Consider the following 56115-nt stretch of genomic DNA (forward strand, 5'->3'; position numbering starts at 1 on the left):
ACCACGCAGGCGCCGCTTGTCGATGCGGGTGATCTCCTGCATAACGCCAACCCGCCGCATCGTCATGAAATCATTGGTCAAACTGAACCGATCGGTGCGTGTGACCGGCAGATTGTCGACGCCGGCCTTGAGCACCGGATCGGGCAGTTGACCGGCCGCCACCGCCATGTCGCGGGCAGCGGCCACCGCATGGTCTTGCCCGGCAAGTTGGCGCGATCGTTCAATCGCAAGATGGCGTGCCTGGGCCAGGGTCAACGGCAGATCGGTCGCAAAGGCGTTATGGGAAAGCGCAAATGCCCCGAGCAGCGTGACGGGAACGATTCTTGCAACGAAGCGAAGAACCACACGGCGCCCTGAAACGAGCGCTGAAAAAGGGGATGACATGAAACCTCCAGACGGCATTGAGCAACATCGCCTGCGCAGACAGCGCAACGATGACGGATTAAGCGGTCTGGAAGGTTAAATGCGGAAACAGCAGTTGCGAATGGCCAGCGGCGGCGCAGTGCTTCGTTTGAGGAGCACGCCTTCGGGTTGCAATGTGTCGCATTGCGAGACAGACTCTGCGACGCTCAGCACCACTGTCAATTCGGCGGCGACAAACGGCTGCACAAGTGGCACTTGGGGCGTGTCAGCGGTCTGATCCCCCGCTTCGCAATGCGAATGGCACAAGCCAGGCGAGTCCATTTTCATGTCCATGTTTGCGCAGCCGGGTACTTTTGCGCCATCCGTCGCCATCGCAACGGACTTGGCAACGTCCAGGTCCGGGCATGCGTACGCAGCCAGGGCGAGCTGGGTAAACAGCAAGCTGAAGATTGCGATGATCGCCGCGATAACGCGAGATGGCCGGGAAAAGTACATGATGCCTCTATGGTTTGACCACACCATGATATGCAAAAATGACACTGCGCGCAAGGACAGGCGCCTTTTTCGGCTGCCACCGCGCCCTTCGCCCCGTTGCGCGTTCCATTAGCCCTGTTGGCCTTGGAATAGTTGCCGCCCTCAGTGGTCGCGTCGAAAGCGCGTTGCGGCCGGAACGGTGGCGCAACTCACGTCATCTAATGCGATATAGGAAAACACCAGGCAACCATGATCCCTTTACACAATGCAAAACCAGGCGCTAGCCTGAGCGACGAGGCACTGGTCGCGCTTGTCTCCAGCGGCGACGGCGCCGCCTTCGAACCGTTGATGCGGCGGTACAACCGCCTGCTGTTCCGGACCGCGCGCTCGATCATGCACGACGATGCCGACGCCGAGGACGTGCTGCAAAGCGCCTACCTGAAGGCATTTTCGACGCTGCCATCGTTTCGCGGCGAGTCGCGGCTCGCGACTTGGCTGGTGCGCATCGTGATGAACGAAGCGCTGGCGCGGGTGCGCAAGAACCAGCGCCGCGCCGAGATCATTCATCTGGAGGCCCACATGAACGACGACCAGATCGACGCACAGGCCGACGCCAGCGCCACCCGCTCCGAAGAGCCGCCGGCAGCGGCGATGCGGGCCCAGACCCGCCGACTGCTCGAGCGCAAGATCGACGAGCTGCCCGAATCGTTTCGCACGGTGTTCATACTGCGCGAAGTCGAGGAAATGACGGTCGAGGAAACGAGCGACGCACTCGACATTCCGGAAGCAACCGTCCGCAGCCGCCACTTCCGCGGCCGCAGCATGCTGCGCGAATCGCTCTCGCGCGAGGTCGACTTCGCGCTCGAAGAAGCGTTCGGCTTTGACGGCGTGCGCTGCAACCGGATTGTCGCCGGCGTGATCGCACTTCTCGCCAACCCCATCGAATAACTGTTGTTAACCCAGGAGCCCCACCATGAAGATCGCACTTACCACCGCCACCCTGCTCCTCGCCGCTTCCGGCGCTTTTGCCCAGGTCCCAAGCGATGCCCAGATTGCCGGGATCGTCGTCACCGCCAACCAGGTCGACATCGACGCCGGCAAGCTGGCACAAAAAATGAGCAAGAACAAGGAAGTCAAAGACTTCGCCAAGCAGATGATCACCGACCACACGGGCGTGAACAAGCAGGCCACGGCGCTGGTGACGAAACTGCACGTCACCCCGGCCGAGAGCGACATGGCCAGGAGCCTGAAGGCCGGCGGTGACGCCAACATCGCCAGGCTGAAAGCACTCAAAGGGGCAGCCTTCGACCATGCCTACGTCGACAATGAAGTGACCTACCACCAGACCGTCATCGATGCGCTCGACAAGACGCTGATCCCGAACGCTCGGAATGCCGAACTGAAGGACACGCTGGTCAAGGTCCGTCCTGCATTCATTGCGCACCTCGAGCATGCAAAGCACATCCAGACAAGCCTGAAGTAATGGGCCGCGCTCTGCGTGCTCTGTCCTGGCTGCTGCTCGCCGGCGTCGTGGTCGCCCGGTCGCCGGCGGCCGTGGCGGCGCCACGTGGCGCCGTGCACACCGTCGTCATCGAGGGCATGCTGTTCATCCCTGCCACGCTCAAGGTCAAGGCGGGCGACACGGTCATCTGGAAGAACAAGGACGCCTTCCCGCACACCGCCACCTCGGTGGCCAGGCTCTTCGACTCGAAACCGATTGCCTCGGGCGCGAGCTGGAAGTTCGTCGCAACCAGGCGAGGCACATTCGCCTATCTGTGTACGCTTCATCAGACCATGAAGGGGATGCTGACAGTGGAGTAAGGCGCAGCGTTCCCCGCATTGCAAACAAGCCTACATTCGCGTGGTATCCACGTGGTATCAGCGGCACGACAGGTTCGCGGACGGCATCACGCCTGTTGCCAGAACCTTCGAGTATTCCCCGCTCGGAACTCGCGCCAGGATGTCCGGGCGATCGCGCTTTATTCGATGCCGGCCACTTTCACTCGGTGAGCGCGACGGCCTCGCACTGGTGCGGGAACGCGGCATGGATGCGTTGCTCGTGCTTCCCGATGACGAGCAGCGGCAGGAAATTCTCGTTATCGGTGGCAAGCTGTGTCAGGCAAGCTGATTGGCGCGTGCGCAACATTGGCGAACCTGTCATTTCCTGACAGCGCAGGTGTGGATGCCGAACGGCAGGTACACCGGGCAAAAGCGCAACACGCCAGTGGCAAGCAGGATCAGCCCGAGCCAGCCCCATGGGCCGATGGCGCCCATCAGCGTCGCCGCGATCAGGCCCACACCGAGCATGATACGAATTGCACGATCGATACTTCCTACGTTGGCTTGCATGATCTTCTCCTGGTTGGTATGAAGGATGTTCAGGCGCCGGCACGGGCCGGCGGCAGCATCGCCAGCGCCCGCTCCAGCACCTTGATGCGGCGCAGCAGCGTCATGGCGAGGGCGACGCCATTGCTGTCGAGTTCGAAATCGTCGCGCAGCCTGCGCGCCTGGCGCAGCGTCACCACGTGCAGCAAGTGGAAGCAGCGCGGCTCGGTGACCGCATCGGCCGGCCAGATCACGCCGCTCACGACCAGGTCTTCGACTTCATCGACCGACAGCCCGGAGACGTCGGCCAAATGCTCGATGGTGCAGTCCTCGTCCTCGCCCAGCCAGACTGCGTGGGACGCGTGATTCACGGGCAAGCTCATGCTGTCTCCTCCTGCGCGAACAGCGGCCGCGGATCGAAATCGGATGCGACGGCCAGCTGGCGGTACAAGACCCGCTCGGCCTCGCTGGCGGAGGCCGGCACCGTGATGCCGATGACCGCATGCAGCGCGCCCCTGCCGCCGTCGGCGGTACGCAAGCCGCGCTTGGCCAGGCGCAGCTGTTGCCCGGCGGTGGCGCCTGGCTTGACGTTCAGTTCGACCGCGCCGTCCAGCGTCGGCACGCGGATCACCGCGCCCAGCACCGCTTCCCACGGCGCCAGCGGCAGGTTCATATACAGGTCTGCCCCTTCGACCCGGTACAAGCGGTGCGGCGTCAACGCCAGCGCGACATACAGGTCGCCGGCCGGGCCGCCATGGGTGCCGGGCCCGCCCTTCGCGCCCAGGCGCAGGCGCTGTCCGTCCACCGCGCCGGCCGGAACGGTGATGCGGAAGGTGCGGCTGGTGCGATGCGGCAAGCCATGCGCGTCGAGCTCGGGGATCTGTGCGCGCACCTCGATTTCGCCGCCGTGATGAAGCAGTTCGAGCGACACGGCGGCGCTGATCTCGACATCCTGGCCGCGCGCCGCGGTCGGCGCGCGCGCCCTCCCGCCCCGCCCCGCGCGCCCGAAGGCGGCGAACAGGTCGGCCAGGTCGACGTCGTCGTAGCTGCCGGCACCGGCATCGGAATTGCCGTGCCAGCCCGGCGGCGGCGAAAAATCCTGACCAGCCTGTCGCTTGCCAAGCTGATCGTAGGCCGCGCGCTTTTCCGGGTCTTTCAACACCGCATACGCCTCGCCGATCTCCTGGAAGCGCTCTTTGCCGCGCGGATCGGTCGAAATATCGGGATGAAACTGGTGCGCCAGCTTGCGGTAGGCTTGCTTGATCTCGCCCGCGCTCGCGCTGCGCTCGACGCCCATGACCTGGTAGTAGTCCTTGAATTTCACGCTGGTACCGCCGCGCTGCGCAGCGCAAAGCTGGCGCCTTCGACCATGCGCCGGCCAGCCAGCAGCGCCTGCTGCTCGGCTGCGCGGGCGCCGACGCATAGCGGCGAGACGCCCATCGCTTCAGCAATGCAACCGTCGCGCTCGACCAGCAACTGGGACTGCCATTTACCGGGCGCAAGTTCGAATGCGTTGCCGGTAATGACGTAGCCGTTAATCTCACAGGGATTATCAAATAACATCGTGAGCCTTTTATTGGAATTGGCATTCAGTCTACGAACCGCGTCCAATAAATGCGTTGATGTGCATCAAAACTGCCCAGTTGTAGCGAATTGCGAATTTTGCAGGTCCGTCATACCGATCACGATGCCAACTGCGTTGAGCGCACGGGTCGGTCATGCTGCGACACCGAACAGCCTGCCCACGCCAGCAGTGATCGCCATTGCCAGGGCACCCCAAAACGTCACGCGCCAGATGCCCTTGAGGATTCCTGCGCCGCCGGTATAGGCGGCCAGACCACCCAGCGCCACGAGAAACAATAGCGACGCGGCACCAACCACCAGCGCCAGGTATTTGCCAGGCGACAGCCAGGTGCACAACAGGGGCATGCCAGCCCCAATGGTAAATGCCAGTGCCGAGGAGCCAGCCGCCTGCAGCGGCCTGGCACTGGGTACCTCGGAAATGCCGAGCTCGTCGCGCGTGTGGGCAGGGCATCCTTCGCCATCAACTGCCTGGCTAATTGCTGCGCCGGGTCGGCATCGAGACCGCGCCGGACGTAGATGCCGGCCAGTTCATTGGTTTCGCGGCCAGCGTCGCCGGCCAGCTCGGTGCGTTCGCGCGCGATGTCGGCCTGCTCGGTGTCCGATTGCGAGCTGACCGACACATACTCGCCGGCGGCCATCGACATCGCGCCTGCCACCAGCCCGGCCACGCCGGCCACCAGTACGGCGCCATGCGTTGCGTTGGAGGAGGCGACGCCGATGATCAGGCTGGCAGTGGACACGATGCCGTCGTTCGCGCCCAGTACCGCGGCTCGCAGCCAGCCAATGGTCTGCGTGCGGTGGTGTTCGGTGTGGCTTCCTGGCATGCAGACGTCCAACTCAAGATGCCTGCTCGGCTTCGAACTGCGCAGTGTTCGGGCTGAAGCCCGGAACCTTCCCGTCTGTCACGTGCAGCACTTGGCCGGCCAGCGAAAGCGGGGAAAGCAAGGGTGCGGGCATGTGCTTCTCCATCGAGGGATAAATGGCGGGAAACCGGCAGGGATCCGGACGGCAGACAGCGGCGGTACCTTGGCCGCTTCCGGCGCCCTTGGCAAGCAAATCGACAATTTATTAATTGCAAGCTGCTGGGTCGCAGTCTATTGAGTCGACTTATCAAAGTATTTGAGCTGCATCAAATACTCGATGGAGCAGCACTTGCAATAATGAAATATGTTAATGAGGAGCTATTGTGAAATTGAATGACATGAGTCCGCTGGAAAGTATCGCCCAAGGCAAGCCCGGGAGTGCCGTGCCACCGACCGGTCATTCAAATTGCGATGGACCCGAACCGAATCTGCTGGACCTGCAGGTGCAAGGCAGCTTCGCGAAGATGACGGGCGGCGTCTCGCCGATCGCTTTGTCGCTCGCTTTCCAGGACTGGTTCCTGCACCTGGCCGCGTCGCCGGGAAAGCAGATCGAACTGATGACCGGCTTGATCGGCCCCGCCGGCGTGGCGGGCGATGCGCGCTTTGCCGATAGCGGCTGGAACGGATGGCCGTTCAATGCCCTTGCCACGTCGTTTGCCAGCACCGAAAAATTCTGGCAGCAAGCCACCAGCGGCGTGCGCGGGGTGGCGCCGCACCATGCGCAAGTGGTCAACTTCACGGCCAGCCAAGTGGTCGATGCGTTCTCGCCATCCAATTTTTCCTGGACCAATCCCGAAGTGCTGCGGGCTGCGCGCGACAGCAAGGGCCAGAACTACCTGTCCGGCTGGGCCAACCTGAAACAAGACCTCGGCGGGCGCCAGGCGCCCTCCACGGCCCAGGCAGTCGGACGCGATGTTGCGCTGACACCCGGCAAGGTGGTGTATCGCAACGAACGACAGCGAACTGAACCTGCTCGACGCCATGATGTGGGAACAAGGTTATCTGGACGGCGCGCAGATGGGCGGCTCGTTTCAGTTGCTTAACGCGCGCACCATGATCTGGTCGCGCCTCGTGCGCGAATACATGCTCGGCATCCGGCCCGGCCCGAGCGACCTGGCGGCGTGGAACGCGGATACCACGCGCATGCCCTACCGCATGCACAGCGAGTACCTGAAGCGCCTGTTTCTCGACAACGACCTGGCTGCCGGGGCTATTGCGTGAACGGCAAGCCGGTGGCCCCGAAGGATATCAGGGCGCCGCTGTCCGTCCTCGGCACCGAGCGCGACCAGGTCGCGCCGTGGCGCTCGGTCTACAGGATTAACCTGCTGTCCAATACCACGGTCGACTTCGTGCTTGCATCGGGCGGGCACAATGCCGGCATCGTGTCCGAGCCGGGACATGCGCGGCGCAGCTATCGGTTCATGCCGCTGCAGGCGGCAGGCGGCGCCTATGTCGGCCCGGACGAATGGCTGGAGTCGGCGCTGCAGGCCGATGGCTCATGGTGGCCTCATTGGCAAGGGTGACTGGCGGCGCATTCTTCTGCCGCACAGATTGCGCCCCCCTGCCATGGGGCGGGCGTGACCCTGGCCGATGCACCGGGGCTGTACGTGCTGGGCAATTGAGCGCGGCGGACCGGGCTGGGCTTGCACGCGAATACGAGAATGGCTTTCAGAATCTGTCATCGCGCGGCGTTCGCGGATTGATCGGCCGTTGGTCAGACCACGTTGAGCGGGATCTTCAGGTAGCGCGTGCCGTTCGCCTCGGGCTCGGGAAAATGTCCGGCCCGCATATTGACCTGGACCGACGGCAGGATCAGGGTCGGCATCTCCATCGACGCATCGCGCCTGGTGCGCATCGCCACAAACTCCTCCTCGCTGATGCCGCTGCGCACGTGGATATTGTTGGCCCGTTCGTCGGCGACGGTGGTGACGAACTGCACCTCGCGGCCCTCCGGACGGTAGTCGTGGCACATGTACAGCAAGGTATCTTCCGGTAAGCTCAGCAGCTTGTCGATCGAGCGAAACAGCGTACGCGCATCGCCACCCGGAAAGTCGCAGCGCGCCGTGCCATAGTCGGGCATGAACAAGGTGTCGCCGACAAAGGCGGCTTGCTGCGTGTGCTTGCCGACGACATACGTCATGCAGGCCGGCGTGTGGCCTGGCGTGTGCAGGGCGCGGCATTCCAGCTCCCCGATGGCGAACCGTTCATCGTCGGCAAACAACTGATCGAACTGGCTGCCGTCGCGCGCCATGTCGGCGCCGATGTTGAACAGCTTGCCAAACACTTTCTGTACCGTCGTGATATGCCGGCCAATTCCAATCTTGCCGCCGAGCTTATCCTGCAGATACGGCGCGGCCGTCAGGTGATCCGCATGGACATGGGTCTCGAGAATCCACTCGACCTTCGCGTCGAGCTCGGCCACGCGAGCGATCAGCTTGTCGGCCGACGTCGTGGCAGTGCGGCCGGACTTCGGGTCGTAGTCCAGCACGCTGTCGACCAGCGCGCAGTGGCCGGTGGCGGGGTCCAGCACGATATAACTGACTGTGCTGGTGGCGGGATCGAAGAATCCTTCGACGTGGCATTGTGGGCGACTCATGATTTGTCTCTCCTTTGACGGTACCGTTGCATTCGACGATGTTGCTTGCCCGGCCTCGCGACTGCCGGCAAGGTCGGTGCATTGATCATCGCACCAGTTACAATATACAGTATCATAGTTTGTATCTATATATAATATTGTCCACATCATCACTGGCAAAGGATATTGTATGCATTAACCTGTTCAGCTTGACCCCGCTGCGATGCGCTCGGCGGCATCGCGGGCGAGCTTGAAACCATCCTGGCCATTTCTACCCATCCACTCGAAAAGGTAAAAGTTCGCATAACTGATTGATTTTGTAGGCAACGCTGCTATCGGTCTGGCTCGGACTGTGTTCGCGTTCCGTCAATTTTTGAATCAGCCGCAGCCGTTCCTGATCTGCCGTTCCGCCGTTGACTCAGCGCTGGCCGCAGGCGCGCCATGCGTTGCTCGAACGCCTGCCTCTGTTCCGTCCTCTGCCGTGCAGTCGTTTGCTGGTAATGCACGAATTGGACCCGCGTCTGTGTTGGCTGCTGCGTGAGCGAATGCACTTCCGCTGCCCGGTCGACCAGACGCTGCTGCAGGCCGGCATTTTTGGTCTTGGCCCGGCATCCGCATGTGCAACGTTCTGCTGACTTTGCAAATGTCGGCAATATCCAACAGTGAGGCCGCCACCGGTTGTCGGCTTTGCAATTCTAAATTATAATCATTCGCATTTGCGTTTATCGCCAACGTCTGTCTCGCTGTCTCCAACCGATAATGATCAAAAAATGTCGTTTGACTACGCTTGTGCTCGCAGCCTCGCTGGCCGCGTGCGGCGGCTCCGGCACCACCACCGCGCAATCAGGCATAAGTCCAGGATTGAGCCCGGCCGCCCTGCTGGGTGAGAAAGTCTTCAGTGACCAATCGCTGTCGGCGTCGGGCAAGCGATCCTGCGCCAGCTGCCACAATCCGGCGCAGGCGCATGCCCAAACCAACGAGCTTGCGGTCCAGCTGGGCGGGGCGGACGGCACTGTCGCCGGTTTCCGCGCCACACCTTCGCTGCGCTACCTGAACACGAACCCGGCTTTCGCTTTCGATAGACAGGGCACGCCGATTGGCGGCTTCGACCGCGACGGGCGCGCCCAGTCGCTGGCCGAGCAGGCGCAGCGTCCCTTCCTCGCGCCGCATGAAATGGCGAATGCCAGCAAGGAGGCCGTCATCGCGCGCCTGAAGAAGGCGAGCTACGCCGAGCAGTTCAAGCAGCTGTTCGGCGCCGCCATCCTCGACGATGCCGACCAGGCTTTCGACCGCCTGACCTTCGCACTGCAGCAGTTCCAGAGAGAGGATCCGTCCTTCCATCCCTTCGATTCTCGCTACGACCAGTTCTTGGCCGGTAAGGCGACGCTGGATGCGGCCGAACTACGCGGCCTTGCCCTGTTCAACAATCCCGCCAAAGGCAATTGCGCGGCCTGCCACGCCAGCGCGCGCGGCGCCGATGGCGCGCCGCCGCTGTTCACCGACTTCAGTTTCGATAACCTAGGTGTGCCGCGCAATCCGCGCATTCCAGCCACCGTCGATCCGGCTTACTTCGACCTTGGCGTGTGCGGCCCGGACCGCACCGACCTGGCCGCCCGCGCGGACTTGTGCGGCGCATTCAAGGTGCCGACCTTGCGCAACGTGGCGACCCGCAAGGTTTTCTTCCACAACGGCGCCTTCACCAATTTGAAGGACGTCGTCAGCTTCTACGTGCGGCGCGACACCAATCCGGAAGAATGGTATCCGCTGGCGGCCGACGGCAGCGTCCTCAAGTTCAATGATCTGCCGCCCGCATACCGCGCCAACGTGAACACCACCGAAGGCCCCTACAACCGCCAGCCCGGCATGGCGCCGGCGCTGACGAATAGCGAAATCGACGATCTCGGCAAATTCCTTGGCACGCTGAGTGATGCCGACCAACTCCATCCTTAACCCCCTTCAAGAGACCGTTATGAAAAAGAACTTCATCGCCACCGCCGTCGCCGCCGCTTTCCTCGCCGCGCCGCTGAGCGCCTTCGCGGGTGAGACCGAACTGCTGGCGCGCATCGAAAAGATGGCCGCCGAGCTGGAACAGCTGAAGGCCGAACTGAAGGCCAACCAGCGCAAGACCGACAGTATCGAACAACGCCAGCAAGCGATCGTGCAGGCGCCGTCACCCGTTGCGGCACCGGCTGCCGGCCCGTCGACCGTCATCACCGGCTATGGCGAGTTGAATTACAACCGGCCGACCAAGAACGCCAGCGCGGCCCAGACCGACGTGCGGCGCGCCGTCATCGGCATCCAGCACCGTTTCGACGAGAAGACCAAGCTGGTCTCCGAATTCGAGTGGGAGCACGCGATCGCGTCCGCCACCGATGCCGGCGAAAGCGCGATCGAGCAGCTCTACGTCGAGCGCCAGTTCGACAACGGCATGCGCGGCAAGGCCGGCCTGTTCCTGATTCCCGCCGGCCTGCTCAACACGGCCCATGAGCCGACCGCCTACTACGGCGTCGAGCGCAACTTCATCGAGACCGCAATCATCCCGTCGACCTGGCGCGAAGTCGGCCTTGGCTTGTCCGGCGACTTCGCCAACGGCCTGGCATGGGACGCAGGCCTGACCACCGGCTTCGACATCACCAAGTGGGATGCAGCCTCCGGCGATGGACGCGAGTCGCCGCTGGGCAGCATCCACCAGGAAGGCCAGCTCGCCAAGTCGCGCAACCTGTCGGCGCACCTGGCGCTGAACTGGCGCGGCGTGCCCGGCCTGCTGGTCGGCGGCTCCGTCTTCACTGGCAACGCGGGCCACAAGACCGCAGACTTCGCGGCGCCCGATGCGCGCATCACGGTGTACGACCTGCACACCCGCTACACGCCCGGCCACTGGGACCTGTCGGCCGTGTACGCACGCGGCGAGATCCGCAACGTCGATGCGCTGAACCTGACCTTTGTCGGCCAACCGAACCCGGTGCCGGCAAGCTTCGCAGGCTGGTACGCGCAAGCCGCCTACCAGTTGTACAAGTCGGGTGACTACGTTTTCAGCCCGTTCGCACGCTACGAGAACTTCAATACCGCCAAGCGCTATTCGAGCGTGCCGGCCGGCCTTGGCGTGCCGGTCGCCGCGGATGAAAAGGTCTACACTATCGGCGCGAACCTGAAGGTGGGCGAAGGCGTGGTGCTGAAGGTCGACTACCAGAAGTTCGTTGAAGACAAGACGCGCGATCGCCTGAACCTGGGCGTGGGCTTTTCGTATTAAGGCCGCACGATGACCAAACCGCTCCATTGCATATTGCTGGCCGCAGGCGCCGTCGGCGCGCCGGCGTTCGCAACGCAATACCTGACGGCAGAGAAGGCGCAGGCGCTGATGTTCCCCGAAGCGACCGCGTTCCGCCGCCAGGACATCGGGCTCACGACCGCGCAAATGCAGCAGGTCGAAAAACTGGCCGGCGTGCCGTCCCGGTCGGTGAACTGGCGTGTGGTGGCCGCGCTGAAGGGCGATGTACCGATCGGTTATATGGTGCTGGACGAGGTGATTGGGAAGTTTGAACTGATCTCGTTTGCCGTGGGTCTCAATCCCGACGCCAGCGTACGCCAAATTGAAATCCTGACCTACCGCGAGAGCCACGGCGGCGAGATCCGCAATCCGGCCTGGCGCAAGCAATTCGTAGGAAAGCGGGCACCGGGTGGACTGGCGATCGGCGACGGCATTGCAAACATTAGTGGTGCGACCCTGTCGTGCACCCATGTCACCGATGGCGTACGCCGCATCGCGGCCATCGCGCAAATCGTGCTGACAAAATGATGCGGCGTGCCCAGCCCTGGTTGGGCACGCTGGTCGATATCACCCTCGGGCCGGACGCGGACCCGCAGGCCGCGACGGCGGCCTTCGCCGGCGTCGCGCTGGTGCATCGCCTGATGAGTTTTCACGACGCCGCCAGCGACGTCTCGCGCTTCAATCGGGCCGCGGTCGGAGCGCTGATCGAGGTCGATCCGCGCACCTGGGAAGTGCTGCGCCTGGCCGGCCAGGTTGCGGCATCCTCCGGCGGCTGCTTCAACGTCGCCTGCGCGCCGCGTCTGGTGGAATGGTGCTATCTGCCGGCGCCTGCGGAACCGGCTCCCGCGTATGTCCCCGGCAAGCGAACATATGAACTGGAAGCGGGCGAGCGCGTGCGCAAGACGTCCGCCGCATGGATCGATCTCGGCGGTATCGCAAAAGGCTATGCAGTGGACCTGGCGATTGCCGCGCTGGAACAGCATCGGGTCGGCAGCGCCTGTGTCAATGCAGGCGGCGACCTGCGCGTCATCGGCGATACCGACTGGCCGATCGCAATCCGTGCACCTCACGATCCCACGGTGACCGGCGCGCGCCTCCTGCTGCGCAACGCGGCCCTTGCAACGTCGGCGAATTATTTCGCCGCGCGCGGACAGGTGAGTCCATTGGTCGACGGACGCGATGGACAGCCCCGGACGGATAGGCGCAGCGTCACCGTGCGCGCTCCCAGCTGCGCACTGGCCGACGCCTTGACCAAGGTCGTGATGGCAAGCGGCGACGCGTACCATCCCTGCATTGCCGGGTTTGGCGCTTCTGCCTTTATAATCTGAACAATGTCCCATCACAAACACGCTTCCCACGTCAACCTGCGGCTCGAGCGCTGGCATCGCCGCTGCATCTACGCGAGCTGCCTGCTCCTGCTATTGAGTGGTGCGGCCTGGCTGGTCGCGCGGTACTTCCTGCGCCCGGTGGGCCAGTTCGGCGAAACCATCCATCCGATCGAGCCTTGGGCAATGAAGGTGCACGGCGCCGCCACGATGGTGATGCTGTTTTTTCTCGGCAGCCTGATGAACAGCCATATCCGTCGCGCGCTGAAGGCGGGCCGCAACCTGGTATCGGGGTGGATTATGCTTGTCACGATGACGCTGTTGACGCTCACCGGCTTCGGACTTTACTACCTGGCGGGCGAGAGCGACCGGCCTGTATGGTCGCGCATTCATTGGAGTGTGGGTCTCGGCTTGGTCGTCTTGATTGTTATCCATGTGCTGGTGGGGCGGGCTAGCAGACTTAAGCCGGACTGACCGGTGAGGAAAATCATTCCATTACATGAGTAGGGAGTTCTCCGTTTTCGCTAACATCCCGCCGCGCTTCTTTGATCCGGTGCCGTACAAACGGATCGGCGCCGTCGACATACCGCAGCGCCGACTGCACGTTCTTCCAGTCCGCGTACTCCATCGACGTCTTGATGTCCCAGCCATTCGAGGTTGCCCACTGCGCGAAGCCGCGTCGCAGCGAGTGACCGCTGTACTGTGCCGCGGCGGCGACGCCGGCGCGGGCGAACATGGCGCGCAACAGCGGTACCAGGCTGTTGATGTGGAATCCGTCTGTGTCCACATGGCCCCAGCGGTCGACGCTCCGAAAAACTGCCCCCTCGGTCAGGCCGGCCAGCGTCACCCATTCAATGTACGCGCTGACCGGGCACAGCCTGGCTAACGCCGGGGCCTTAAAGGTGCTGCCCTTGTGGCTGTGGTCACCCTTGGTCTGCGGCAGGAAGCAGGACATTCCCTCGCCCGGCACCACGTCAATGTACTCGACCGGCAGCCGAGTCAGTTCGTCGCCGCGAAACCCCCGCCAGAAACCAAGCAGCAGCAAGGCCCGGTCGCGCGTGTGGCGCAGCTGAGCGGCTTTGTCGCCAGCGGCCGCAGCGGTGACGATCGCTTGGTCCATCCATAACGCCAGCGCATGGGCAATGCTGGTGAGCGGCCTGGCGCTCGGCGCGGTGCGACTCGGCAGCGCCGTCGGGACCGACCTGCTGCGGGCCGGCCTGTGTGACCTTATTGATGGACGAAGTGCGGTTCGCGTTTTTCAACGAACGCGGTCATGCCCTCTTTTCTATCCTGCGTGGCAAACGTGGCGTGGAAAGTGCGGCGCTCGAACAGAACGCCTTCCCGCAAGGTCGTTTCATAGGCGCGGTTGACGGCCTCTTTGGCCGCAATGGCAATCGGCAGCGACATCCCGGCAATCACGGTCGCAGCGTCCAGTGCCTCGTCATTGAGTTTATCGAGCGGCACGATGCGCGAAACGAGTCCGGCCCGCTCCGCTTCCACCGCGTCCATGATGCGCCCGGTCAGTACCATGTCCATCGCCTTCGATTTCGATACCGCGCGCGGTAGCCGCTGCGAGCCGCCGGCGCCGGGAATGGTGCCGATCTTGATTTCCGGCTGGCCGAATTTCGCGTTGTCGGCCGCGATAATGAAGTCGCACATCATCGCCACTTCGCAGCCGCCACCCAGCGCGTATCCCGCCACCGCGGCGATCACCGGTTTGCGCACCTGCAGCATCGTTTCCCAGTTCCTCGAAATGAGGTCATCCTTGGTCACGTCGTTGTAAGTCAGCTTCTGCATCGCGGAGATGTCGGCGCCGGCCGCAAACGCTTTGCTGCTGCCGGTCAGGATGATGCAGCCGATGTCATCGTCTTTTTCCATCGCGATCAGCGCGGCGCCCAATGCGTCCATCAACGCGTCGTTAAGCGCATTCAAATGCGACGGCCGATTGAGCTGGATGATGCCCACTCGGCCTTCGATGCGGGTGATTACGAGACTGTCATGCATGATCGCTCCTGGAAAATGAATAATTAGTGTGGCTGGCGCGATTCGGCCAGCTTCAGCGCGCGGCGCATGATTTTGCCCGTCGCCGTCATCGGCAGCGAGTCGACGAACGCGATCTCTCTCGGGTATTCGTGCGCGGCCAGATGGTCCCGTACAAACTTCTGGATCTCCTTGACCAGTTCTGGCGAAGAAGCGTGGCCAGGCTTTAGCACCAGGAATGCCTTGACGTTCTCGGTCCGCACTTCGTCCTTGACGCCGATGACCGCCGCCAGCTGGACCGCCGGATGGCGCATCAGGCATTCTTCGATCGGGCCCGGCCCGATGCGATAGCCTGCACTGGTAATGACGTCGTCATCGCGGCCCAAATACGTGATGTAACCTTCGGCATCGATGGAACCGAGGTCGCCCGACAGCAGGAATTCGCCGGCGAATTTCTCCTGGGTCGCCTCCGGGTTATGCCAGTAGCCGAGGAACATGACGGGATCGCCGCGGCGAACGGCGATGCTGCCCGTGGTACCCGCGGGCAGCACCGCGCCGCCGCTGTCGACAATCTGCACGTCATGCCCAGGCACTGCCCTGCCGATGGTGCCGGCCCTGGTCGGATACAGCAGCGACGACGACGACACCGTCAGGTTGCACTCGGTCTGTCCGTAAAATTCGTTGATGGTGAGGCCAAAGACTTTCTGGCCCCACGCGATCAGGTCGCCACCGAGCGACTCGCCGCCACTGGCGATCGAGCGCACGTGATAATTCCATTTTGCGGCCGGCTGCTCGACCGAGCGCAGCATCTTGAGCGCTGTCGGCGGGAAGAAAACGTTTCGCACATTGTGTTTGGCCAGCAGCGCAAATACTGCTTCGGGCTCGAATTTCTCGAGACGTTTGGCCAATACCGGCACGCCGTGATACAGCGACGGCATCAGCACGTCGAACAAGCCGCCAATCCAGGCCCAATCGGCCGGCGTCCAGAACAAATCGCCCGGTTGCGGAAACTGGTCGTGCGACACTTCCACACCAGGCAAATGGCCAAGCAGCACGCGATGCGCATGGAGCGCGCCTTTCGCCTTTCCGGTCGTGCCGGAGGTATAGATAATGATGGCCGGGTCGTCGGCCAGCGTCGGCGCAAGGGCGAATTGATCGGACTCCGAGCGGATACTCGACCACAAACACCGCGTTTCGGCGGGGTGTGCACCACCATCCTCCGCTACATGAAACACTTCCTTCAGCGCCGGCAGCCTTGGCCGCAAATTACCCATTTTGGCCATGCCGGCCGGGTCGGTGATAAGGATTTTCGCTTCGCTGTCGCCCAAACGATATTCGATGGCATCGGGGCCGAACAGATAAAACAAGGGCACGGTGACGGCGCCGATTTTATACGCGGCCACGTGCGCGAGCAGCGTCTCGACCCCTTGCGACAGGAATATGCCGATTCGGTCGCCACGTTGCAGGCCGGCCGCTACAAGCGCGTTGGCCAGCTGATTGGAAAGCGCCTTGATCTCGTCGAACGAGTAGCGGACGACGTGGCCGGATTTGTCTTCGCAAATGAGAGCGGTCTTGCCTGAACCATCTGCCCACTTGTCGCAAACCTCATGACCGATATTCAAATGGCTCTCCACGTCCCAGAGATACTGCGCTTTCCCGTCTGCTAAATAATGTTGAGGTCCAATCATCGTTGCGCTCGTGTCTTTATCAGTTGGAATTAGCTAACGTGGCGCTATCGTAGCACCGCACGGCAGGTGCCGTGATAACCCGAAAATTACCCGGATTGGATGACGCGCGAGGCGGTGGTGTCCGGCTAGCCACAGATTGCGCCCGCGCACAGCAAAGGCGTGTAAAAAATGTAACTTTCAGTCAGCCTGTACGGTACAATATTTTTGCATTCCGCCGATCGTTGCCCTTTCCCATCTGCCTTCCCCGGGGATCGAAGTGAACAGAATCGTCTTCCTCGTGTCGTTGCTGCCGATCGTGGCGCAAGCCGGATTCGCCGCGCCGGTCGACGCCGCCGAGTTCGCCGCCATCACCTATGCCGAGCAACCCGTGCGCTTGCTGCGCGACAAAGCGTTTTACCTGGCCGCTCGCGGCGCGCGACTGCAAAGCGGCGATATTGTCGAGTCCGCTACCAGCACGATCCAGATTGCCGGCTGGGGCGCCAGCACCGTGGCGTTCGGCCCGGCGTCGCGCCTGTACCTTACCAACGGCGCCGGCGGCACTGATTACGTGTTGCTGTCGGGCTGGATGAAGCTGCAGTCGCGCGCGCCCAAGGATGCACTACCGGTTACCGCCGGCACCAGCGGCGCCAGGTTCGATGCTGCCGGCGTTTCCGTCATCGTGCGCGCCGCCGCCAGGACCGAGCTGTTCGTCGAATCGGGCGAGGCCGGCGTCGACGAGCTCGATGCCGGCAAGGTACTGCGCCGCACCACCGTCAAGCGCGAACACTACGCAGCACGCAACGGCGCCGAGCCGCTCAAGACGGCGGTTCGCGCACCCAAAGAGTTTCTTGGCGCGATGCCACGCGTGTTTCTCGACCCGTTGGTGGCAGTCGGCGCCAAGGCCGCTGCGACCGAGCCCAGGCTCGAACGGGCAGTCGCGCTGGTCGACGTCGCGCCGTGGGTGGCGGAGCACGCCGACCTGCGCCAGGCAATGCAGCGCCGCTTCCAGGCGCCGAAACAGCCCGCCGCGGCGCCGCAACACGTCCACAACATCATTTACTAACGCTAAGGAGTCTCCATGAGATTGTCGCTCGCGGCCAAGTTCAATGTGGTGTTCCTGACGATATTCGCGATCGGCTTCATCGGCGCCAGCGTCGTCACCAACGACCTGCTGCGCAATAACGCGCGCGAGCAGACGCTGCAGCAGGCGCGCGTGCTGATGCAGTCCGCGCTGGCCGCGCGCTCCTACACGTCGGCGCAGATTTCGCCGTTGCTCGAAACGCGCCTCAAGTACGAATTCCTGCCCCAATCGGTGCCGTCGTTTGCCGCCACCGAGCACCTCAACCAGCTGCTCAAGGCCTATCCCGACTTCAGCTACAGGGAAGCGACGCTCAATCCGACCAACCTGCGCGACCGCGCCGCCGACTGGGAGGCCGACCTGGTCAACACCTTGCGCGCCAAGCCGACGACGTCCGAGCTGGTCGGCCAGCGCAATACCTCGGTCGGGCCGGCGCTGTACGTGGCGCGGCCGCTGCAGATCACGAGCGAAGCGTGGCTGCGCTGCCACAGCGTGCCCGACGCGGCGCCGGCGACGATGACCGATATTTACGGTCGCAACAACGGCTTCGGCTGGAAGCACAACGAGATCGTCGGCGCCCAGGTGGTGTCGGTGCCGATGGCCGTGCCGCTGCAGCGCGCCAACGCCATGCTGCAGACGTACATGCTGTCGACGCTCGGCATCTTCGTCTTCCTGCTCATCGCCCTCAACGTCATGGTCCACATGTTCGTCACGCGCCGCATTGCCGCGATGTCGCGCCTGGCCGACGAGGTCAGCATGGGCAAGTTCGATGCCGAACAATTCGAAGCGAAAGGCAACGACGAACTGTCGGCGCTGGCGCGCTCGTTCGCCCGCATGCGCACCAGCCTGGCGAGCGCGATGAAGATGCTGGAAGAATAAAGCGGAGCATGGCGGCATGATCGAGCGGCTCGGCAAATACCGGATCGACAGCGTCCTTGGCAAAGGCGCGATGGGCGTCGTCTACAAGGCCTACGATCCGCTCATCGCGCGCACCGTCGCGCTCAAGACGATCCGCAAGGAGCTCTTCAGCGAAGGCCAGCAAGCCGAATTGATCGGCCGCTTCAAGAACGAGGCGCAGGCCGCCGGCCGCCTCAATCATGCCAACATCGTCACCGTATATGACTACGGCGAGGACAACGAGTCGGCCTACATCGCCATGGAATTCGTCGACGGCGCCGGCCTCGATACGCTGATAAAGCAGGCGCGCCCCACCCCGCTGGTGCACCTGGCCGCCTGGATGGGCGATCTGCTGCTGGCGCTCGAATACGCCCATTCGCGCGGCGTGGTCCACCGCGACATCAAGCCGGCCAACCTGCTCCTGGCCGGCAGCGCCCACGTCAAGGTCAGCGATTTTGGCATCGCCCGCATGGAGTCGTCGACCTTGACGCAGACCGGCTCGATGGTCGGCACGCCGAGCTACATGTCGCCCGAGCAGTTTCGCGGCGACCCGGTTGACGGCCGCGCCGACGTCTTCTCCGCCGGGATCGTGCTGTACCAGATGCTCACCGGCGTGCGGCCGTTTGTCGGCAGCGCCACGGTGGTGATGCAGCAGATCCTCAACGACGAGCCGCCCCCGCCGTCCGCGCTGCTGCCGGCGCTCGGCCGCGGCTTCGACGAGGTGGTGGCGCGGGCGATGGCAAAGGCGCCGTCGGCCCGCTTCCCGTCGGCGCGCGCCTTCCTCGACGCCCTGATCGCTGCTGCCCGCAGTGGCGGCGGCGCCGATCCCGACGCCACCACGCTGGCCGCCGGCGAGCGCACCGTGGTGACAGGCGGCGTGTCCTCATCCGGCGCCGTGGCCACCAACGGCGCCGACACGATGACGCCGTGGAAGGTCGAATCCTTCCCCGAACTCGAATCGGTGCTGTCGCGCCAGATCGGCCCGATGGCGCGGCTGCTGCTGCGAAAAGCCGGCTCGAAGGCCGACAGCATGGATGAACTGTGCGAGCTGCTGCTGCAGCACATTCCGTCGCAGCATGGTCGCAGCCAGTTCTGGGAGGCGGTCGAGCTGGTGAAGAAGAAGCTCGCCGCCAATGGAACCGGCGGCGGCAAAGCTGCCAGCAACGCGCGCGCGCGGCCCGCAACGGACGTCGGCAGCACCGCGGCGCAATCGGCGATCCTCACCGCCGAACCGCTCGATTATGCCTACGCCGAGCGCGTCGCCCTGCGCCTGACCCGCTTCATCGGCCCGATCGCGCGCGTGGTGGCCAAGCGCGCCGCGCGCCAGACCGGCGACCGGGCCGAGTTCCTGCAACTGCTGGCCGTCCAGATCGAATCGACGGCCGAACGCAGCCGCTTTCTGGCCGAAGCCGGCGCCGACTGAGGCCATCCAATGACGCCGCCCCTTGGCCCCAGCCTCCTGCATCGCCTGCCCTTGTGCGTGGCGTTCGGCGTGACCGACATCGGCCCGGTGCGCCGCCACAACGAGGATAACTTCCTGATCGATGAAGCGCTGGGACTCGTCATGGTGGCCGACGGCATGGGCGGGCACGCCGGCGGTGAGGTGGCCAGCGCCGGCGTGCTCGAAGCGCTGCGCGAGTATCTCGAGGCGCACGCCGGCGATGCGGCCGGCGCGGACATGATTCTGTCCGATCCGGACGCCACCTGGTCCGACCCCATCATGCGCGCGGTCGCCCTGCTGCACGATGCCATCGGCGCGGCCAACCGCGTTTTGTATGCGCAGAACGTGGCGCAAGGCTGTCACGAAGGCGAAGGCATGGGCGCCACGCTGACCGGTTTCTGGCGGCCCGGCGCCGACGAGCCGCTGACCTTGTTCCATGTCGGCGACAGCCGGCTGTACCGACAGCGCGGCGGCCGGCTCGACCAGCTGACCAGCGACCAGACCCTGTACCAGCAGGCGATCGACGCCGGCGCCATCCGCGACCTCCCGGCGCGCAACGTGCTGTTGCAGGCGATGGGACCGTCGCCGACGGTGGCGCCCGAGGTGCGCACCATCTTCGCCGAGCCGGGCGACCTGCTGATGCTGTGCAGCGACGGCCTGCACGGCTGCGTGCCGCATGGCGACATCGAGGCCGCACTGGCCGCGGCCAGCGCGGCTGCGCTGGAAGCGGTCTGCCGCCGGCTGATCCAGCTGGCCAAGGACTGCGGCGGCCGCGACAACATCACCGTCCTGCTGGCGCTGTGCGAAGGCTAGTCTGGCCCCGTCGCCGTCCTTGCGCACGCGGGGACCCCATCCCGCAGCGACCAGTCGCCATCAAGCAGCGCCGAAAACGCCGGCAAGCCGCGGCACACCACCAAACAAGGCGCCACCTCTGCCGATCCATCGGTCCACCACAAGCTGTGCCCGTCGAGCGCCGCCGCCGCAATCGCCGCGAACAGTCTCGCATCCAACGCCTGCCCGTGCTCGAACGACAACACCGCCGGCGGCGCCTTGGCCGGCTCCGGCGTCACCAGCGCGCACAGCGCCGCATCGAACGCGTCGAGCGCAAAGTCCTCACGCAACGCCGACAGCGCCAGTTCCTCCACCCGCTCATACCAGTGGCCCTGCTGCGCCAACTGGTCGAGCAGCGCGCCGCCCTCGCCGGCGACAGTCAGCGGAGAATGCCGCCCTACCCGGTCAACGCTGGGCATCAGCACGCCAGCCCACGCGTGGTCATCGCATACACCGGCCGCCAGCGCGAACCGCCAGATCGGACTGCACAAATAAGTGGCCAGCCAGCGCTCCCCTAACGCCTGGCGGCTGGCCTGCAAGCCTGCCTGCAGCCACGCGTCCCACGGCTGCTGGAACGACGGCGCCAGTCGCCGCGCCACAAAGTCGCCGTGCGTGCTGACTTTGCCGAAGAAGCCCGCCATGCCTACCATCCCGTCGGGCAGCGGAACTGCTCCAGCGCGTCGCGCCGGAACGGATTGATCACGCTGCTGGCGGTCATGTCGTAGACGACCTTGCGCCCGTCGAGGTCGAAACTTACTTTGTCACGCTCGCCCTGCGCGCTCGGCTCGAGCTGGCCCCTGTCGAGCATGCGGAACCAGGCCCACGGCCCGTCGCTGCGCAGTTCGGCGCGTAGCGCGGGCGTTGCCTCCAGCCGCACCTGGCCGCTGCCCTTCCCGCTCGGCAGCGCGATCGCCACCGGCCGCGCCGAGGTTCCGGCCGCATAACTGACCACCTGGCCGTCGATATCGAGCTGCACCCGGGTCAGCGCCGGATCGGCGGCGACCGGGTTTAATTCGAACCGCAGGCCTGGCTGGCGGCCGCCGGCGCCGAAGAACATGTCGCGCAGCCGAGCGGCGCGCTGGAACTGGTTCAGCACCTCCTGCGAAATGCCGATCGACGACGCGCCGCTGCTGCGCCAGTGCCACTGGCTGCCGGCCATATCGACCTGGGTCGCTAGGTTCCGCGTGAAAAAATCGTCCATCACGCCGCCGGGCGCGAAGAATTTGCCGAAGTCTTCCAGCGTGACTTCCTTGCCGGCGCCGCGCACCAGCGGATAGCGGCCGGCGATCGCCGCCTGGCAGAACGCGGCGGCGCCGGCGTTCCACGCCGCCTGCAGGCGCGCCCGTTCGCTACCCAATGTCAGGATGGCGCCGGCGTTGTCGATATTTTTCAGCATGCCGCCAAGCGGCGCGGGCTTGCCGTCGGCTTCCCGCTTGACCCGCTGCAGCACCTCGGCCGATGGCGCCGGCGCGCCGCCGCGGCGCGCGTTGTCGGCGGCGTCGTCCGTTATTACTTTCGCGTCTATGTGTTATTTCTGGCCGCATCCCGGCTGGCCGGTCTACTCATCGTTCGCCGGGTTGCGCAACGGCCGCAGCTCGCCCTTGGTCACCGCGTCCGGCACCGAGAACGAATACCGGCCGAGCATGTTTATGCTCATGCAGCAACGGCGACAGCCTGGCCACGTCCTCATCCCGGACTTCGAAGCCGTCGGCGCGCAACTGGTTCAATGCGGCCTCCATATAGCTTGTGTTCCACAGCACGATCATGTTGAGCACCAGGCCGAGCGCACCAAGCTGGTCTTCCTGGCCTTCGCGGTATTGTTGGCGCAGTTCGCCGCGCTTTCCGTGGAAGACAGCGCGGGCAACGCTATGCCGTCCCTCGCCACGGTTGAGTTGAGTCAGCGTGCCACGGCGCTTGGCTTCGTCATCGATGTACGTCAGCGTGTGCAAGGTTTTGTCGATGCGGCCGAACTCTGCGATGGCCTGGGCTAGTCTGGTCGGCCGCTCGCCCACCTGGAGCGTGCGCATAATGCCCGCAGCCGGCACGCGGCCGAGCTTGAGCGAGCCGGCCAGGCGCAGCATGTCGTCCCAATGCGGCTCGATCTGGAGGTGGATATTGTGTCCGGATACAGAATTGAGCAGCCCGTAGTCAGCCTTCGAGTCGATCCTCCAGAAGCGCGTGCCGCCAACATCCGCCAAGCGCGGGCTGAATCGGTAGCCGAGCAGGCGAAACAATCCGAAAACCACGTCGCTGTAGGCGCCCGTGTCCGTCATGATCTGGGTCGGCTGAAGGTCGGTCTGCTGTTCCAGGACGACGGCCAGCAGAACCAGGCTATCGCGGAGCGTGCCCGGCACCGTGATGTCGTTCAGTCCGGAAAACTGATTCGATATCAGGTTGTACCAGGTCACGCCGCGCCCGACGCCGAAGTATTTCGGGTTCGGCCCGGAATGCACTGACCGCACCGGCACCACAAACCGCATGCCATCGGCCGACGCGACCTCTCCGCCACCCCACACGCTGGTCAGCGCCGAACGGCTCTGCGCGGCGACCAGCAGTGTGTTCGCCGCAGTGATGGTGTCGTCGCGTAGATAGTTCTGGTCCACCCATGACAACCTGTCGCGCTTGAGCGCAGGCACGTCGCCGCGAATCAGTGGCTCCGGCCCCGTGTTGCAGGCCTCGCCCATCAGGACGGCACAGATACTCACATGCAGATCGGAAGCGCGCGCGGTGCGCTCCGATATGTGGGTGAAGGCGTCCGTAAAACGGGTACGAGCGGCGATCTCCAGGATCAGTTCCGGCAGATCAACGCGCGGCAGCATGCCTGTGACCTTGGCGCGCAGTGCGATCAACGACGCCGGCTCATCCATTTTATCCAGAGGACTGAGCACCAGTTCTTGTTTATCTCCCACCTTCTCAAATCGCACGGCCGGATTGTCGGGCAACCTGGCGGCGACAGCCTGGTAGGTGCGGTCCAATTCATCGGCCAGTGCAGTCAAGGTCGGTCCCGGCACCGCCGACAGGCCCAGCGTGCGGCAAATGATCGGGCGCGTGGATTCCCATTCGACGCTATCGAGCAGGCCCGCGCGCGGATCGGCGTAACGCCAACTCGGAGCCACGAACACATCGCGCCGGCGCAGCGCGATACGCAATTCGAACAAAACGCAGAAAGTGTAAGCGTGGAAGTCGATGGCGTCATCCTCGCGCAGCACATGGCGTTGCCAGGCCTCGGTGATGATGTCGCGCGGCGCGTCGTTACCATGACGCTTCACCGTCATGGTGGCGCGAAGCCAGCCGAATGCGGCGATGAATGGCTCTCCTGCGGCATTCGCGCCAAATTGAATGTGTTCAGCCAGCGCGGGCAGGAAGCGCCGCACGGTCCTGTACTTGGCATCGAGCTCCTGGTAGTACACGTTGTCGGTCGGCCGAATTAGCTTGTTGACGCCGGCCAGGGCCAGCGCGAGCGCGTCCGGCGAAATCCGCACGAACAACTGGTTGCGCAGCTCGGCATCAGGCACGGTGTCGTCCAGCAGCATTTGACAAGCGCTGGCGAGGGTGGCCGCCGCCTCGTCAAGGTCTTTGAGCGATCGGAGGCGCGATTTTCTGTCGGCCTTCACGGCATCACCGAAAAGCTCTCGCAAAGAGCGTACAGCCACCTGGTTAGGCGGAAGGCGATCAGGGGTTCCGTGAAGTCCACATAGCCGTAGGTTGCGCGAATCTCCGTCGCGTGCTGCCAGCGCTGCTCGCCGGCACTGTAGGCGCTCGCCTTGTCCAACGCCTCGATGCGCAGCTGCTTGGCCAGCGTCCGCAGCACGGGCTGTGGCACGGCCAGCGGGTCTTCCAAGAACGTGCCAAGGTAGCGCACCGTCCCGAGTTGGACCGCGAAGCCCAGCCGATTGTGCGCACCGCGCTTCTGCGCGATCAACGCATGGTCTGTGTCGTCCAGGTGGAAATACCGGGCGAGGTCGTGGGGCGACGGCGGACCGACGTAGCGGCCATAGTTTTCGCGTTGATCGTTCGAGAGAAAGCTGACTGGCATGAGTTCTCCTACCAAGCGGTGACCGGGCAGTATGCTTCGAATTTCGTAATTGCTAAAAGTGCGATCTTGAAACCACTCGCCTGGGGTTGTGGCTGCCGCGCCCTTTTAAGTCGTACGGTATTCTCTATTTTTCATAGACATCCTGGGGATAAAGGGTGATGAGGTGGACGGATCACAACGTCCCAGAAACTTTAAGGTTGCCATGAGGCAACTACTGGTATATCCTTACTTGGCTGCATTTGGCGTTACGCCTTACCTTTTCATTTTCTCATTTTCTATCACCGCGACCCTGCCCCTGTTGCAACCGTCACATTAAACCCTCCAGTTCGAAGTCTCAAACGGTCCCAATCCCGTCCCGTCCCGTCCCGTCCCGTCATTTCAAGAAGTATCTATCGCCGCATGCGCCGCAGGGCATATTTGCGCTCCTGCGTATTCAATATGCATATATTTTGCGTGCTACCCACGCGAAAAGGGATAAATGAAACATTCAACCTTACTCACCGTTTCCAGCGTGGAACTCGGCGTCGCCGGGACGCGGCCGCACCATTTCGAATTTCTCGCTTTTACCTTGGGCCAGGATGAATACGGTATCGATATTCAGAAGGTGCAGGAACTGCGCGGCTACGATGCCGTCACGCGCATCGCCAATGCCCCCGAGTTCGTCAAGGGCTTGGTCAACTTGCGCGGCATCATTGTGCCGATCGTCGACATGCGCATCAAGTTCAAACTCGGTACACCGAATTACGACCAGTTCACGGTCGTCATCATTCTGAACATTGGAGGTCGCGTGATGGGGATGGTGGTCGACAGCGTCTCGGACGTCATCACGCTGACGCCCGAACAAGTCAAGCCTGCCCCGCAGATGGGTTCGGCGCTCGATATAGACTATCTGATTGGCTTGGGCACGCTGGACGAACGGATGCTGATCCTGGTCGACATCGACCGACTGATGTCGAGTGCGGAATTGGGGTTGATTGAAAAGCTGGCTGCGTGAGCCGGCCATCCAACCAGGCGTCGAACTGACTACATTGAATTGAACGACAGAATTTTACAAACTTGAGGAGTACGACGTGAGATGGTTTTTTGACTTGAAGATTTCCGCGAAATTAATGGGTGCGTTTCTGGCGGTGTTGTTGCTGACCATCTTTCTTGGTGTGTTCTCGATTCTTCAGTTGAGCAAGGTCAACGAGGTCGCCACGGCAATGAAAGTCAACTGGATGCCGAGCGTGCGGGTCGTCTCCGACATGAACACGAATACATCCGATTTTCGCGTCGCGGAACTACAACATATCTTGTCTACCGATGATAAGGAGATGGCGAAATACGAGAAAGACATGACCACGGTTGCGGCGGAGTTCGAAAAGAACAATGTCGAATACGTGAAGCTAATTTCTTCGCCGGAAGAGCGAAAAATATACGACGGATTCAAAAAGAATTGGGACGAATATCTAGTAGAGCACCAAAAAGTGCTTGCTCTATCTCGTGTCAACAAAAACGATGAAGCCAAGGCACTGATTCGTGGAAAATCACAGACTCAATTCGATAAAGCCAGTGGCGATTTGCTCAAATTGGTGAGTTTGAACGTAACCGGGGCCAAAGAAGCCAGCAATGAGGGCGATCTACGATATGCCAATTCCCGCCTATGGATCATTGGCGTACTGGTTGTAGCTGTGTCCCTCGGCCTGCTATTGGCCATCTGTATCGCCCGCGTAATTTCAGGCCCGCTAAAAATCGCCTCGGAGGTCGCCGCCCGTGTAGCGGCAGGAGACCTCACCAGCAAGATCGAAGTCACTAGTAAAGACGAAACCGGCAAACTGATGCAGTCCCTGAAAGACATGAACGCCAGCCTGATCAAAATCGTCGGCGAAGTGCGCAGCGGCACTGATACCATCGCCACCGCCTCGAGTCAGATCGCGACCGGCAACCTGGACCTGTCGTCACGCACAGAGCAGCAGGCCAGTTCGCTGGAAGAGACCGCCTCATCGATGGAAGAGATGACCAGCACCGTGAAGCAGAACGCCGACAATGCGCGCCAGGCGAACCAGCTGGCCGCTTCTGCCTCCGCGGTGGCCATCAAGGGTGGGGCTGTGGTGGCGCAAGTGGTCGACACCATGAGCTCGATTAACGAGTCGTCGAAGAAGATCGTCGACATCATTGGCGTGATCGATGGCATCGCATTCCAGACCAACATCCTTGCGCTGAATGCAGCAGTCGAAGCGGCCCGTGCCGGCGAGCAAGGCCGCGGCTTCGCCGTGGTTGCCTCCGAAGTGCGCAACCTGGCGCAGCGTTCGGCGGCGGCAGCGAAGGAAATCAAGGGCTTGATCGGCGATTCGGTCGAGAAGGTCGAAGCCGGCACTAAGCAGGTCGGCCAGGCCGGCGCAACGATGGACGAGATTGTCGACAGCGTCAAGCGCGTGACCGACATCATGAGCGAAATCACGGCCGCGAGCCGCGAACAGACTTCCGGAATCGAGCAGATCAACCAGGCGATCAGCCAGATGGACCAGGTCACGCAGCAAAACGCCGCACTGGTGGAAGAGGCTGCTGCGGCAGCGGAATCGCTGCAGGAACAGGCCGGCACGTTGGCGCAGGTAGTGAGCGTGTTCAAGCTCGATAGTGTCGACACCGCGTCGACAATGCGAAGTGGCGCGGTCGCACCCAAGGCGGCAACTGTGACGACGCGCGCCGGCAAGTCGACGTGGGTACGTCCCGTACCAGCGAATTCAACGCGCCCAGCGGCACCGGTAAGGCGATTGGCGGTCGCATCTTCGGCGGCGGATAGCGCGGACTGGGAAGAATTTTAAACGAGCCATATTGCTGCGAAGTGATTGGAACGTGGTGGCCAGGGGTTTGGAGCAGTTCGCATCCAACCCCTGTGCCTCAATAACGGGCCATTTGCACATAAACATTCGCATGCTATTTTAGTTAGTGTTGGCTACTTATTTTTCGATAGCGGCAAGTGAGAAGAGTATAATTCGTATCCGATTTTTAATATCGCAATGTGAAATATGTCACCGCATACGCACGTTGAGCTTCAAATGGCCGTACTCAGGCTCGATTCATCGTCCTATGACTGTAAGCTACAAATTAGTGACTTTCGTCGCACAATGGACAATGCTTGCGACAATGGCCTCATTACACTTCGTCAATGGCGAAAGCTATTCGATCAAGTTGCACCAGTCCAATCTCGCTGCACACGCCATTGACACTCTACGACACCGGCTGCCTTATTTTAATACCTTAAGTACGCGCAGGCAGCGTTGACTTCTTCTGGAATGTCAATCTAGACTATACCCTAACCTGATGTCAGAAGACCTCAGCGCGAGTCGTCAGGATAGGGTCATAATCGCAATTACTTGACATGCACCTTGAACGGTCATAGAGTCTTTCCTGACACATCTTGTTAAGGAGGCACGTTTTGCGAGGTCAAACGCATCGGTTATGTCCGGGTCAGCAGTTTCGACCAAAATCCAGAGCGTCAGCCCGATCAGGTCCAAGTAGACAAGTTGTTCACCGATAAGGCTTCGGGTAAGGACACACAGCGGCCGCAGCTCGACGCCTTGCTGTCGTTCGCCCGCGAAGGCGATACGGTAGTGGTGCACAGCATGGACCGTCTGGCGCGCAACCTGGACGATCTGCGCCGGCTGGTGCAGACGTTGACCAGGCGCGGGATACGAATCGAATTCGTCAAGGAATGCCTGAGCTTCACCGGTGAAGACTCGCCGATGGCGAACCTGCTGCTGTCGGTCATGGGGGCATGCGCGGAGTTCGAGCGGGCATTGATCGGCGAGCGGCAACGCGAAGGGATCGCATTGGCCAAGCAGCGCGGCGCCTACCGAGGGCGCAAGAAAGCGCTGGCGGACAACCAAGTCGACGAGCTGCGCCGCCGCGCTGGTGCCGGCGAGCAGAAATCAACACTTGCGCGTGAGTTCGGCATCAGTCGGGAGACCCTGTATCAATACCTGAAAGTGGCGCCAGCGGCTTAACCCGGTTTTCCGTTCCACTGCACCTCAAACCCCTATTTCGATACGTCTGACCTGCGCCTGCGCCAGAGCGCCATCGGCCTGCGCGTTCGCAGCGTCAACGGCGGCTGGGTGCAGAACATCGAGCACGGCGACAGCGTGCATGGCGCCATCCATTGTCGTCACGAGTGGGAGTCGTCCGTCAGCGGCGCCACGCCCGAACTGCGGCGCCTTCGTGAGGTCGTCGACGACAAGCGCACGCGTCGCAACGTGCTCGACGCTGCAGCGAGCGGGAAAGGCCTGGCGCCGATGTTTACCACCACGCTCAGGCGTATCGCGTGGGAACTGCACCCGCAGGACGGCGGCATCATCGCGCTCGCCCTCGACCAGGGCCGGCTCGAATGCGACGGCAAGGACGGTACGATCAGCGAACTCGAGCTCGAGCTGAAGTCGGGCGACCCGGCGCACCTGTTGGACCTGGCACTGGCGCTGCAAAACGACATCCCGCTGCAGATCGGCACCCGCAGCAAAGCCGACCGCGGCTATGCCTTGCTCGCCGCGACTGCGCCGACCGCGGTCAAGGCCAACAAGCTTGCGCTGACGCGCGAGATGAGCGTCGAACGTGCGTTCCAAGAAATTATTTTCAACACGACGGCGCAGATCCAGGACAACGCTGAAGGAGTGACCGAGCGGCATGACGTCGAGAGCCTGCACCAGATGCGCATCGGCATGCGGCGCCTGCGTTCGGCCCTGGGGATCTACAAACACGTGCTGCGCCTGCCTGTGGAGTTGCAGCAGGAACTAGACTGGCTGGCTATCGAGCTGGGCGACGCGCGCAACTGGGACGTGCTGGCCGGCTCGACCTTGCCAACGCTGGCGCAGCAGCTCGCCGAGCCGCGGCAGATCGATGGCGTGCGCGGCGTGGCCGAGGAAAATGCGCGGCAATACCATGCGTCGGCGGCCGCTGCCGTCGCCTCCCCGCGCTACACGCGGCTCATGCTTGGCATCAATCGATGGGTTCAGGCGCTGGGCTGGCGTGACGAGCTGCCCTCGCACAAACGCGAGGAAAACAGCGGATGGCGCCGGTGACGGTGTTTGCCGGCGCGACGCTAAAGCGCAACGGGCTGCGGCTGCGTTCACGCGGGGCCGACCTTGACGGCGCAACGGTTGAGGCGCGGCACCGGGTGCGCATCGCCGCCAAGAAAGCCCGCTATGCGGCCGAGTTCTTCGGATCCCTGTTTTCGCCCAGGCAGGTCAAGCCGTACGTCAAGGCCTTGACCTGCCTGCAGGACGGACTCGGCGTATTGAACGATGCGGCCGTCGCCGATCGGCTGCTGTCCGGCATTGCGGACGCACGACCGGACGTTTCCGCGGAGGTCAGCTTTGTGAAAGGCTTCATGACGGCCGGCACAGTCGGGCGCGACAAAGAGTGTCGAAGCTGGCGAAACGGTTCGAGCAGATGCGTACGCCGGCCTGAGCGCTATTGCTGCGCCGAACGGTGACCGGAGGCCAGCCAGGCGCGCACCCGGTTGGCGTCGGCCGCGCGCGACATGCTGCCCTGCGAGTCGAGGAACACCATCACGACATCGCGGCCGCCGATTTCAGTGTGCAGGACCATGCAGCGTCCGGCTTCCGAAATGTAGCCGGTCTTTTGCAGGTCGATGTCCCAGCTGGCGTTGGAGATCAGCCGGTTGCTGTTGTGATACGGGGTTGCGTGGCCAGCCTGTTGAATGGTGTGGTCTTCATCCGTCGAGTACTCGCGGATCAGCGGGTGACGCTGGGCGGCGACCACCAGCTTGGCCAGGTCGCCGGCGGTCGATACGTTGGCGCTCGACAGTCCGGTCGGCTCGACATAGCGCGTGCGCGTCATCCCAAGCGACCTGGCCTTGGCATTCATCGCCGCCACGAAGGCGCCGGCGCCGCCCGGATAGTTGCGGCCGAGCGCATTCGCCGCGCGGTTCTCCGAGCTCATCAGTGCGAGGTGCAGCATCGCCGAGCGTTCCAGCCTGGTGCCGACGCGCAGGCGCGATGTGGAATTCTTGACGCGGTCGACGTCGGCATCGGTGATGGCGACGACTTCGTCCATGTTTTGCCGGGCTTCGACAACCACCAGCGCGGTCATCAGCTTGGTGAGCGAGGCGATCGGCATGACCGACTCGGCGTTCTTTTCAAACAGCACCACGCGCGTGGCGGGATCGAGGATCAGCACGGCGTTCGATGCGAGCGCGGCCGGATGATCGGACTGCACGGTGGCGGCGCGGTAGTGCTGGCGGACCCGTGGGCGCGTAACGCGCACGACCTGGCGCGCCGAGGTGGCATGTACTGCCGGGGCCGCTTTGATACGCTGTACGCGCGCCTTAACGGCACGCCGCTTGCGTGCGGGCGCCTTGGCCGCGTCGACGGCCTTGGCGGGCGCACCAGCCCGTACGACCTTGCCTGCCTGTGCGCGACTGCGTGCGGCCTCGGCCTGAACCGGCAGGGAAAGCCCTGCCGCCAATACCAACATCATCAACCACACTAACCTGAGCATTGCGTAATCCGATAAGTAGCGCCGGCGTACTGCCGACGGAACGTATTGTAGACCAGGTTGTTTGACGCTAGCAACGCGGCAGACGAGACCGCTGAAATCACAGCTGGAACTTGCCGTGTTCGCCAGGCTCGACTTCCGGCCTGGTGCCGGTGATGGCAGCTTTCGCCATGTCGAACATGCTGGTCATCTTGTTATCGTTCGAGTCCCAGTAGTGCACTGAGCGCGCGGCAACCCGCACCAGCACTACGTGCGGATCGTCGACACCGTTCGGGAACCAGACGGCAACCATCGGGTTCCACAGTTCCTTGATGCGGGCGCGGTCGACGACGCGTTCTGCGGTGCCGCTGATGGACACGAACAGCATGTCTTCAGGCTCGGCGAAGCTGACGTTGACTTTTGGATTGGCGGCGATGTTTTCCCACAGCTCCGTCAAGGTCGAGGTGTAGAACCACAGGCCGCCTTCGCTGTCGATTTCCTGGTTGGTCATCGGCTGGCTGGTCAGGTGGCCGTGCTGGTCGACGGTGGTAAACATGCCGAAGCGTACCGGCTTGATTTTTTCGGCGAGCTCGGCGACGTGGCTTGAATGGTCGAGTGTGGACATGGGAGGTTCCTCTTGGATGACTGTTGATTAAGTAGCCATCTTAGCTATTGTCGTGGACAACCTCTGTGCGCCCGCGTACGCAGTGGACCTCTCGGTGACGCGGCATCGGCATAGGGGGCAGCTAAGTGTAGCTGCTCCCCTGCCACACCACCCGGCATGCGGGTCCGCACCGGGCGGTTCGAGTAGTTGAGGTTATGTGAGACGAGGCATGCCTAGGCGGTCAAAGTAGCCGATTGTCAGCACGCTATTCAAAGCCAAGGCGCTGTTGTGCCACCAGCGGCGGCTGTTCGCCGCCACCAGTCGCGCCACTTTCGTGGGCGCTCCAAGCTTTAACAGTTCACGGTACATCGTCGGACCAGTACGCCATTGCTTGAGTTGGATCGCCCGCATCCGATGTCGCATCCATTCGTCAAGCTTGCGCCAGACTCCCGGAGTTTGAGCCAGATTGAAATAGGCTTTCCATCCCAACACGTAACGCCGCAGCTGTTCGATCACCTGAACCATGCTGCGGCCACAGGTGCGACGGGTTATCTGCCGTACCCTTTGCTTGAACGTTTCCCGCGCCTTGACTGAGACCGCCCGTTTGACCTCGCCCTTCGGGGCAGACCATAAAGAGAAGCCCAGAAATTTTCGGCCAACCGCCTTTCCCACTGCACTTTTCGATGCGTTGATCGTCAAATGCAGTTTGCCGTACAGGCGCTTTAGCAGTGTCATCACCCGTTCGCCAGCCTGCTGACTGCGCACATATACATTGCAGTCGTCGGCGTAGCGAGCGAAACGATGCCCCCTGCGTTCAAGCTCACGATCCACGTCGTCCAACAACACATTGGCCAGCAAGGGCGACAGCGGTCCGCCTTGCGGCGTGCCGGCCTCCCGTTCGGCCACCACCCCGTCACTCATAATGCCTGCGTTCAGATACGACCGGATCAGCCTGATGATGCTGGCGTCTGCGATGCGTTTCTGGAGCCGGTCGATGAGCACATCATGATTAACCCGATCAAAGAATTTCTCCAGATCGACGTCCACCACGACACGGAAGCCGTCCTGCACATGTTGCTGTGCTGCGAGCACTGCGTCACGCGCGCGACGGCCGGGCCGAAACCCGTAGCTGTGTTCACTGAAAGTAGGGTCGATCAGTGGTTGCAGCACTTGCAACAGTGCCTGCTGAATCAGACGGTCAATGACTGTGGGTATGCCCAATTCTCGTTCGCTGCCATCTGGTTTGGGGATGCCGACGCGACGAACCGGACTGGGCCGGTACGTGCCTGCCATCAACTGCTTGCGGATGGTCGGTAACGCGGTCACCAGATAGCGGCCAGTCTGGGCGATGTCCATGCCATCAACGCCTGCCGCTCCCTTGTTTGCCTTCACGCGTTTCCACGCGCGCTGCATGTTCTCTCTCGCAAGCACCTGCGCGAGCAGACCTTGCCCTGCGCCTACCGATTCGTGTCGCGGGGATGATGTTTCATCACTGGACGCGTCAGACGAGGCTTCACCTCGCCCTACCGCGACCCGCCCCGCTGATGCGGGCATCTGATGCCTTACATCATCCATCGACATGGCGATAAACACTCCTTCTCGTTCGGCCCTTCGCCCCGTGTTGGCGACTACTACGACCTCTGCTGACTTCTCGCTCCGGCTTTGCGCCGTCGCCCTTTCAGGCACGAGGCGAGATCTCCCCAGGTAAGAACGCACTCCTTCACTGCACAACCGCCGGATTTACGCCACTCCGCCTTGACCACAAGAGCTTCGCGGTTTTACGCCCGCTCGCCCTGCTCGGCAGCGCCTTCTATCCGATTCTTGTACATCGGCTCGCAGTTTCGCTCCACGCTTCCTCCCCACGGTCGGTCGCCCTTCCGCAGTTGCGCTTCACTTCGCTCGCTGTGGTCAGCTTGCGGCGGGACTTTCACCCGCAAGAGTGCGCCCATGCTGGGCGCACGTAAAAAAGCCCGGTCCGCTTTCGCGGCCGGGCTTTCTGTTCGCCAAGCGAAGCTTACTTGGCGGCGGTGACCGCACCGGCAGGCTTGACCAGGACCTTGACCTTGGCCTTCTGCTTGAGCATCTCGGTGTAGTTGTACATGTCCTGCTGGCCCAGCGCGTTGCCGATCTGCTCGACTTCGGCCTTGCGGCGCTCGGCATCCGGCACTGCAGCCTGCGACACCTTGCCAATGCGATACACGCCATAGCCCTGGCCTGGCACGTCCACGCCAACGTACGCCGGCAGCTTGGTGATGTCCGCCTTCAACACGGCGATTGCCGCGGCTGGGTTGATGGTCGGCTGCTTGCTGCGGGTCACCAGCTTGGCTTCGCCGAAGCCGGTTGCGTCAGCCGACGCCTTGGCCGCTGCCAGCTTCGCTTCGCCGGCCTGGCGGGCCAGTTTCGCCGCCTCTTCGACAGTGACGCGCTCGCGGATGGCGGCGGCCACTTCAGCCAGCGGACGCTTCGACGCCGGCTTGAACTCGATCACGCGGCCGGCGATCAGTACGTTCGGGCCGGCTTGCACGGCTTCGGTGTTGCGCTTGTTCTTCAGCGAATCTTCCGAGAAAATCGCGGCGAGAAATTTCGCCGAATTGAACGGCGCGGCGCCCAGTGCCGGCGACGGCGTGCGCGTCAGGCTGTCGATTGTCTCGACCTTCAGCTTGAACTTGTCGGCGGCCGGCTTCAGGCTGTCCGACTGCTCGTACAAGGTGTTGCTGAACGCCTCGGCCAGTTCCGAATACTTCTTCGACATCTTCTGCTTTTTCAGCTCTTCGGCGATCGCCGGCTTGGCTTCCTCGAGCGGCTTGACGGCGGCCGGCTTGAGCGAGGTCACGGTGATGATGTGGTAGCCATACTCGGACGCCACCACGTTGCTGATTTCGCCTTGCTTGAGCTGATAGATCGCATCTTCGACCGGCTTGACGAAAGCGCCCTTCTCGACCGTGCCGAGGTCGCCGCCGAGTTCAGCCGAACCCGGATCCTGCGACTCGGCCTTGGCCAAGCGAGCGAACTCCGCCGGGTTCTTGCGCAGCTGCGCGAGGATCGCTTCGGCCTTGGCCTGGGCCGCTGCTTTTTCAGCTGCAGGCGCGTCTTTCTTGGCGTTGATCAGGATGTGGCTGGCAGCGCGCAACTCGCCGGTCGAGAAATTCTTCTGGTTCTTGGCGTAGAAATCGGCGACTTCGGCGTCCGTCACGGCGACCTGGCTTTCTACCGTTTCCGGCGTGAACAGCAGGTACTCTGCTTTCACTTGTTCCGGAATCTGGAACATCGTCGCGTTCTTGTCGTAGAACGCCTTGATCATCTGGTCGGTGACCTTGACTTGCAAAATGTATTGGGAAGCCGGGAAAATCAGTTCCTGTACTTCGCGTTCCTGGTCGTTGATGTCCGACAGGCGCGTGGTGACCGAGCGTGGCGCGAAGGCGGTCGACTGCACCGCGCCGCTGATCTGGGCCAGCGCCATGTCGCGGCGTACGCGCGCGTCGAGCCCTGGCGTGGTCAGGCCGAGGCTGGCGGCTGTTTGCTTGTACTGGTTGACGTCGCCGTTGAACTGCTCGGCGTAGACCTTGGCCAGCGTGCCGTCGGTGATGGTCAGGTGGCGGCGGGTCATTTCGGCTGCCAGCGCGCGCTCGGCGATCAGGTTGTCGAGGATGGCCTGCTTCGCTTCCGGCGTTTCGAACATCTTCTGGTCGAAGCGTTCGCCGAGCATCTGGCGATAGCGGTCCATCTGGTTGCGCTGGGCGTTGTCCCATTCCTGCTGCGTGATTTTTTGTCCGTCCACATTGGCGACCGCATTGGCGTCATCGCCCTTGTTCTCGTAGCTGCTGACGCCGACCAGCACGAACGACGGCACGATCAGCAACATCAGTAAAACCTGCATGAAGCGCTTGTGGGTACGAATAAATTCAAACATGGTCAGCCAATTCTTGTTGAGAGAATGCGATTAAACGGTGCATACGAAAAAAAAGGCGAACTCTCGTTCGCCTCTTCTTCTTTTGGCGGAAAGGAAATTCCCTCATGGGGCTACTTCCAATCTACCTAATGCTGGCGGAGCGGACGGGACTCGAACCCGCGACCCCCGACGTGACAGGCCGGTATTCTAACCAACTGAACTACCACTCCTAATCTTTGTATTTTATGGCGGAGCGGACGGGACTCGAACCCGCGACCCCCGACGTGACAGGCCGGTATTCTAACCAACTGAACTACCGCTCCTAAAAATACGCTTTGCTGCATTCTACCTGGCTAAACCTTGCAGTTTGTCCAGCTAGCCTCCGACGTTTGTCACCACATCGAAGGACATTAGTTTACTGCATCCTTGAGTGCTTTGCCAGCTTTAAATTTCGGCACCTTGGCGGCCTCGATCGTGATCGCCTCATTGGTGCGCGGATTGCGTCCGGTGCGCGCGGCGCGCTCGCCGACGGTGAAAGTGCCGAAGCCGACCAGCGTGACACTGTCGTTGTTCTTCAGGCTGGTGGTAACGGCGTCCATCATGGCGTCGAGCGCGCGGGTGGCGGATGCCTTGGTAATGTCCGCCGACTTCGCGATTTCTTCGATCAATTCTGCTTTGTTCACTCGGTTCCCCGTCACGTGGTGTGATGCCGCGATACTGCGCCATCTGGTTTGCTTGCATCCTGCCTGATTCGCGCGGCCCGCGCGGCGGAAAAAAATCCGCAGGCCGTATTAAACAAGCTGGGCCTCCCGCGTGTCAAGCAAGATTGCTGCGCTTTTATATGCGCCCGCAATAAAAACAGGCGCCACCAAGGCGCCTGTCCGACCTGCCGGAGTAAACCTGCCGGGGCTTAGTGCTTCACCACGTCGGTCTGTCCATCCGTTTGCGGCGTTGCGGTAACGGCAGCGACCGGCGGCGCATCGACGACCGCTTCCGGCATGCGTTCGAGCGCGATCTCAAGCACTTTATCGATCCAGCGAACCGGGACGATTTCGAGCTTGTTTTTCACGTTATCCGGAATTTCAGCCAGGTCCTTGACGTTCTGTTCCGGGATCAGCACGGTCTTGATTCCGCCGCGATGCGCCGCCAGCAGTTTCTCTTTCAGGCCGCCGATCGGCAGAATCTCGCCGCGCAGTGTGATCTCGCCGGTCATCGCAACATCGGCGCGTACCGGGATACCGGTAAATACGGATACCAGCGCCACCGTCATCGCCGCGCCGGCCGATGGACCATCTTTTGGCGTTGCGCCTTCCGGCACGTGGATGTGGATATCGGCTTTCTCGAACACGTCGTTACGGATGCCGAGGCGATTGGCGCGCGAGCGAACCACCGTGCGCGCCGCTTCGATCGACTCTTTCATCACGTCGCCCAGGGTACCGGTGCGGATCACGCCGCCCTTGCCCGGCATCTGCACCGCCTCGATGGTCAGCAAATCGCCGCCCACTTCGGTCCATGCGAGACCGACCACCTGGCCGACCTGGTTCTCTTTTTCGGCGACGCCGAAATCGTAGCGCCGAACACCGAGGAACTTGTCGAGATTCTTGCCGTTGATAAGGACCTTTTTATCGGACGCCTTCAACAGCAGCATCTTGACAACCTTGCGGCAGATCTTCGAGATTTCGCGCTCGAGCGATCGCACGCCGGCTTCGCGGGTGTAATAACGGATGATGTCGCGCAGGGCCGATTCGTCGACCTTGATCTCGTCTTCCTTCAGGCCGTTCGCCTTGATCTGCTTCGGCAGCAGATAACGCTGCGCGATGCTGGTCTTTTCGTCTTCGGTGTAACCGGACAGGCGGATCACTTCCATCCGGTCCAGCAGCGCCGGCGGGATGTTATACGAATTCGACGTCGCCACGAACATCACGTCCGACAGGTCGAAATCGACTTCGATGTAGTGGTCCGAGAACGTGTGGTTCTGTTCCGGATCGAGCACCTCGAGCAGCGCCGACGATGGATCGCCGCGGAAGTCCGCGCCCATCTTGTCGATTTCGTCGAGCAGGAACAGCGGGTTGCGCACGCCGACCTTGGCCAGCGATTGCAGCACTTTGCCCGGCATCGAACCGATGTACGTACGGCGGTGGCCGCGAATCTCGGCCTCGTCGCGCACGCCGCCAAGCGCCATGCGGACGAACTTGCGGTTCGTCGCGCGGGCGATCGACTGGCCGAGCGAGGTCTTGCCGACGCCCGGCGGGCCGACGAAGCACAGGATCGGGGCTTTGAGCTTGTCGACGCGCTGTTGCACCGCGAGGTACTCCAGGATGCGTTCCTTGACCTTGTCGAGGCCGTAGTGATCGCCCTCGAGCACTTTCTCGGCGTTGGTCAGGTCATTGTTGACCTTCGACTTCTTTTTCCACGGCAGGTTCACCAGCGTGTCGATGTAATTGCGCACGACGGTCGCTTCGGCGGACATCGGCGACATCAGCTTGAGCTTCTTGAGTTCGTTGGTGGCCTTGTCGAGTGCCTCTTTCGGCATCTTGGCGGCAATCACCTTCTTCTCGAGTTCGTCGATATCGGCGCCGTCTTCGCCCTCGCCCAGTTCCTTCTGGATGGCCTTGACCTGCTCGTTGAGGTAGTACTCGCGCTGCGACTTTTCCATCTGGCGCTTGACGCGGCCGCGGATGCGCTTTTCGACCTGCAGGATGTCGAGTTCGCCTTCAAGCTGGCCGAGCAGGTGCTCGAGGCGCTTGGCGACGTTGAAGATCTCGAGGATCACCTGCTTTTGCTCGAGCTTGAGCGGCAGGTGGGCGGCGACGGTATCGGCCAGGCGGCCGGCGTCGTCGATGCCCGCCAGCGAAGCGAGAATCTCGGGAGGAATCTTCTTGTTCAGTTTGACGTACTGGTCGAACTGCTGAACGATCGCGCGGCGCATCGCCTCGACTTCGGAATCGTCGCCGATTTCCGAATTGAGCGGGGTCAGGTCGGCGATGAAATGGGTCGGCGAATCGCTGATGTGGTTGATGCGGGCGCGCTGGGCGCCCTCGACCAGCACCTTGACGGTGCCGTCCGGCAGCTTGAGCATTTGCAGGATGTTCGCCACGCAACCGATCTCGTAGATGTCGGTCGGCGACGGCTCGTCCTTGGCAGCTGCCTTCTGGGCCGCCAGCATGATGCTTTTGCCCTGCTCCATCGCCGCTTCAAGCGCCTTGATGGATTTTGGCCGGCCAACAAACAATGGTATTACCATATGCGGAAAGACGACCACGTCGCGCAACGGCAGTAATGGCAGCGTCGTTTGCTCGGTTAAATTGGAAGTTGTCATGGCATACCTTATAAGAAGCGTGAATCAGATGTTGGCACTGGCTGCCTGAAAACAAGGCCGGTTTGCAAAAAATATTTCGATTTCTTATCGATCTGGATCTTCGTGCTAAAAAACTACCGGCTTGGTCTAACAGATTAAACACAAAAAAATATAAAAAAGCCACCACGCGGCATAGCCGCGAGTGGCTTTTCGATTGAAGCCTGCTTCTTTTATTGAGATAAATTGTACCGCCAAGAATTAAGGGACGCAGCCCTTTTTGTTGTGTGCGGGCGGGTAATTTTCAATTTTCTCCGGATGCTTTGGCAGTTTCGCTATAAATCAGTAAAGGTTTCGCACCGTTCGTGATCGTATTTTCATCAATCACGACTTTGATGACATTCTGCTGATTTGGCAATTCATACATAACATCGAGCAAAGCATGTTCGAGAATCGAGCGCAATCCGCGCGCACCGGTTTTGCGGGCCAGTGCTTTCTTTGCAATGGCGTGCATCGCGGCTGGCCGAATTTCCAATTCAGCACCTTCCATTTCGAGCAGTTTCGAATACTGCTTGATCAGCGCATTCTTCGGCTCGACCAGGATCTGGATCAGCGCGTCTTCGGTCAACTCGCTCAAGGTAGCTACGACAGGCAGACGGCCAACAAGTTCCGGAATCAGGCCAAATTTGATCAGGTCTTCCGGTTCGGCATCGAGCATGATCTCGCTGTTGGCGCGCTGCGCCGAGCTTTTCACACTGGCCGAGAAGCCGATGCCGCCCTTTTCCGACCGGTTCTGGATGATCTTCACCAGGCCGTCGAACGCGCCGCCGCAGATGAACATGATGTTGGTGGTGTCGATCTGCACGAAGTCCTGGTTCGGATGCTTGCGCCCGCCCTGCGGCGGCACCGACGCCATGGTGCCCTCGATCAGTTTCAGCAGCGCCTGCTGCACGCCTTCGCCCGACACGTCGCGGGTGATCGATGGATTGTCCGACTTGCGTGAAATCTTGTCGATTTCGTCAATGTAGACGATGCCGCGCTGGGCCTTGTCGACCTCGTAGTTGCAGCTTTGCAGCAGCTTCTGGATGATGTTCTCGACGTCCTCGCCGACATAGCCCGCTTCGGTCAAGGTCGTGGCGTCGGCGATCACGAACGGCACGTTGAGCATGCGCGCCAGCGTCTGTGCCAGCAAGGTCTTGCCGGAGCCGGTCGGGCCCACCAGCAAGATGTTGCTCTTGGCCAGTTCAACGTCGTCTTTCTTGCCCAGGTGCTTGAGCCGCTTGTAATGGTTGTAGACCGCCACCGACAGGATGCGCTTGGCAGTCTGCTGGCCGATCACGTACTGGTCGAGCAAGGCCGCGATCTCGTGCGGCGTCGGCAGGTCCGACTTGGCGCCGGTCACGGTCTCGACGTTCGAGGTCTCGTCACGGATGATGTCGTTGCACAGGTCGATGCACTCGTCGCAGATGAACACCGATGGTCCGGCGATGAGTTTCTTCACCTCGTGCTGGCTCTTGCCGCAGAACGAGCAGTACAGGAGTTTTTCGCCGCTAGAGGATTTTTTGTCTGACATGGGGCAGGTTTCTAGTAAATTACTATAAAGACAACGCTAATACGGGAGCGCAACAAGGTGCTTGTAAACTGCCATGCTACCCGAAATAAAAACGAAACGCCCGAACGTTGTAGCGCCCGGGCGTTTTTCAGCAACACCGTTTCGAGTGCATCAGCCGCGCGTGGTCAACACTTTGTCGATCAGGCCATAGTCCGCTGCTTCTTCGCCCGACATGAAACGGTCGCGGTCAGTATCCTTGTGGATCTGTTCAACGGTCTTGCCCGTGTTGTCGGCCATCAGTTTGGCCAGGCGTTCGCGCAGGTAGAGAATCTCCTTAGCCTGGATTTCGATGTCCGAAGCCATGCCCTGCGAGCCACCGGACGGCTGGTGAATCATGATGCGCGAGTTCGGCAGCGAGAACCGCTTGCCCTTGGTGCCTGCTGCAAGCAGGAAAGCGCCCATCGAGGCGGCCATCCCGGTGCACAGCGTCGACACGTCGGGCTTGATGAAGTTCATCGTATCGAAGATCGCCAGGCCGGCCGACACCGAGCCGCCCGGCGAGTTGATGTACAGCGAAATATCCTTGTCCGGATTTTCGCTCTCGAGGAACAGCAGCTGGGCCACGATCAGGTTCGCCATCTGGTCGTTGACCGGACCGACGAGGAAAATCACGCGCTCCTTGAGCAGGCGCGAGTAAATGTCGTAGGCGCGTTCACCGCGCCCGCTCTGCTCGACCACCATCGGCACCAGGCCGAGTGCTTGTGTGTCCAAAGCCGGATTGTGGTTCATGAATTCTCCTTGCGCGTTGTCTGACGATAGCTTAAGAGGTTCTTAAGCTTGTGCGTTGCTTCCCATCAATTCGTCGAAGGCAACTGCTTTCGCGGTTACTTTCGCCTTACCGAGCACATAGTTGACGACGTTTTCTTCCAATACAAGGGCTTCGACTTCAGCCAGGCGCCGGCGATCGCTGTAGTAGTACTTCAGCACTTCCTTCGGATCTTCGTAGCTCTGCGCGAAATCTTCGATCTGCGCCTTGACCTGCTCTTGCGTTGCCTGCAGCTTGTTGTCGCCGACCAGTTGCGACAGGATCAGTCCGAGACGCACGCGGCGCTCGGCCTTGGTGGCGAACAGCTCTTGCGGGAATGGCATGTTCTTGACATCCATGCCGCGCTGGGCCATGTCCTGGCGGGTCATTTCGGCCAGGCGCTCGGAATCCTGCGCGATCATCACTTTCGGCACTTCCATGTCGGTGACCTTGATCAGGGCATCCATCACGGCTTCCTTGTTGCGTGCCTTGACACGGCCGGCAACTTCACGCTCGAGGTTGACCTTGATGTCGGCGCGCATTTTTTCCGCGTCGCCGTCTTCGATGCCCAGCGACTTCGCAAATTCCGCGTCGACTGCCGGCAGGTGGGCCCACTCGAGCTGCTTCAGGGTGATGGTGAACTGGGCGGTCTTGCCGGCCACGTCCTTGCCGTGGTAATCGTCTGGGAATGCCAGATCAAAGGTCTTCGACTCGCCGACCTTCAGGCCGATGGTGGCAGCTTCGAATTCGGGCAGCATGCGGCCTTCGCCGAGCACGAATGCGTAGTCTTGTGCCTGGCCGCCCGGGAATTCAACGCCGTCGATGACGCCGGTGAAATCAACCGTCACGCGATCGTCGTTCGCTGCGATCGGCGCGCCGCCGTCGCCATGCTCGCCGGCCTCGCCCTTGGTATGGTAGTGCACGCGCTGCTTGCGCAGGATCTCGATGGTCTTGTCGATTTCGGCGTCCGACACGTCGGCCTTGACGGTCTCGATTTCGACGGCGGCGAGGTCGCCGACCGACACTTCCGGATAGACTTCGAAGGTGGCGTCGAAGGAGAGGACGCCTTCAGGGCTGTCGTCCTTGGCATCGATCTTCGGGAAGCCGGCGACGCGCAGTTCGTTTTCGTTGGCGGCGTCGTTGAACGCGCGGCCGACCTTGTCGTTGAGGACATCGGACTCGATCTGGTAGCCGTATTGGGCTGCGACCATCTTCAGAGGAACCTTGCCCGGGCGGAAGCCAGGCGCCTTGGCCGTTTTGGCCTGCTGTTTCAAGCGCTTTTCAACTTCCGTCCGGACTTCAGCCAGCGGAAAAGAGATCGTCATGCGACGCTCGAGTTTACCCAGGGTTTCGACTGCAGTTGCCATTGTAAAAATCGTCCAAAAAAAGTGTCTATATTCGTGGTGCGAGGAGGGGGACTCGAACCCCCACACCATTGCTGGCGTCAGGACCTAAACCTGGTGCGTCTACCAATTTCGCCATCCTCGCGGGATCGCAGCCGGGGCTACCGGCTGCACCTGGTCGGCCGGCCTGCACCGGCCGCCGGAAACAACAAAGGGCGCCCGACGATGAAACCGGCCGCCCTGCAGTGCCTTTGCCCCTGGTCAGGGGCTACAACTTCAACCCGCTATTTTACTGGATTTTCTGACACGACAGGGTTTTTTCGTCGCCACCGAGGATGGCTATGCATTGCTCACCGAGGCGCACACGTGGCAACACCTCCCCGTGCACGATCCGCTCGAGCAAAGACAGCGGCACACTAAGCATTTTCCCAATGGCGTGCAGCATTTCACATTCCAAATAGCTTTTTTCTGCGCAGCTTTACCCATATCACCAAGCCCGTTACGAAGAACGCCAAAGGCAGGAGTCCGAACAGGCACATGAATATCCTTCCCCCCAAGCCAAAAGCCTCACCCGTATGCAGCGGGAACAGCCAGCTCAGGAATTTGTCGCCGCCTCGGGCCCGCTCGGGATCGATCACCCGAAGCACATTGGCGTCCCCTGAATCGATACTGATGCGCGTCGCGCCAGGCCCTTGACGAAGTTCGGCGGGCTGGCGCACGCGAATTTCAAATGGCTGGCCGCTCCTGGCTGGGAACGACACACGCGAAATGCGGCCATCTGGGAACTTTGCCTGCGCCGCGATTACCGCGCCGGCAACCGACGCGCCTTCGCCGGGGCCGATACTCTGGTTCATCAATTTGGGATTCGGCGTTACCGGGGAGATAACGTTTACAGCGGCCGTCACCCATTCCGGCATATTAAAGTAAATGCCCGACAGTGCGGATACCAGTAACACGGGCGCGGCGAAGAAGCCACCCGCGCGGTGCAGTTGGAAGCTGAACCGTGGCCACGACCCGCCATGTCGTATCGTCACCGCATTCCAGATCGCGGAGCCGATCATGCGTGGCCACCATAGCATCAGGCCGGTCAGTACCATCAGCACAAGCGCGACGCCCGTTACCGCTATGATCACCTTGCCTGTTTCGCCTGCGACCATGTAACGATGAATATGGAACAAAGTCGGCATCAGCAGCGGTCGCGACATTCCAAACTCCCCCCAGTTGCGCTCACCCGTCACGCGCAGCGTCGAAGGATCAATCATCACTTGGCGCGTGACGGACTGGACCCACGGGGCGTTTGCGCGGCCAGGCGGTACACGGTACGACGCGACGAAGACATCGCCGGCACGTAAAGGCAACTCCAGTGTGTTCGGCTTTCCGTAGCGCGAATCGCGCACCAAGGCGTCACCGACCGATTCGATCAGTGCCGGGTCGGACCGAAACGGATCGCCCGTGCGCATTCCGCGCGGCGCAGCCACATGCAACAAGCCCGGGTTGAAGAGCACGTCGAGTTCGTGCATCCAGCTGAGCGCAGACCCGGTCAACCCAAGCACGACGAGAATGGTGCCAAAGACGAGGCCTGTCCACAAATGGAGGGTGAGGGAAAAATTTTTCATATGAGTATCACGGCAAGTCTTACCAATGCGGGTGAATGAGAATAGTTCTCAATACACTTGAACAAGTGGATGATAATGGTTATCATTCACATTTTACATTGTTCTGCGGGAAAGCTCACCGCACTATTTTGAAGGACCGTTACCGTATGCCCTCAATTAAGCCCCTCGCCCTTTCCGTTGCTTCTGCGTGCCTGGCCATGGCGACATCCAGTTCTCTTGCCGAGACGGCAGATGTCAACGCAGAGGGCCTGACGGCGCAAGTCGTGGTGACTGCCACGCGCGGCGAAAAAGCCATCGACAAAATCCCCGGTGCGATCTCCGTCATCAGCCAGCAGGACCTGTCGTCGCAATATCTGATCGCGGACGATCCATCGCAGGCACTCGCCACCTTCATACCTGGCTACGCACCGAGCCGCCAAAAAATGACCTCGACCGGGGAATCGTTGCGCGGGCGACAACCGCTGATCCTGCTGGATGGCATTCCTCAGTCCAATCCCTTGCGCGCCGGCATGCGCGAAGGTTATTTCGCCGACAGCTTCATCATCGAACGCATCGAAGTGATCAACGGCGCATCTGCGGTACAGGGGATGGGCGCGACCGGCGGCATCATCAATTACATCACCAAGTCGCCGCGCACGAATGGCACCACTTACGGGGTCAACGTGCGCGCTTCGACCCAGTTCCGGTCGGATAATCTCGACTGGAAGACCGGCTACTCGGTCGCCCACGAGTCCGAGGCCTTCGACTTCCTCGGCTATGCGGCCGTGCAAAGGCGCGGCATGGGCTACGATGCCAAGGGCCGCCGTCTCGGCATTGACACAGTCCAGGGCGATACCCTCGACACCCATGGGGACGATCTGTTCTTCAAGATCGGCAAGACATACGGCGCACAGCGCCTGCAACTATCGCTCAATCGCTTCAACCTTGAAGGCGACGGCGACTACATGAACGATCCCGGCAGCCTGGCCGACGGCGTTCCGACCAGCTCCCGGCCAGGCACTCCGGTGGGCATGGCGCCCCGCAACAAGGTGCGCAGCGCAAGCCTGGACTACCGCCACGCCGACCTCGCCGGCGGCAGCTTCAGCGCGCAACTGTTCAGCCACGACTTCGAGTCCTTGTATGGGGCGACCCAAGTGGCCACCTTCCAGGACACTCGCATCGCCCCGCGCGGCACCTTGTGGGATCAATCGCAGATCATTGCTGACAAACTGGGCGCGCGCGTGACTTTCGTGCGCCCGGATACACTCGTCACCGGCCTCGAGGCGACCTTCGGCGTGGACTTTCTGCGCGATCAGACCGAACAACGACTTGCTCTGACTGAGCGCACCTGGGTGCCGCTGTTGAAATTTAGTTCGACAGCGCCCTTCGCCCAACTTGAGTACGAGGATGGCCCGATCACGGTCCGGGGGGGCGTGCGCCACGACAACGCCAAACTACGCGTCGATACATACACCACCTTGGCTGCCTATGGCAGTCGCCTCGTACAGGGCGGTTCTGCACGGTTTTCCGAATCGGTCAAGAACGTTGGCGCGATTTGGCGCTTTGCCACGGCGTGGTCGGCGTTCGTCGCCAGCTCCGAGGGATTTGGCTTGCCAGACGCGGGCCTGGTGTTGCGCGGGGTGGCAACGCCGGGGCAGTCGGTGTCGAGTCTGATCAGTCTTCAGCCTATCGTCACACGGAATAAGGAAATCGGCGTCAACTGGCGCGCCGCCCATGGACAATTCGGCATTTCGCGCTATGATTCGCGCTCCAGGTTGGGCAGCGTGATACGGATAAACTCAGCCGGAGTCGGACTTGTCGAGCGCGTTCCGACCACCGTCAAAGGCTGGGAAGTCAGCGGCGAATGGCGTCCGACCAAGCCGTTGTCGATCTCCGGCAGCTACGCCCGGACCGACGGCAAGACCGCCGCTGCTCAGGGCGCGCCGATGGACATTTCGCTTGGTGCGCGCTCGCAGGGGCCGACCAAAGCTGTGTTGGCTGCGAACTGGAAGCCGCTGGCGACGTCGCAGCTGCGTGTGCAGGCGACCCATCTGTTTAACCGCGACATCAATATCGGTCGCGTGGTCGGCACCAGCAAGCTGGAAGAACACTTCAAGGGCTACACCTTGGTCGACGCGGCCGCAACCTTTGATACGTCGTACGGCAAGTTTGGCGTGAGCATTGAGAACTTGCTCGACAAGCAATACGTTGGCTACTATTCCCAAGCAGCTGCGGCAACTGACCCTGGTAATACCTTCGCCGGTCGCGGCCGCACCCTCGCGCTAAACTGGAGTCGCATGTTCTAGTTGCACGTCTAGTCGTCGCCAAAAACCTTGCAGGCATCGTCGAACTGGACGGTTTTTTTCGCTTCAGTGCTTGCGCGTGCTGGGGGCTGCTTTACTCGGAACCAGGCGGCGTACAGGGCCGGCAAGAACAACAGGGTCAGCGCCGTCGCCACCACCAGACCGCCCATGATCGCCACCGCCATCGGTCCCCAGAATACAGAGCGCGATAACGGGATCATCGCCAGCGCCGCAGCCGCAGCGGTCAGGATGATCGGCCGGCTTCGGCGCACCGATGCCTCGATCACCGCGTTCCACGGCGCGGCGCCGCCGGCGATGTCCTGCTCGATCTGGTCGACCAGGATCACCGAATTGCGGATGATCATGCCAAACAGCGCGATCACGCCGAGATTGGCGACAAAGCCGAACGGCCGCCCCAGCATCAGCAGCGCCATCGCCGCCCCCGCCACGCCCAGCGGCCCGGTCAGGAACACCATCAGCGCGCGCGAAAAGCTGTGCAGCTGCAGCATCAGCAGCGTGAAGACGATGAACAGCACCAGCGGAACGTTGGCCGCAATCGACGCTTCCGCCGCCTTGCTGTCGGCGGCGGCGCCGGCCAGCTTGATGACGTAGCCGGCCGGCAGCGCGGCGCGCAGCGCTGCGAGCTTGTCGCTGATCTGGCCAGACACGGTCGGCCCCTGGATGCCGTCGATCACATCCGACTGCACCGTGATCGACCACTCGCGCCCCTCGCGCCACACCACGCCTGGCTCCCACACGAAATGCGGGCGCGCCAGCTGCGAGATCGTCACCGACTTGCCCGACGCGGTCTGCACGATCGAGTCGTTGAGCATCGACATCGTGGCGCGCTCTTCGGCGGGCTGGCGGGCGACGATGTCGATCAGCCGGTTCTCTTCTCGGAACTGGCCGATCGGCGTGCCCGATAATATGGTATTCGATGCCCGCATCACGCTTTGCGACGACACGCCGAGCGCGCGCAGCTTGTCCTGGTCGAGATCGAGCCGCAGCACTTTCACCGACTCGTTCCAGTTGTCGTTTACGCCCAGCGTGTTCGGGTTGGCGCGCATGATGTCCTTGACCTTGTCGGCCAGGCCGCGCACGGTGGCGATGTCTGGGCCGAACACCTGGAACTGCACCGGATAGGGCACCGGCGGACCGTTCGGCAGCAGCTTGACGCGCCCGCGCACTTCCGGAAAGTCGGCCTTAAATATCGCCATGATCTTCTTGCGCAACGGTTCGCGCGCGGCCAGGTCTTTCGGCAGCACGACAATCTGCGACACGTTCGAATGCGGAAAGATCTGGTCGAGCGGCAGATAGAAGCGCGGACTGCCGGTGCCGACATAACTGGTCACGCTCTCGACTTTTGCATCGCGGCCGATCAGCGCTTCGAATTTCTTCACCTGCGCTTCGTTGGCGGCGAACGTGGTTCCTTCCGGCATCCACATCTCCACCATCAGCTCGCGCCGGCTCGAATCGGGAAAGAATTGCTTCTCGATAAAATTAAAGCCGAACACGCCGAGGAAAAACACCAGCAAGGTCAGCGCGATGGTGCTCTTGCGCCACTCGACGCACCAGGTGACGACGCGGCGAAAGCGCTCGAAGCCGGGGGTGCTGAAGACGTCGTGCGCGCTTTCGCCGGCGTCGTGCGGCTTCACCTTCAGCAGCATGAAGCCGATATAAGGCGTAAACATCACCGCCACTACCCACGACACCAGCAGCGCAATTGCGTTCACCGAAAACATCGAGAACGTGTATTCGCCGGCGGCCGACTTGGCCAGGCCGATCGGCAGAAACCCCGCCGCGGTAATCAAGGTGCCGGTCAGCATCGGCATTGCCGTCGACGTGTAGGCGTAGGTCGCCGCATCGAAGCGCGACATGCCCTCTTCCATCTTGCGCACCATCATTTCAACGGCGATGATGGCGTCGTCCACCAGCAGGCCCAGCGCGATGATCAGCGCGCCAAGCGAAATCTTGTGCAAGTCGATCGCAAACAGGCTCATGAACAGAAACGTAATCGCCAACACCAGCGGAATCGTCAGCGCCACGACCAGGCCGGGCCGCGCGTCGAGCCGCAGCGGCTTGCTGTGCAGGCCGAGCGCGACGAAACTGACGGCCAGCACGATCAGCACCGCCTCGATCAGCGTATTGATGAATTCGCTGACCGATTCCTTCACCGCGCGCGGCTGGTCCGTCACGCGGTGCAGCTCGATGCCGATGGGCAGCTGCGCCTTGATGCGCGCGATCGTTTCGTCGAGGCCCTTGCCCATCGCGATGATGTTGCCGCCCTTCTCCATCGACACGCCCAGGCCGATCACTTCCTTGCCGTTGTAGCGCATCTTGTCCTGCGGCGGATCGCTGTATTCGCGCTTGATCTCTGCGATGTCGCCCAGCCGCAAGGTCGAGCCGCCGGCGCGCAGTTGGAGCTCTTCCAGGTCCTTGACGGTTTTCAGCGCACCGCTGACGCGCACTTGCAGGTTGTCGGTCGGCGTGACCAGCACGCCGGTCGATTCGATCGCGTTCTGCGTCGCGATCTGGTTCACTATCGACTCGAACGTCAAGCCCAGCGTGGCAAACTTCTTGCCCGAAAACAGAATGTTGACCTTCTCGTCTTGCACGCCGAACTGCTCGACCTTGGCCACCAGCGGCACGCGCAGCAATTGCTGGCGTACGGAATCGGCGTAGCGCTTCACTTCGGCATAGCTGAAGCCGTCGCCCGACAGCGCGAAAATCGAGCCGTAGGTGTCGCCGAACTCGTCATTGAAGAACGGCCCCTGCACGCCGGGCGGCAAGGTGCCGGCAATGTCCATCAGCTTTTTGCGCACCTGGTACCAGGAAGCTGCCGTCTCGCGCGGTGGCGTCGATTCACGCAGCTGCATGATGATCACCGTCTCGCCCGGCTTCGAATAGCTCTGGATCTTGTCGATGTACGGCGTTTCCTGCACCTTGCGCTCGAGCTTGTCGGTGACCAGCTCGGCCATCTGCACCGCCGTGGCGCCCGGCCACACGGCGCGCACCACCATGCCGCGGAAGGTAAATGGCGGATCTTCATCCTGGCCCAGCGTGCCGTAGCTGACGATGCCGCCGATCAGCAGCGCCGCCATCAGGTAGCGCGTCAGCGCAATGTGCTCGAGCGCCCAGCGCGACAGGTTAAAACCGCTCATTTGGCGCTCGCGGGTTCACCAGCGAGCAACGTGACTTTCTGGCCATTCTTGAGCAGGTTGACGCCGGCGGTGACGACGGTCTGGCCAGGGTTGACGCCGGCAACGAGCAGGATCTGGTTGCCGGTCACGCCGCCCATCTGCACCGGTGTCATGCGCACGGCGCCGTGCTCGACCAGCCACACGGACGTCACGTTCTTTTCCTGGTGCAGCGCGGTCAGCGGCACCGCGATCAGCGGCGTGGCCGTGGTCGACGAAAACTGCACCGTCGCCGTCATGCCGAGCCGCACGTCCGGCGTGGCGGGCGGAATCGATACCTTCACGGCGTAGGTGCGGGTGGCGGCATCAGCGACTGGCGACACTTCGCGGATCGTGCCTTGAATCACCGCCGTCGGGCTGGCCCACAGCCGCACCGTCACGTCCGCCACACGGCGCAATGCATCGACCTTGTCTTCCGGGATGCCGATGACAATTTCCTTTTCGTCCATCCGCGCGACCCGCACTACCGGCGTGCCGGGCGCCACCACCTGGCCCACTTCGGCCTCGATCGCCGTCACCACGCCGTCGAGGTCGGACACCAGCGTGGCGTAGCCGGCCTGGTTTGCCTGGCCGCGGTAACCGGCCTGTGCCGCGTCGACGCTGGCCTGCGCTGCCTGCCATGCAGCTACCTTGCCGTCGATCACGGCCTGGCTGACGAAATTCTTGACCCGCAACTCCTGGTAGCGCTTCATGTCCGCCTTGGCCAGGTCGCGATTGGTTTCGACCGCTCGCAAGTTGGCCATCGACTGCTGTTGCGACAAGCGCAAGTCTTGCGGGTCGAGCTGCATCAGCACCTGGCCGCGCCGCACGGTGCTGCCGACATCGACCTTGCGCGCGGTAATCTTGCCGCCGACGCGAAAGCCCAGCCGCGATTCAAAGCGCGCCCGCACTTCGCCCGCAAACTCGGCATTCACGCCGACGTTGCTGGCGCTCAGCACCATCGAGCGCACCGGGCGGATGTCTTCGGTCTTGTCGGCCGGCTTGGAACAGGCGGCCAGCAGCAACCCCAGCATGGGAAGCAGCAGTGTGCCGGCACGACGCGTTTTATTCAGGGCGAACACGGTGATTTCCTTTAAGATGCAATCGGCGTGCGTGAAAGTCTTTCCAATCGGTAATTATAAACTGCCGTCCGACCTCAAACTTACTTCCTGTCATCTATTTTTCATGCCCGTCGAACACTACGAAAATTTCCCTGTCGCGTCATTCCTGTTGCCGAAGCGGCTGGTGCCGGCAGTCGAAGCGATCTACGCCTTCGCCCGCAGTGCTGACGACATCGCCGACGAGGGCGACGCCTTGCCGGCCGAGCGGCTGGCGGCGCTGGCGCACTATGACAATGAGATCGCGGCGATCGGGCGCGGCGACAAGCGCGACGACCCGATGTTCGCCCGGCTGGCCGGCGTCATCGTCGAGTACCGCATGCCGCTGCAGCCGTTTCAAGACCTGCTGTCCGCCTTCAAGCAGGATGTCGAGATCAAGCGCTACGCCGATTTCGACGCCTTGCTCGACTATTGCCGGCGCTCCGCCAACCCGGTCGGCTTGCTGATGCTCAAGCTGTATGGCGCCGTCCGTTCGGCCAACGTGCGCGATTCCGACGCCATCTGCTCGGCGCTGCAGCTCATCAACTTCCTGCAAGATGTCGCCATCGACCGCGAAAAGGACCGCATCTACTTGCCGGGCGACGATTTGCTGCGGTTTGGCGTCGATCCGGACCAGCTCGCCGGCTGGCACGCCGATGCCGCCTGGCGCGCGCTGATGACGTTCGAGGTCGACCGTGCGCGCGCGCTGATGCTGTCGGGTGCGCCGCTGGCCTTGCGTCTGCCCGGGCGCATCGGCTGGGAACTGCGCCTTGTCGTCCAGGGCGGCCTGCGCATCCTGGACGCGATCGAGCGCGTCGACTACGACGTGTTTACGCGCCGGCCCAGGCTGGGAGCGCGCGACTGGATCGTGCTGGCCTGGCGCGCGCTATGGATGCGCAAAAAGTTGCAAAACGCTTAGCACGCTCCCCGTACAGCGCTGCATGCCTATAGAATAGTGGCTTCGATTCGCCATCCATTGCACTTCTGACCATGTCCCCCGACGAATACTGCCAACAAAAAACCGTCCAGAGCGGTTCCAGTTTCTATTACAGTTTTCTGTTCCTGCCGCCTGAGCGCCGGCGCGCGATCACGGCGCTGTACGCCTTTTGCCGCGAGGTCGACGACACGGTCGATGAGTGCACCGACGAATCGATCGCGCGCATCAAGCTGGCGTGGTGGCGCACCGAAGTGTCCGCCATGTACAAGGGCAACGGCACCCACCCCGTAATGCAGGCGCTGCAGCCGCACCTGGCCGTCTACGACTTGCGGGAAAAGCACCTGCAGGCCATCATCGACGGCATGGAAATGGACCTGAACCAGTCGCGCTACCTCGACTATCCAGCGCTGAAGACCTATTGCTGGCACGTCGCCAGCGTGGTCGGCATCCTGTCGGCCAGCATCTTTGGCGTCACCGACAAGCGCACGCTCGAATACGCCGAGGGTCTCGGCCTCGCGTTCCAGCTCACCAACATCATCCGCGATGTCGGCGAAGATGCGCGCAAGGGTCGCATCTACTTGCCGATCAGCGAGCTGCAGCAATTCGGCGTCACCGCGGCCGACCTGCTCAACGCCCGCCATAGCGACAAGTTCGAGCAGCTGATGAAGTTTCAGACTGACCGCGCGCAACAGATGTACGACGAAGCGTTCGCGCTGCTGCCGCAGCAGGACCGGCGCGCGCAGCGTCCCGGCCTGATGATGGCCGCCATCTACCGCGCCGTGCTGGGCGAGATCGAGCGCGACCAGTTCAAGGTGCTGAGCCATCGCACGTCGCTGACGCCGCTGCGCAAGCTGTGGCTGGCGTGGAAAACCTATATCCGTGGCTAAACCAAACGCTGGGGTCAGGTCTGACATTCGGACATTTTGCTGGGGTCAGGTCTGACATTCGGACATTTTTGCTGCCACTGCGCTCGACCCGGCGGAAAGAATATTCTCGTGGCTACATCTTCACGTCGCGATTTGCCCGAATATCAGACCTGACCCCGCAATTTCCGAAATCTTGTCCGAATGTCAGACCTGACCCCACCCTTTTGTCCGAATGTCAGACCTGACCCCAGCGTTATTGAAAGTTGAAAATGCAGCAACGTGCTGACTTAGCGGTTCCAGCGAAGAATATCGCCGTCGTTGGCGGCGGCTGGGCCGGCTGCGCCGCTGCGGTCGAGCTGGCCAATGCCGGCTGCACGGTCACGCTGTTCGAAGCGGCCCGCACCCTGGGCGGGCGCGCGCGCGGCGTTGAAGTCAACGGTACGATGCTCGATAACGGCCAGCACATCCTGCTCGGCGCCTACACCGAGACGATGCGCCTGCTGCGCCAGGTCGGCGTCGACCCGAAAGTCGCGCTGCTCGACCTGCCACTGCAGATGCGCTATCCGCCAGACAGCGGCGGCCTGGATTTCGTCGCGCCGCGCCTGCCCGCGCCTTATCACATGGCCGCTGCCCTGCTGCGCGCGACCGGCCTGAGCATCGCCGACAAGATGTCGCTGGCGCGCTTTTCCACCACCGCGCGCTGGATGGGCTGGCAGCTGCACGCCGATTGCAGCGTTGCCGAACTGCTCGAGCGCTTCGACCAGACCGAACGCCTGGTCCAGCTGATGTGGCGCCCGCTCTGCCTCGCCGCGCTCAACACGCCGCCCGAACGCGCCTCCGCCCAGGTCTTCCTGGCGGTGCTGCGCGACAGTCTCGGCGCCGGCCGCAGCGCGTCCGACATGCTGCTGCCGCGCCAGCAGCTGGGCGCCCTGTTTCCGCAGGCGGCAGCGGCCTTTATTGAAGCGCGCGGCGGCGCCGTCCATTGCGGCGCCAAGGTCACCTCGCTGAGCCAGGAAAGCGGCAAGTGGCGGATCGACGCCACCGGCCAGGCGGTCGGCGGCAATCATGGCGCGCTGTTCGACGCCGTCGTGCTGGCCGTGCCGCCGCCGGCCGCGGCCACCCTGCTCGCCGGCCTGCCGGTCGATGGCATCCGCGAACAGCTCGGCGCCTTCGACTACGAGCCGATCACCACCTGCTACCTGCAATATGCGGCCGACCTGCGCCTCGACCTGCCGTTCTACGCGCTGGTCGACGATCCCGCTTGCGGCCACTGGGGCCAGTTCGTCTTCGACCGCGGCCAGCTCGACGCCGGCCAGGCCGGCCTGTGCTCGGTGGTGATCAGCGCCTCGGCCGAGGCTGCCGACCTGGGCCAGGCCGCGCTGGCGCAAGCCATCGCCGCCCAGCTTGCCGCCGTGCTGAAACGCCCCGATATGGCAGCGCCGCAATGGACCCAGGTCATCACCGAAAAGCGCGCCACCTTCGCCTGCACGCCCGGCCTGCAGCGGCTGGCAACGACAACCGGCCTGGACGGCCTGGTGCTCGCCGGCGACTACACTGCCAGTGAATATCCGGCAACACTTGAATCTGCTGTTCGCAGCGGCGCCGCAGCGGCGAAGGCAATTTCTGCGCCAGCGGCGTCATGACATACGCGCGGCTATCCCCGCATATGCCGGCCTGCCCCGCCAAACGTGCAGTTCATCGCACGCAAATAGCGCGCGCCTGGCCGGCTCGGTACAGTGCCACCATCGACATTGGCCTTTGCAACCGGACTCAAGCATGAAAACGCAAGCTCGATTTCGCCCCCTCGCCCTGATGGCCGCCCTGCTGGCATTCGTTGCCGCGAGCACCGTCGCGATCGTCACGCCGGAGTTGATCGTCGGCGCCGCCGCGACGCAATCGCCCACGCTCAATCAGGTGCTGGTCGTCGGCCACCCTTAGGCCACACGGCAAACGGAAATTAATCATGGGCAAACTGGAATATCTCGACGCGCTCAAGCGTGCAATGACCGGCCTGGCGCCGGAATTGCAAGCCAGGACGCTCGCCTACTACGAACAGCGCTTCGTCGACGGCCTCGCCGCCGGCCTGAGCGAAACCGCGATCGCCGCCGACCTCGACGACCCAAAAAAGATCGCCATGACCTTGCGCGCCAACTCGCACCTGGCCGCATTCGAGCAAAAACGCAATCCCGCCAACCTGCTGCGCATGGTCGTGTCGGCGCTCGGCTTGTTCATCTTTAACCTGTTCATGGTGGTGCCGGCCGCGGTCTACGCGTCGCTGCTGGCCGCCATGTACGCCTGCGCGCTCGGCTTCTACATCGCCGGCATCGCCATCACCGCCAGCGGCCTGGCCGGCGCCAACGAGCTGGTACTTAACGGACCGCTGCGCCACCTCGTCATGGACGCCGACGACGCCACCCCAGACTCGCAAACCAAGATCACCATCGGCGACCACGGCGTGCGCGTGTTCCAGGAAAAGCTGCCCGAAGCGGGCGACGATGCCGCCACCAGCGACGCCCCCGAACCGGTGATCCGCCGCGCCGAGGAAGTGGCCGGAAACGGCATTGTCATCTCCACCGACATGGATTCCGGCTCGCGCGCCACCCAGACCTTCTTCGGCCTGTCGATGGTGGTCGGCTCGATCTGCCTGTTCCTGCTTAGCCTCGTGGTGACCAAATACACGCTGATCGGCATCCGCCGCTACGTCGAAATGAACTATTCCCTGCTGAAGGGGCACTGACCAATGCGCGCATTACTCAAAGTTGGATTCGCCTTGCTGGTGCTGGCCTTTCTGCTGATCGGCCTGTCCTACAGCATGCTGCGCGCGCAAGGCGTCAGCGGCAGCGCCAACCCGGCCGGACGGGTGGTCGAAAGCGACAAGCGCACCCTCGGCAAAAGCGTGCGCGCGATCGATCTTGACGGCCCGATCGACCTGACCTTGCGCCAGGGCGCCGTGCAATCGCTGATCGTGCGCGGCGAGCAGCGCCTGCTCGCCAACGTCGAAACCACCACCGGCAGCGACGGCACCTTGCACATCCGCCCTACCGGCATGCTGCTGTTCCACCGCCAGCCGATTGAAGTGACCCTGGTGCTGCCGTCGATCGAGGACGTGTCGGTGCGCGGCAGCGGCGAGAGCACCATCAACGGCTTCAGCGGCGAGCGTATCGCTGTCGAGCTGTCCGGATCCGGCAAGCTTAAATTCAATGGCCGCTTCCGCCAAGTCCGCGCCGCCATCAACGGCAGCGGCGAACTTGAAATGAACGGCGGCGCCAGCGACAAGGTGGAGGTCAAGCTGGTCGGCACCGGCAACATGACCGTGGTCGGGTCGAGCAAACAGTTCAAGGCCGAGCAAAGCGGCACCGGCGACATCTACGCTCGCCACCTCAGCGCCGACCAAGTCGACCTGAAGCTGTCCGGCACCGGCGACGCCGCCGTCACCGCGCAAAAGTCGGTCCACATCGTGCTGCGCGGCGCCGGCGAC

53 protein-coding genes, 3 tRNA genes and 3 pseudogenes (2 of these 59 running past the window's edge) are annotated in these 56115 nt (G+C 62.3%); 28 read left to right on the forward strand and 31 right to left on the reverse strand.

The features are described 5' to 3' along the window. Both ACP7DD_RS13430 and ACP7DD_RS13435 read right to left on the reverse strand, forming a co-directional pair. A protein-coding gene (locus tag ACP7DD_RS13430; RefSeq protein WP_426175314.1) for a TolC family protein crosses the window boundary here: on the reverse strand, positions 1–384 show its start. The gene continues 957 nt to the left of window position 1, outside the view; 384 of the gene's 1341 nt are visible here — the first part of the coding sequence; its start codon is at positions 382–384; its stop codon lies beyond the left edge, outside the window. 75 nt (positions 385–459) lie between these two features. After that, complete coding sequence (locus ACP7DD_RS13435; protein WP_426175315.1) at positions 460–858, reverse strand: hypothetical protein; 399 nt, start codon at positions 856–858, stop codon at positions 460–462. Between the two features lie 228 nt (positions 859–1086). Here ACP7DD_RS13435 and ACP7DD_RS13440 point away from each other — a divergent pair, with 228 nt between their 5' ends. Genes ACP7DD_RS13440 through ACP7DD_RS13450 form a run of 3 tightly spaced genes read left to right on the forward strand, consistent with a single transcriptional unit; the run spans position 1087 to position 2658 of the window. Beyond that, positions 1087–1785: an RNA polymerase sigma factor gene (locus ACP7DD_RS13440; protein ID WP_426175316.1), complete on the forward strand. Its 699-nt coding sequence runs from the start codon at positions 1087–1089 to the stop codon at positions 1783–1785. A gap of 25 nt (positions 1786–1810) precedes the next feature. Continuing rightward, on the forward strand, positions 1811–2320 hold the full coding sequence (locus tag ACP7DD_RS13445; RefSeq protein ID WP_426175317.1) for a DUF4142 domain-containing protein: 510 nt from the start codon (positions 1811–1813) through the stop codon (positions 2318–2320). Continuing rightward, entirely contained in the window at positions 2320–2658 is a 339-nt protein-coding gene (locus tag ACP7DD_RS13450) for a cupredoxin domain-containing protein (protein ID WP_426175318.1), read from the forward strand. The genes ACP7DD_RS13445 and ACP7DD_RS13450 overlap by 1 nt, the downstream gene beginning before the upstream one ends. Positions 2659–2836: 178 nt before the next feature. Here ACP7DD_RS13450 and ACP7DD_RS13455 read toward each other — a convergent pair whose 3' ends face one another. From ACP7DD_RS13455 to ACP7DD_RS13480, 6 genes and pseudogenes are all read right to left on the reverse strand, one after another. Then, positions 2837–2983 (reverse strand): hypothetical protein, encoded by a 147-nt coding sequence (locus ACP7DD_RS13455; RefSeq protein WP_426175319.1) that lies wholly within the window; start codon positions 2981–2983, stop codon positions 2837–2839. Between the two features lie 11 nt (positions 2984–2994). After that, complete coding sequence (locus ACP7DD_RS13460; RefSeq protein WP_426175320.1) at positions 2995–3186, reverse strand: YgaP family membrane protein; 192 nt, start codon at positions 3184–3186, stop codon at positions 2995–2997. Positions 3187–3215: 29 nt separating this feature from the next. Continuing rightward, a complete protein-coding gene (locus tag ACP7DD_RS13465) occupies positions 3216–3545 on the reverse strand; it encodes a chaperone modulator CbpM (protein WP_426175321.1) in 330 nt (109 codons plus the stop codon). Then, entirely contained in the window at positions 3542–4486 is a 945-nt protein-coding gene (locus ACP7DD_RS13470; RefSeq protein ID WP_426175322.1) for a DnaJ C-terminal domain-containing protein, read from the reverse strand. Before ACP7DD_RS13470 ends, ACP7DD_RS13465 begins: the two co-directional genes overlap by 4 nt. After that, the gene (locus ACP7DD_RS13475) at positions 4483–4725 is read right to left on the reverse strand and encodes a hypothetical protein (protein ID WP_426175323.1); all 243 of its coding nucleotides are present in this window, start codon (positions 4723–4725) and stop codon (positions 4483–4485) included. The genes ACP7DD_RS13470 and ACP7DD_RS13475 overlap by 4 nt, the downstream gene beginning before the upstream one ends. Positions 4726–4878: 153 nt before the next feature. Continuing rightward, positions 4879–5570 (reverse strand): annotated as a pseudogene (locus ACP7DD_RS13480) (VIT1/CCC1 transporter family protein). Between the two features lie 362 nt (positions 5571–5932). On the opposite strand from ACP7DD_RS13480, the gene ACP7DD_RS13485 reads away from it, so the two are divergent. From ACP7DD_RS13485 to ACP7DD_RS13495, 3 genes are read left to right on the forward strand one after another with little or no spacing between them, the layout of a single operon-like run. Next, positions 5933–6652: a poly-beta-hydroxybutyrate polymerase N-terminal domain-containing protein gene (locus ACP7DD_RS13485; protein ID WP_426175324.1), complete on the forward strand. Its 720-nt coding sequence runs from the start codon at positions 5933–5935 to the stop codon at positions 6650–6652. Between the two features lie 10 nt (positions 6653–6662). Then, positions 6663–6830, forward strand: a complete 168-nt coding sequence (locus ACP7DD_RS13490; RefSeq protein WP_426175325.1) for a hypothetical protein — start codon at positions 6663–6665, stop codon at positions 6828–6830. Positions 6831–6841: 11 nt separating this feature from the next. After that, complete coding sequence (locus tag ACP7DD_RS13495; protein ID WP_426175326.1) at positions 6842–7132, forward strand: hypothetical protein; 291 nt, start codon at positions 6842–6844, stop codon at positions 7130–7132. A gap of 191 nt (positions 7133–7323) precedes the next feature. On the opposite strand, the gene ACP7DD_RS13500 is transcribed toward ACP7DD_RS13495, so the two are convergent. Next, complete coding sequence (locus ACP7DD_RS13500) at positions 7324–8205, reverse strand: MBL fold metallo-hydrolase (RefSeq protein ID WP_426175327.1); 882 nt, start codon at positions 8203–8205, stop codon at positions 7324–7326. A gap of 756 nt (positions 8206–8961) precedes the next feature. Between ACP7DD_RS13500 and ACP7DD_RS13505 the strand changes: the two genes are divergently transcribed. Genes ACP7DD_RS13505 through ACP7DD_RS13525 form a run of 5 tightly spaced genes read left to right on the forward strand, consistent with a single transcriptional unit; the run spans position 8962 to position 13251 of the window. Continuing rightward, positions 8962–10134: a cytochrome-c peroxidase gene (locus tag ACP7DD_RS13505; RefSeq protein ID WP_426175328.1), complete on the forward strand. Its 1173-nt coding sequence runs from the start codon at positions 8962–8964 to the stop codon at positions 10132–10134. Between the two features lie 19 nt (positions 10135–10153). Then, positions 10154–11434, forward strand: coding sequence for a hypothetical protein (locus ACP7DD_RS13510; protein WP_426175329.1), 1281 nt, complete (start codon positions 10154–10156; stop codon positions 11432–11434). Between the two features lie 9 nt (positions 11435–11443). Continuing rightward, positions 11444–11980, forward strand: coding sequence for an FMN-binding protein (locus ACP7DD_RS13515; protein ID WP_426175330.1), 537 nt, complete (start codon positions 11444–11446; stop codon positions 11978–11980). After that, positions 11977–12780, forward strand: coding sequence for an FAD:protein FMN transferase (locus tag ACP7DD_RS13520; protein ID WP_426175331.1), 804 nt, complete (start codon positions 11977–11979; stop codon positions 12778–12780). The genes ACP7DD_RS13515 and ACP7DD_RS13520 overlap by 4 nt, the downstream gene beginning before the upstream one ends. Positions 12781–12783: 3 nt before the next feature. After that, positions 12784–13251: a DUF4405 domain-containing protein gene (locus ACP7DD_RS13525; RefSeq protein WP_426175332.1), complete on the forward strand. Its 468-nt coding sequence runs from the start codon at positions 12784–12786 to the stop codon at positions 13249–13251. A gap of 13 nt (positions 13252–13264) precedes the next feature. Here ACP7DD_RS13525 and ACP7DD_RS13530 read toward each other — a convergent pair whose 3' ends face one another. The 3 genes from ACP7DD_RS13530 to ACP7DD_RS13540 form a co-directional block, all read right to left on the reverse strand. Then, positions 13265–13897, reverse strand: coding sequence for a tyrosine-type recombinase/integrase (locus ACP7DD_RS13530; protein WP_426175333.1), 633 nt, complete (start codon positions 13895–13897; stop codon positions 13265–13267). A 107-nt stretch (positions 13898–14004) separates the two neighbouring features. Next, positions 14005–14781, reverse strand: coding sequence for an enoyl-CoA hydratase (locus tag ACP7DD_RS13535; RefSeq protein ID WP_426175334.1), 777 nt, complete (start codon positions 14779–14781; stop codon positions 14005–14007). A 23-nt stretch (positions 14782–14804) separates the two neighbouring features. Continuing rightward, positions 14805–16445: an acyl-CoA synthetase gene (locus ACP7DD_RS13540; RefSeq protein WP_426175335.1), complete on the reverse strand. Its 1641-nt coding sequence runs from the start codon at positions 16443–16445 to the stop codon at positions 14805–14807. A gap of 256 nt (positions 16446–16701) precedes the next feature. On the opposite strand from ACP7DD_RS13540, the gene ACP7DD_RS13545 reads away from it, so the two are divergent. The 4 genes from ACP7DD_RS13545 to ACP7DD_RS13560 are packed head-to-tail and all read left to right on the forward strand — an operon-like array spanning position 16702 to position 20653. Continuing rightward, positions 16702–17487: a hypothetical protein gene (locus ACP7DD_RS13545; protein WP_426175336.1), complete on the forward strand. Its 786-nt coding sequence runs from the start codon at positions 16702–16704 to the stop codon at positions 17485–17487. 15 nt (positions 17488–17502) lie between these two features. Further along, positions 17503–18381 (forward strand): c-type heme family protein, encoded by an 879-nt coding sequence (locus ACP7DD_RS13550; protein WP_426175337.1) that lies wholly within the window; start codon positions 17503–17505, stop codon positions 18379–18381. Between the two features lie 16 nt (positions 18382–18397). Beyond that, entirely contained in the window at positions 18398–19822 is a 1425-nt protein-coding gene (locus ACP7DD_RS13555) for a serine/threonine-protein kinase (RefSeq protein ID WP_426175338.1), read from the forward strand. 9 nt (positions 19823–19831) lie between these two features. Next, complete coding sequence (locus ACP7DD_RS13560) at positions 19832–20653, forward strand: PP2C family protein-serine/threonine phosphatase (RefSeq protein ID WP_426175339.1); 822 nt, start codon at positions 19832–19834, stop codon at positions 20651–20653. Here the strand turns inward: ACP7DD_RS13560 and tagF are convergent. From tagF to ACP7DD_RS13575, 3 genes and pseudogenes are all read right to left on the reverse strand, one after another. Continuing rightward, on the reverse strand, positions 20650–21312 hold the full coding sequence (tagF, locus tag ACP7DD_RS13565; protein ID WP_426175340.1) for a type VI secretion system-associated protein TagF: 663 nt from the start codon (positions 21310–21312) through the stop codon (positions 20650–20652). The genes ACP7DD_RS13560 and tagF overlap by 4 nt on opposite strands. Before the next feature lie 2 nt (positions 21313–21314). Then, positions 21315–22121 carry a type VI secretion IcmF C-terminal domain-containing protein gene (locus ACP7DD_RS13570; protein WP_426175342.1) on the reverse strand — a complete coding sequence of 269 codons (807 nt, stop codon included), beginning with the start codon at positions 22119–22121 and terminating at the stop codon, positions 21315–21317. Positions 22122–22229: 108 nt separating this feature from the next. Beyond that, positions 22230–24707: pseudogene (locus ACP7DD_RS13575) on the reverse strand (Tn3 family transposase). A 511-nt stretch (positions 24708–25218) separates the two neighbouring features. On the opposite strand from ACP7DD_RS13575, the gene ACP7DD_RS13580 reads away from it, so the two are divergent. The 6 genes and pseudogenes from ACP7DD_RS13580 (at position 25219) to ACP7DD_RS13605 (ending at position 30171) form a co-directional block, all read left to right on the forward strand. After that, entirely contained in the window at positions 25219–25701 is a 483-nt protein-coding gene (locus ACP7DD_RS13580) for a chemotaxis protein CheW (protein ID WP_426175343.1), read from the forward strand. A 76-nt stretch (positions 25702–25777) separates the two neighbouring features. After that, positions 25778–27511, forward strand: coding sequence for a methyl-accepting chemotaxis protein (locus ACP7DD_RS13585; protein ID WP_426175344.1), 1734 nt, complete (start codon positions 25778–25780; stop codon positions 27509–27511). A 630-nt stretch (positions 27512–28141) separates the two neighbouring features. Then, positions 28142–28693 carry a recombinase family protein gene (locus ACP7DD_RS13590; protein WP_426175387.1) on the forward strand — a complete coding sequence of 184 codons (552 nt, stop codon included), beginning with the start codon at positions 28142–28144 and terminating at the stop codon, positions 28691–28693. Between the two features lie 36 nt (positions 28694–28729). Beyond that, positions 28730–29203 (forward strand): annotated as a pseudogene (locus ACP7DD_RS13595) (CYTH domain-containing protein); the annotation flags it as partial. Positions 29204–29278: 75 nt separating this feature from the next. Continuing rightward, positions 29279–29758 (forward strand): CHAD domain-containing protein, encoded by a 480-nt coding sequence (locus ACP7DD_RS13600; protein WP_426175388.1) that lies wholly within the window; start codon positions 29279–29281, stop codon positions 29756–29758. Further along, complete coding sequence (locus tag ACP7DD_RS13605) at positions 29746–30171, forward strand: CHAD domain-containing protein (RefSeq protein ID WP_426175345.1); 426 nt, start codon at positions 29746–29748, stop codon at positions 30169–30171. Before ACP7DD_RS13600 ends, ACP7DD_RS13605 begins: the two co-directional genes overlap by 13 nt. Here the strand turns inward: ACP7DD_RS13605 and pbpG are convergent. From pbpG to ACP7DD_RS13675, 14 genes are all read right to left on the reverse strand, one after another. After that, positions 30150–31199 (reverse strand): D-alanyl-D-alanine endopeptidase, encoded by a 1050-nt coding sequence (gene pbpG, locus ACP7DD_RS13610; RefSeq protein ID WP_426175346.1) that lies wholly within the window; start codon positions 31197–31199, stop codon positions 30150–30152. The two genes, ACP7DD_RS13605 and pbpG, sit on opposite strands and share 22 nt — an antisense overlap. A gap of 97 nt (positions 31200–31296) precedes the next feature. Next, the gene (locus ACP7DD_RS13615) at positions 31297–31800 is read right to left on the reverse strand and encodes a pyridoxamine 5'-phosphate oxidase family protein (RefSeq protein WP_426175347.1); all 504 of its coding nucleotides are present in this window, start codon (positions 31798–31800) and stop codon (positions 31297–31299) included. A 192-nt stretch (positions 31801–31992) separates the two neighbouring features. Then, on the reverse strand, positions 31993–33360 hold the full coding sequence (gene ltrA / locus ACP7DD_RS13620; protein ID WP_426175348.1) for a group II intron reverse transcriptase/maturase: 1368 nt from the start codon (positions 33358–33360) through the stop codon (positions 31993–31995). Positions 33361–33793: 433 nt separating this feature from the next. Next, positions 33794–35689, reverse strand: coding sequence for a SurA N-terminal domain-containing protein (locus ACP7DD_RS13625; RefSeq protein WP_426175349.1), 1896 nt, complete (start codon positions 35687–35689; stop codon positions 33794–33796). A gap of 132 nt (positions 35690–35821) precedes the next feature. Beyond that, positions 35822–35898, reverse strand: a tRNA-Asp gene (locus ACP7DD_RS13630). A 16-nt stretch (positions 35899–35914) separates the two neighbouring features. After that, positions 35915–35991 (reverse strand) — tRNA-Asp (locus ACP7DD_RS13635). 87 nt (positions 35992–36078) lie between these two features. Then, on the reverse strand, positions 36079–36366 hold the full coding sequence (locus ACP7DD_RS13640; RefSeq protein WP_426175350.1) for an HU family DNA-binding protein: 288 nt from the start codon (positions 36364–36366) through the stop codon (positions 36079–36081). 212 nt (positions 36367–36578) lie between these two features. After that, on the reverse strand, positions 36579–38987 hold the full coding sequence (gene lon, locus ACP7DD_RS13645) for an endopeptidase La (protein ID WP_426175351.1): 2409 nt from the start codon (positions 38985–38987) through the stop codon (positions 36579–36581). A 280-nt stretch (positions 38988–39267) separates the two neighbouring features. Beyond that, positions 39268–40536: an ATP-dependent Clp protease ATP-binding subunit ClpX gene (gene clpX / locus ACP7DD_RS13650; protein WP_426175352.1), complete on the reverse strand. Its 1269-nt coding sequence runs from the start codon at positions 40534–40536 to the stop codon at positions 39268–39270. Positions 40537–40686: 150 nt separating this feature from the next. After that, positions 40687–41304, reverse strand: coding sequence for an ATP-dependent Clp endopeptidase proteolytic subunit ClpP (clpP, locus tag ACP7DD_RS13655; RefSeq protein ID WP_426175353.1), 618 nt, complete (start codon positions 41302–41304; stop codon positions 40687–40689). Positions 41305–41346: 42 nt separating this feature from the next. Beyond that, positions 41347–42687, reverse strand: a complete 1341-nt coding sequence (gene tig / locus ACP7DD_RS13660) for a trigger factor (RefSeq protein WP_426175354.1) — start codon at positions 42685–42687, stop codon at positions 41347–41349. A gap of 34 nt (positions 42688–42721) precedes the next feature. Continuing rightward, positions 42722–42808: transfer RNA gene (locus ACP7DD_RS13665), tRNA-Leu, on the reverse strand. 144 nt (positions 42809–42952) lie between these two features. Further along, positions 42953–43108 (reverse strand): hypothetical protein, encoded by a 156-nt coding sequence (locus ACP7DD_RS13670; protein WP_426175355.1) that lies wholly within the window; start codon positions 43106–43108, stop codon positions 42953–42955. Position 43109: 1 nt separating this feature from the next. Next, the gene (locus ACP7DD_RS13675; RefSeq protein WP_426175356.1) at positions 43110–44279 is read right to left on the reverse strand and encodes a PepSY-associated TM helix domain-containing protein; all 1170 of its coding nucleotides are present in this window, start codon (positions 44277–44279) and stop codon (positions 43110–43112) included. A 146-nt stretch (positions 44280–44425) separates the two neighbouring features. Between ACP7DD_RS13675 and ACP7DD_RS13680 the strand changes: the two genes are divergently transcribed. After that, positions 44426–46564, forward strand: coding sequence for a TonB-dependent receptor (locus ACP7DD_RS13680; protein ID WP_426175357.1), 2139 nt, complete (start codon positions 44426–44428; stop codon positions 46562–46564). Between the two features lie 8 nt (positions 46565–46572). Here the strand turns inward: ACP7DD_RS13680 and ACP7DD_RS13685 are convergent, their stop codons facing one another. Both ACP7DD_RS13685 and ACP7DD_RS13690 read right to left on the reverse strand, forming a co-directional pair. Beyond that, positions 46573–49722, reverse strand: coding sequence for an efflux RND transporter permease subunit (locus tag ACP7DD_RS13685; protein ID WP_426175358.1), 3150 nt, complete (start codon positions 49720–49722; stop codon positions 46573–46575). Then, entirely contained in the window at positions 49719–50819 is a 1101-nt protein-coding gene (locus ACP7DD_RS13690) for an efflux RND transporter periplasmic adaptor subunit (protein WP_426175359.1), read from the reverse strand. The genes ACP7DD_RS13685 and ACP7DD_RS13690 overlap by 4 nt, the downstream gene beginning before the upstream one ends. A 103-nt stretch (positions 50820–50922) precedes the next feature. Between ACP7DD_RS13690 and hpnC the strand changes: the two genes are divergently transcribed. The 6 genes from hpnC to ACP7DD_RS13720 form a co-directional block, all read left to right on the forward strand. After that, entirely contained in the window at positions 50923–51753 is an 831-nt protein-coding gene (gene hpnC, locus ACP7DD_RS13695; RefSeq protein ID WP_426175360.1) for a squalene synthase HpnC, read from the forward strand. Between the two features lie 71 nt (positions 51754–51824). Continuing rightward, the gene (gene hpnD, locus ACP7DD_RS13700) at positions 51825–52658 is read left to right on the forward strand and encodes a presqualene diphosphate synthase HpnD (RefSeq protein ID WP_426175361.1); all 834 of its coding nucleotides are present in this window, start codon (positions 51825–51827) and stop codon (positions 52656–52658) included. 248 nt (positions 52659–52906) lie between these two features. After that, a complete protein-coding gene (hpnE, locus tag ACP7DD_RS13705) occupies positions 52907–54280 on the forward strand; it encodes a hydroxysqualene dehydroxylase HpnE (protein ID WP_426175362.1) in 1374 nt (457 codons plus the stop codon). A gap of 133 nt (positions 54281–54413) precedes the next feature. Continuing rightward, a complete protein-coding gene (locus ACP7DD_RS13710; protein WP_426175363.1) occupies positions 54414–54575 on the forward strand; it encodes a hypothetical protein in 162 nt (53 codons plus the stop codon). 25 nt (positions 54576–54600) lie between these two features. Continuing rightward, positions 54601–55374, forward strand: coding sequence for a DUF1700 domain-containing protein (locus ACP7DD_RS13715; protein WP_426175364.1), 774 nt, complete (start codon positions 54601–54603; stop codon positions 55372–55374). 3 nt (positions 55375–55377) lie between these two features. Next, positions 55378–56115, forward strand: partial view of a head GIN domain-containing protein gene (locus ACP7DD_RS13720; protein ID WP_426175365.1) — the 5' portion only. The gene runs 75 nt beyond the window's last position; 738 of the gene's 813 nt are visible here — the first part of the coding sequence; it begins with the start codon at positions 55378–55380; its stop codon lies beyond the right edge, outside the window.

Source organism: Massilia sp. TWR1-2-2 (assembly GCF_049897565.1).
GTDB lineage: Bacteria > Pseudomonadota > Gammaproteobacteria > Burkholderiales > Burkholderiaceae_D > JAFCUW01.

Bases quoted from the DNA above. Each gene is read 5' to 3' on its own strand.
- tagF (WP_426175340.1), bottom strand. From the start codon at position 21,312: ATGGCGGGCTTCTTCGGCAAAGTCAGCACGCACGGCGACTTTGTGGCG.
- ACP7DD_RS13715 (WP_426175364.1), top strand. From the start codon at position 54,601: ATGGGCAAACTGGAATATCTCGACGCGCTCAAGCGTGCAATGACCGGC.
- ACP7DD_RS13600 (WP_426175388.1), top strand. From the start codon at position 29,279: ATGAGCGTCGAACGTGCGTTCCAAGAAATTATTTTCAACACGACGGCG.
- ACP7DD_RS13460 (WP_426175320.1), bottom strand. From the start codon at position 3,186: ATGCAAGCCAACGTAGGAAGTATCGATCGTGCAATTCGTATCATGCTC.
- ACP7DD_RS13535 (WP_426175334.1), bottom strand. From the start codon at position 14,781: ATGCATGACAGTCTCGTAATCACCCGCATCGAAGGCCGAGTGGGCATC.
- hpnE (WP_426175362.1), top strand. From the start codon at position 52,907: ATGCAGCAACGTGCTGACTTAGCGGTTCCAGCGAAGAATATCGCCGTC.
- ACP7DD_RS13540 (WP_426175335.1), bottom strand. From the start codon at position 16,445: ATGATTGGACCTCAACATTATTTAGCAGACGGGAAAGCGCAGTATCTC.
- ACP7DD_RS13440 (WP_426175316.1), top strand. From the start codon at position 1,087: ATGATCCCTTTACACAATGCAAAACCAGGCGCTAGCCTGAGCGACGAG.
- ACP7DD_RS13500 (WP_426175327.1), bottom strand. From the start codon at position 8,205: ATGAGTCGCCCACAATGCCACGTCGAAGGATTCTTCGATCCCGCCACC.
- hpnC (WP_426175360.1), top strand. From the start codon at position 50,923: ATGCCCGTCGAACACTACGAAAATTTCCCTGTCGCGTCATTCCTGTTG.
- pbpG (WP_426175346.1), bottom strand. From the start codon at position 31,199: ATGCTCAGGTTAGTGTGGTTGATGATGTTGGTATTGGCGGCAGGGCTT.
- tig (WP_426175354.1), bottom strand. From the start codon at position 42,687: ATGGCAACTGCAGTCGAAACCCTGGGTAAACTCGAGCGTCGCATGACG.
- ACP7DD_RS13515 (WP_426175330.1), top strand. From the start codon at position 11,444: ATGACCAAACCGCTCCATTGCATATTGCTGGCCGCAGGCGCCGTCGGC.
- ACP7DD_RS13525 (WP_426175332.1), top strand. From the start codon at position 12,784: ATGTCCCATCACAAACACGCTTCCCACGTCAACCTGCGGCTCGAGCGC.
- ACP7DD_RS13625 (WP_426175349.1), bottom strand. From the start codon at position 35,689: ATGTTTGAATTTATTCGTACCCACAAGCGCTTCATGCAGGTTTTACTG.
- hpnD (WP_426175361.1), top strand. From the start codon at position 51,825: ATGTCCCCCGACGAATACTGCCAACAAAAAACCGTCCAGAGCGGTTCC.
- ACP7DD_RS13560 (WP_426175339.1), top strand. From the start codon at position 19,832: ATGACGCCGCCCCTTGGCCCCAGCCTCCTGCATCGCCTGCCCTTGTGC.
- clpP (WP_426175353.1), bottom strand. From the start codon at position 41,304: ATGAACCACAATCCGGCTTTGGACACACAAGCACTCGGCCTGGTGCCG.
- ACP7DD_RS13615 (WP_426175347.1), bottom strand. From the start codon at position 31,800: ATGTCCACACTCGACCATTCAAGCCACGTCGCCGAGCTCGCCGAAAAA.
- ACP7DD_RS13445 (WP_426175317.1), top strand. From the start codon at position 1,811: ATGAAGATCGCACTTACCACCGCCACCCTGCTCCTCGCCGCTTCCGGC.
- ACP7DD_RS13465 (WP_426175321.1), bottom strand. From the start codon at position 3,545: ATGAGCTTGCCCGTGAATCACGCGTCCCACGCAGTCTGGCTGGGCGAG.
- ACP7DD_RS13710 (WP_426175363.1), top strand. From the start codon at position 54,414: ATGAAAACGCAAGCTCGATTTCGCCCCCTCGCCCTGATGGCCGCCCTG.
- ACP7DD_RS13550 (WP_426175337.1), top strand. From the start codon at position 17,503: ATGAGATTGTCGCTCGCGGCCAAGTTCAATGTGGTGTTCCTGACGATA.
- ACP7DD_RS13675 (WP_426175356.1), bottom strand. From the start codon at position 44,279: ATGAAAAATTTTTCCCTCACCCTCCATTTGTGGACAGGCCTCGTCTTT.
- ACP7DD_RS13520 (WP_426175331.1), top strand. From the start codon at position 11,977: ATGATGCGGCGTGCCCAGCCCTGGTTGGGCACGCTGGTCGATATCACC.
- ltrA (WP_426175348.1), bottom strand. From the start codon at position 33,360: ATGTCGATGGATGATGTAAGGCATCAGATGCCCGCATCAGCGGGGCGG.
- ACP7DD_RS13555 (WP_426175338.1), top strand. From the start codon at position 18,398: ATGATCGAGCGGCTCGGCAAATACCGGATCGACAGCGTCCTTGGCAAA.
- ACP7DD_RS13680 (WP_426175357.1), top strand. From the start codon at position 44,426: ATGCCCTCAATTAAGCCCCTCGCCCTTTCCGTTGCTTCTGCGTGCCTG.
- ACP7DD_RS13510 (WP_426175329.1), top strand. From the start codon at position 10,154: ATGAAAAAGAACTTCATCGCCACCGCCGTCGCCGCCGCTTTCCTCGCC.
- ACP7DD_RS13490 (WP_426175325.1), top strand. From the start codon at position 6,663: ATGATCTGGTCGCGCCTCGTGCGCGAATACATGCTCGGCATCCGGCCC.
- ACP7DD_RS13475 (WP_426175323.1), bottom strand. From the start codon at position 4,725: ATGTTATTTGATAATCCCTGTGAGATTAACGGCTACGTCATTACCGGC.
- ACP7DD_RS13670 (WP_426175355.1), bottom strand. From the start codon at position 43,108: ATGCTGCACGCCATTGGGAAAATGCTTAGTGTGCCGCTGTCTTTGCTC.
- ACP7DD_RS13435 (WP_426175315.1), bottom strand. From the start codon at position 858: ATGTACTTTTCCCGGCCATCTCGCGTTATCGCGGCGATCATCGCAATC.
- ACP7DD_RS13455 (WP_426175319.1), bottom strand. From the start codon at position 2,983: ATGTTGCGCACGCGCCAATCAGCTTGCCTGACACAGCTTGCCACCGAT.
- ACP7DD_RS13685 (WP_426175358.1), bottom strand. From the start codon at position 49,722: ATGAGCGGTTTTAACCTGTCGCGCTGGGCGCTCGAGCACATTGCGCTG.
- ACP7DD_RS13605 (WP_426175345.1), top strand. From the start codon at position 29,746: ATGGCGCCGGTGACGGTGTTTGCCGGCGCGACGCTAAAGCGCAACGGG.
- clpX (WP_426175352.1), bottom strand. From the start codon at position 40,536: ATGTCAGACAAAAAATCCTCTAGCGGCGAAAAACTCCTGTACTGCTCG.
- ACP7DD_RS13530 (WP_426175333.1), bottom strand. From the start codon at position 13,897: ATGGACCAAGCGATCGTCACCGCTGCGGCCGCTGGCGACAAAGCCGCT.
- ACP7DD_RS13450 (WP_426175318.1), top strand. From the start codon at position 2,320: ATGGGCCGCGCTCTGCGTGCTCTGTCCTGGCTGCTGCTCGCCGGCGTC.
- lon (WP_426175351.1), bottom strand. From the start codon at position 38,987: ATGACAACTTCCAATTTAACCGAGCAAACGACGCTGCCATTACTGCCG.